We start from the raw sequence: 57,671 nt of genomic DNA, 5'->3' as shown, positions 1-57,671 counted from the left end.
CCCCGCCAGGCCTTTGCCGAACACCACCGCATTCTCGATGCGATCGCCGACCGTGACGGCGAGCTCGCGGAATTGTTGATGCGCCGTCACATCGGCGCCTCGAAACGCAATATCGCCCGTCATTACCAGGACGGCGCCAACGATAAGACAGCCACTGAACGAGGTGAGTCATGAGTTCCAACCTGAACACTCCAGGCCAGCGTTTCCGCGACGCGGTCGCCAGCGAGCATCCATTGCAGGTGGTGGGCGCGATCAACGCCAACCACGCGCTGTTGGCCAAACGCGCCGGCTTCAAAGCGATCTACCTGTCCGGTGGCGGTGTGGCGGCGGGCTCGCTCGGCGTGCCGGACCTGGGCATCACCGGCCTGGACGACGTGCTGACCGACGTGCGCCGCATCACCGACGTTTGCGATCTGCCGCTGCTGGTGGACGTGGATACCGGTTTCGGTTCTTCAGCCTTCAACGTGGCGCGCACCGTCAAGTCGATGATCAAGTTCGGCGCGGCGGCGATTCACATCGAGGATCAGGTCGGCGCCAAGCGCTGCGGTCATCGCCCAAACAAAGAGATCGTCAGCCAGCAGGAAATGGTCGACCGCATCAAAGCCGCCGTCGATGCCCGCACGGACGACAGCTTCGTGATCATGGCGCGTACCGATGCGCTGGCGGTCGAAGGCCTGGAGTCGGCACTGGATCGCGCTGCCGCATGCATCGAGGCCGGCGCCGACATGATCTTCCCGGAGGCCATCACCGAACTTGAGATGTACAAACTGTTCGCCAACCGCGTGAAAGCGCCGATTCTGGCCAACATCACCGAATTCGGCTCGACACCGCTGTACACCACCGAGCAACTGGCCGGCGCCGACGTGTCGCTGGTGCTGTACCCGCTGTCGGCGTTTCGCGCGATGAATAAAGCGGCGGAAAACGTCTACACCGCGATCCGCCGCGACGGCACGCAGCAGAATGTCATCGACACCATGCAGACTCGCATGGAGCTTTACGATCGCATCGATTACCACACCTTCGAGCAGAAGCTCGATGCGTTGTTTGCGGCGAAGAAGTAAGCCGCCGTACTCCCTAACAAATTCAAGATTGGAGAAAACAATGGCTGAAGCAAAAGTACTCAGTGGCGCCGGGCTCCGGGGCCAGGTGGCCGGGCAAACGGCACTGTCCACCGTGGGCCAGGCCGGCGCCGGGCTGACCTATCGCGGCTACGACGTGCGTGAACTGGCGGCAGAGGCGCAATTTGAAGAAGTCGCTTACCTGCTGCTTTACGGCGAGCTGCCGACCCAAGCGCAACTTGCCGCCTACCAGGGCAAACTGAGCAAACTGCGTGACCTGCCGCAAGCGCTGAAAGAAGTGCTGGAACGCATCCCCGCCGCCGCTCATCCGATGGACGTGATGCGCACCGGTTGCTCGTTCCTGGGCAACATCGAACCGGAGAAAGACTTCAGCGAACAGTGCGACAAGACTGACCGTCTGCTGGCCGCGTTCCCGGCGATCATGTGCTACTGGTATCGCTTCAGCCACGACGGTAAACGCATCAACTGCGTTAGCGACGAGCCCACCATTGGCGGCCACTTCCTTCACCTGTTGCACGACAAGAAACCGAGCGAACTGCACGTCAAAGTGATGAACGTGTCGCTGATTCTGTACGCCGAGCACGAATTCAACGCCTCGACGTTCACCGCTCGCGTTTGTGCATCGACCCTGTCGGACCTGTATTCCTGCGTCACCGCCGCTATCGGTTCGTTGCGCGGCCCGCTGCACGGCGGTGCCAACGAAGCGGCGATGGAAATGATCGAGCGCTTCTCATCGCCCGAAGAGGCGATCAAAGGCACCCTCGGCATGCTTGAGCGCAAAGACAAGATCATGGGCTTCGGTCACGCGATCTATAAGGACAGCGACCCGCGCAACGAGGTGATCAAGGGCTGGTCGAAAAAACTGGCTGACGAAGTGGGTGACAAGGTGTTGTTCGCGGTTTCCGAAGCCATTGACAAGACCATGTGGGAGCAGAAAAAACTGTTCCCGAATGCCGACTTCTACCATGCCTCGGCTTACCACTTCATGGGCATCCCGACCAAACTGTTCACGCCGATTTTCGTCTGCTCGCGCCTGACCGGCTGGGCCGCGCATGTGTTCGAACAGCGTGCCAACAACCGCATCATCCGTCCAAGCGCCGAGTACATCGGCGTCGAACAGCGCAAGTTCGTGCCAATCGAACGTCGCTGAATGGTGGGCCTCCCGCACCGGTAACTGGATAAACCGAGAACCAATGTGTGACCGAGTCCACTTCAGTGCCGGTGCAATGTTCACCTCTTGAAACTACCGTGACCCGAGTCCTGACCCGATGAACACAGAATTTCGCAAGAACCTGCCCGGCAGTCCTCTGGATTACTTCGACGTCCGTGCGGCGGTCGAGGCGATTCAGCCCGGCAGTTACGACACCCTGCCGTACACCTCCCGCGTGCTGGCGGAAAACCTGGTGCGTCGCTGCGATCCGGCCACGCTCACCGATTCCCTCAAGCAACTGATCGAACGCAAACGCGACCTCGACTTCCCGTGGTTTCCGGCCCGTGTGGTGTGCCACGACATTCTGGGCCAGACCGCGCTGGTCGACCTCGCTGGTCTGCGCGACGCGATTGCCTTGCAAGGCGGCGACCCGGCGCAGGTCAACCCGGTGGTGCCGACGCAACTGATCGTCGACCACTCGCTGGCCGTCGAAGCGGGCGGTTTTGATGCCCAGGCGTTCGAGAAAAACCGCGCCATCGAAGACCGTCGCAACGAAGACCGGTTCCACTTCATCAACTGGACCAAAAAGGCCTTCAAGAACGTCGACGTGATCCCGCCGGGTAACGGCATCATGCACCAGATCAACCTGGAGAAAATGTCGCCGGTGATCCAGGTGCGCGACGGTGTGGCGTTCCCGGACACCTGCGTCGGCACCGACAGCCATACCCCGCACGTTGATGCACTGGGCGTGATCGCCATCGGCGTTGGCGGTCTCGAAGCCGAGAGTGTGATGCTCGGCCGCGCCTCGTGGATGCGCCTGCCGGAAAGCGTCGGCGTCGAATTGACCGGCAAGCTGCAACCGGGCATCACCGCCACCGACATGGTGCTGGCACTCACCGAATACCTGCGCAAACAGAAAGTCGTCGGGGCGTGGCTGGAGTTCTTCGGCGAAGGCGCTGCCGCGCTGACCCTCGGCGACCGCGCCACCATCTCCAACATGGCCCCGGAATACGGCGCCACGGCGGCGATGTTCTACATCGATCAGCAGACCATCGATTACCTGAAACTCACGGGTCGCGAAGACCAGCAAGTGCAGTTGGTCGAGCAATACGCCAAGACCACCGGCCTGTGGGCCGACAGCCTCAAAGGTGCGCAATACGAGCGTGGTTTGACCTTTGATCTGTCCTCGGTCGTGCGCAACATGGCCGGCCCGAGCAACCCGCACGCCCGCGTCGCCACCCGCGATCTGGCGGCCAAAGGCATCAGCGGCCAGTGGGAAGAGGTGCCGGGGCAGATGCCCGACGGCGCGGTGATCATCGCCGCCATCACCAGTTGCACCAACACCAGCAACCCGCGCAACGTCATCGCCGCCGGCCTGCTGGCGCGCAATGCCAACAAGCTTGGATTGACCCGCAAGCCGTGGGTCAAATCCTCGTTGGCCCCGGGCTCGAAAACCGTGGCGCTGTACCTCGATGAAGCGGGGCTTACAACGGAGCTGGAGCAACTCGGTTTCGGTGTCGTCGCATTTGCCTGCACGACTTGCAACGGCATGTCGGGTGCGCTGGACCCGGTGATCCAGCAAGAGATCATCGATCGTGATCTGTACGCCACGGCCGTGCTTTCGGGCAACCGCAACTTCGACGGCCGGATTCACCCCTACGCCAAGCAAGCGTTCCTGGCCTCGCCGCCATTGGTTGTGGCGTACGCCATCGCTGGCACCATCCGCTTCGACATTGAGAAGGATGTGTTGGGCGTGGTCGACGGCAAGGAAATCCGCCTCAAAGACATCTGGCCGAGCGACGAAGAAATCGACGCCGTGGTCAAATCCTCGGTCAAACCGGAGCAGTTCCGTCAGGTCTACATCCCGATGTTCGCCATCCACGAAGACACCGGCCCGAAAGTCACGCCGCTGTACGAGTGGCGTGAGATGAGCACCTACATTCGTCGTCCGCCGTATTGGGAAGGCGCACTGGCGGGTGCGCGTCCGCTCAAGGGCATGCGCCCGCTGGCGGTGCTGCCGGACAACATCACCACCGATCACCTGTCGCCGTCGAACGCGATCATGCTCAACAGCGCCGCCGGCGAATACCTGGCGAAAATGGGCTTGCCGGAAGAGGACTTCAACTCCTACGCCACCCACCGGGGTGACCACTTGACTGCGCAACGCGCAACGTTTGCCAACCCGAAACTGTTCAACGAAATGGTGGTGGAAAACGGCAAGGTCAAACAGGGTTCGCTGGCCCGCGTCGAGCCGGAAGGCCAAGTGATGCGCATGTGGGAAGCCATCGAAACCTACATGGAGCGCAAGCAGCCACTGATCATCATTGCCGGCGCCGATTACGGTCAGGGTTCGTCCCGCGACTGGGCGGCCAAGGGCGTGCGTCTGGCTGGGGTCGAGGCGATTGCTGCCGAAGGTTTCGAACGTATCCATCGCACCAATCTGGTGGGTATGGGCGTGTTGCCGCTGGAGTTCAAACCGGGCACCGACCGTCACACCCTGGCCATCGACGGCAGCGAAACCTACGACGTGATCGGCGCCCGCACACCGCGCGCTGAATTGACGCTGGTGATCCATCGCAAGAACGGCGAGCGCGTCGACGTGCCGGTGACATGCCGCCTCGACACCGCTGAAGAAGTGTCGATCTACGAGGCCGGCGGCGTGTTGCAGCGCTTCGCTCAGGACTTCCTCGAAGAGTCGTCGGTTGCCGTTTAAATCATCGTATGTGGGCGTGGGCTTTTGAGTCCCGCGCCTTTGTTAAGGAGCACCATGGCTCACGCACCTCAAATAAAGATCCCCGCTACCTACATGCGTGGCGGTACCAGCAAAGGCGTGTTTTTCAGTCTCAAGGACCTGCCCGAGGCGGCGCAGATTCCCGGCCCGGCCCGCGATGCGTTGTTGTTGCGGGTGATCGGCAGCCCCGACCCGTACGACAAGCAGATCGACGGCATGGGCGGCGCCACGTCGAGCACCAGCAAAACCGTGATCCTGTCGAAAAGCATCAAAGCCGATCACGACGTCGACTACCTGTTCGGTCAGGTCTCCATCGACAAGCCGTTCGTGGACTGGAGCGGCAACTGCGGCAACCTGTCGGCGGCGGTCGGTTCGTTCGCGATCAGCAATGGTTTGGTCGACGCCAGCCGTATCCCGCAAAACGGCGTAGCGGTGGTGCGCGTATGGCAGGCCAACATCGGCAAGACCATCATTGCTCATGTGCCAATCACCCATGGCGAGGTGCAGGAAACCGGCGACTTCGAACTCGACGGGGTGACCTTTCCGGCCGCCGAAGTGCAAGTGGAGTTCATGGACCCGGCAGCAGACGAAGAGGGCGGCGGAGGCTCAATGTTCCCCACCGGCAACCTGGTCGATGAACTGCAAGTGCCCGGTGTGGGCACGTTCCAGGCGACCATGATCAATGCCGGCATTCCGACGATCTTTGTCAACGCCGCCGACCTCGGTTACACCGGCACCGAGTTGCAGAGCGCGATCAACAGCGATCCGAAAGCGCTGCAAATGTTTGAAACCATTCGTGCCTACGGTGCGTTGCGCATGGGGTTGATTGCCAATCTGGATGAAGCCGCCAAGCGCCAACACACACCGAAAGTCGCGTTCGTGGCCAAGCCTGCGGATTACGTGGCCTCCAGTGGCAAGGCGGTTGCGGCAGGTGACGTTGATCTGCTGGTGCGCGCCTTGTCGATGGGCAAATTGCACCACGCGATGATGGGCACCGCAGCCGTTGCGATCGGTACCGCTGCTGCCATTTCCGGCACGTTGGTAAACCTCGCGGCGGGTGGCATCGAGCGCAATGCCGTGCGTTTTGGCCATCCGTCCGGGACCTTGCGGGTCGGTGCTGAGGCCAGTCTGGAAAACGGTGAGTGGGTGGTGAAGAAGGCCATCATGAGTCGCAGTGCGCGGGTATTGATGGAAGGCTACGTGCGCATTCCCGGCGACGCTTTTTAAGTAACACTTCATTCCCTGTGGGAGCGGGCTTGCTCGCGAAGGCGGCGCACCAGGCAACAATGATGTCGACTGACACTGCGCCTTCGTGAGCAAACCCGCTCCTTGGGGATAGTATTTCAACCCAAAAAATCAGCCCTGAACCGAGGTCCCGTCAACGAACCACTTCAAGAGTGAATCGAACATGAGCGCCAACGTAGACCTGAACAATCGCCCCGACTACGACCGTGTCCTGCAGGACATCGCCGACTACGTCCTCTCTTTCAAAGTTGACTCCAGCGAAGCCCTCGACACCGCCCGCAACTGCCTGATGGACACGCTCGGCTGTGGCCTGCTGGCGTTGCGTTTCCCCGAATGCATCAAACACCTTGGCCCCATCGTCGAAGGCACTGTCGTGCCGTTCGGGGCACGAGTTCCGGGCACGAGCTATCGCCTCGACCCGGTGAAAGCCGCGTGGGACATCGGCTGCATCGTGCGTTGGCTTGATTACAACGACACCTGGCTCGCTGCCGAGTGGGGGCATCCGTCGGACAACCTCGGCGCGATTCTCGCGGTGGCCGATCACCTTTCGCAAAAACGTCAGGCCAACGGTGAAGCGCCGCTGACGATTCGCGATGTGCTGGAGGCCATGATCATGGCCCATGAGATTCAGGGCGTGATCGCACTGGAGAATGCCTTCAACCGCGTAGGACTCGACCACGTCATCTTGGTCAAAGTCGCTTCAACCGCCGTCACCGCCAAACTCATGGGGGCCAATCGCGAGCAGTTGTTGTCGGCGTTGTCCCATGCGTTCGCTGACGGACAGGCGCTGCGCACATATCGGCATGCGCCGAACGCCGGCTCGCGCAAATCCTGGGCGGCGGGGGATGCATCGAGTCGTGGCGTGCGCCTGGCGGACATCGCCATGCGCGGTGAGATGGGCATTCCCGGTGTTTTGAGCGCGAAACAGTGGGGCTTTTACGACGTGCTGTTCAGCCACACCAACAGCGATCTGACCTTAAAACCGGAGGATAAACGCAGCTTCAGTTTCTCGCGGCCGTTTGGCAGTTACGTGATGGAAAACGTGCTGTTCAAGATCAGCTTCCCGGCCGAATTTCATGCGCAAACAGCTTGCGAAGCGGCGGTCACGCTGCACCCTCAGGTGCGCAATCGCCTGCATGAAATCGACCGCATCGTCATCACCACACATGAGTCGGCGATTCGCATCATTTCCAAGGTCGGGCCGCTGGCCAATGCGGCCGACCGTGACCATTGCATTCAGTACATGACCGCTGTGCCGTTGGCGTTCGGCAATCTGGTGGCCGAGCAATACGAAGACGATTTTCACAAGGCCCACCCGATCATTGATGTGCTGCGCGAAAAAATGGTCATTGTCGAAGACCCGCGCTTCACTCGCGAGTATCTGGAGGCCGACAAACGCTCGATTGCCAACGCGGTGCAGGTGTTTTTCAAGGACGGTTCGAGCACCGAGAACGTGGTGGTGGAATACCCGATTGGTCACCGTCGCCGTCGCGCCGAAGGCATTCCGTTGCTCGAAGACAAGTTCAAGACGAACCTGGCAACCCGTTTCACCGACCAACGCAGCGGCAAGATCTTCGCGCTGTGCACAGATCAGGCGCAGCTTGAGGCGACTGCGGTGAACCGCTTCGTCGACCTGTTCGTGATCTAGGGCTCATTCAAACCGCAGGATCACCCGGCGGTTGGTCCTGCTCTTCTTCTCGATTTTTTCGCAAAACACTCGACCGATTTCCAGGGTGTTTTGTACGTGGGTGCCGCCACAGGGCTGGAGGTCGATGCCGATCACTTCGACCATTCGCAATTCACCCTGAATCGCCGGCGGGTTAATCGTTTTGCTGCCGGTTTTTTCCAGCAGTGCGGGAAACTCCGAGGCGGGCATCGACAGGGTGGTGACGGCAATGGCCTGCTCGATCAGCGCGTTGAGGTCGTGGGTGAGGCTGTCCTTGTCGAGGGTCATTTGGGGCAGGTCGAAATCCAGCCGGCCCTTGTCGGCACTGATGCTGCACCCGGTGACCGGCGCATTGATGATCGAGCCCAGCAGGTGCAGGCAGGTGTGCATCTTCATGTGTTGATAGCGCCGCGCCCAGTCCAGGCTGGCGTTGAGCAGGGCGCCGACGCATAGCTGAGGCGGGCATTGCGCAACGTTGTGCCAGATGATCGACGGCAGCAACGGGTCGCGCAGCGTTCCCGTCACCTCGATCCGGGTGCCATCCGGCAAGCTGAAGTGCCCGGTGTCGCCCGGCTGCCCGCCACCGGTGGGATAGAACAGCGTGTGTTCGAGGACGACGGCCTGATCAACCACCGCGATCACCCGGGCACTGAAATCGCGCTGATAAGGGGCATTGTTAAAAAGACTGAGGGTTTCCATGGTGTGTACCGACATTTGAACCTCCGATGTTCAATGCATGATTGTTAGCGCTTGGCTGGCAGCTTGGTGATCGCAAATCCGCCCAGCAGGACGGCTGAATACAGCATCAGCTCGCGAGAAATTTCCGTGCCTTCGTACCAGGCGCCGATGATCACGGCGAACACCGGAAAGATGATGAACACGAATGACAGAAGCACCGGGCTCAGGCGTTTGAGCAGGACGAAATAGACGATAAAGCCGCCGACCGACGCTATCAGCCCCAAGTACAGCAGCGCCCCCCAGGAGCGTGGCGTGATGGTGGCGAACGTCGGGTCTTCCAGCGAAAGGCCGGTGACCAGCAGCATCAAACCGGCAATGCCGATGGGCAGAGTGTTGTAGGTGATCACACTGATTGCGCTGCCGTGCTTTTTGGTGATCACGTAGCACAGCGCGTGCATGATCGCCGCGCTGAGAATCGCCAGTACACCAAGCCATTGCGCCTGATCCAGATGCAAACCCTGGCTGCGGATGATCATGAACAGGCTGCCGAAACCGATGGCGATCCCGAGTATTTGCGTCGCCTGGATGTTCTCGCGCAGAAACAGCGCAGAAAAAATCAGGATGAACACCGGCATGCAACTGAACAACAGCGCGGTCAGGCCGGACGACACATGCATCTCGCCATAGTTGAGCAAGTAGTAGGGCAGGCTGAAATACGACAGCGTGACGAACACAAAGAACCAGCGACTCCGCCGGGGGAACAGCAGCGGTTCTTTGCGCAATACGGCGAAGCCGAGGAACAGCGGAAAGGCAATCAGAAAGCGCAGCCCGGCGGCAGTCAGTGGCGGCACACTTTCCACGGCAATCTTGATCCCCAGCCATGTCGTGCCCCAACTCAGGCAGACGATCAGAAACAACACGCTGGTGACCAACCCGGCGAGCCAGGGTTTGCTGGTGTTCAACGGTGTGCTGAGGGCGATCGACATGCGGTGTGCTCCGAACGACGGAATTGACCTGATTACTGAAAAGGTCTATCCCTGATTGAACCTGTTTTCAGTACGCTATTCGGGGCAAGAATGACTGTCAAAGTAAGTATTGCCATGGTGTCAATCCTGCGTGACGGCCTGGCCAATGGCGTCGGCGTGAAGTATCAGCGCCTCGCGGACGCGGTCGAGAAGGCCATCGTTGCCGGTGTTATCGAGGCCGGTTGCAAGTTGCCACCTCACAGGTTGTTGGCCGATAGCCTCGGCGTCACCATCGGCACCGTCAGCCGTGCCTACGGCGAACTGGAGCGTGTGGGATGGGTCGTGGCCCGTGTAGGAGACGGCACTTATGTGCGTCAGCGCGGGATGGAGCGGCCGCAAGACAAGGGCTTTCGCAATGTCAGCGATGAGCCCCCGGCCTGCTTCGACATGAGTCGCAATCAGCCGATTCCCGGGCAGGAAACGGCTTTGATGAGCCAAGCCCTACAGACACTGGCCGGTGATCCGCACCGCTTGCAGCAGTTGACGGGATACACCGCTGAAGGTGGACTGCCACGGCATCGAGCGGCGGGTGCCCAATGGCTGCGTCATGGGGATTTTGTCCCGCACGCCGATCAGGTGCTGTGCGTCAACGGTGGTCAGCATGGCCTGTTGTGCGCGTTGATGGGTTTGCTCAAGGCGGGTGACACGGTGGTCACCGAGCATTTGTCCTACCCCGGATTGATCAGCGTCGCACGCCAACTCGGGATAAAGCTGATCGGTGCCGCGATGGATGACGAAGGACTGTTGCCCTCGGCGCTGGAGGACATTTGCCGTCAGCACCGGGTATCCGCGCTGTATTGCACGCCGACGATCCAGAATCCTACGGCGGCGGTCATGTCGATCTCACGACGCCAGGCGATTGCCGAGGTCTGTCGCCAACACAACCTTCTGATCCTCGAAGACGAAGCACACGCGGTGCTGGATCGCCAGCGTCCGCTGCCTCTGAGTTATTTCGCCCCTGAGCGTTCAGTGTTGATCGGCAGTCTGAGCAAGGCGGTTTCGGCGGGGGTGCGGGTTGGCTATCTGCATGTGCCGCAAGCGTTGCTTGGGCGCATCAGCTCCGCCATTCGTGGTACCTGCTGGATGGCTAATCCATTGACCCAGGAGGTGGCGACTCTGTGGATCGAAAACGGCATGGCCGAGCGCTTGCTGGATGAGCAGATCGGCGAGATCGGCCGGCGCAAGGCCTGGGTGGCGGGGGCGCTGGAGGGATTGAGCTACAAGACGCATATCCACAGCCCGCATTTCTGGTTGCAAGTGCCTGAGCTGTGGCGGGCGTCGCAGATTGCCGCGGAATTGAAGGAAAACAACTATCTGGTGGCGACCGCCGAGGCGTTCGCCGTCGGGCACGCGGCGGTGCCGCAGTTTATTCGGGCGAGTGTGTGCAATTCGGTGGGGGATGACAGGTTGTTGCTGGGTGGGTTTGAAGCGCTGGCGCGGTCACTCACCGAAACCGCGTAATCGTTCTTCGCGAGCAAGCTCGCGAAGGTTTCAGATCAGGCACCGCGAATCTACTTGAACCGCCGCTCCACGCCTTTCTCGACCAGAATCTTCGCCGAAATTTCCTCCACCGAGAAATGCGTGGAGTTGATGTTCGGGATGTTTTCGCGGCGGAACAGGTTTTCCACTTCGCGCACTTCGAATTCGCACTGGGCATAGCTCGAATAGCGGCTGTTGGGCTTGCGCTCGTTACGGATCGCGGTGAGGCGATCCGGGTCGATGGTCAGGCCGAACAGCTTGTGCTGGTGCGCGCGCAGGGCGGCTGGCAAGGTCAGGCGCTCCATGTCGTCCTCGGTCAGTGGGTAGTTGGCGGCGCGGATGCCGAACTGCATCGCCATATACAGGCACGTCGGCGTCTTACCACAACGCGACACGCCCACTAGTATCAGATCGGCCTTGTCGTAATAGTGCGTGCGGGCGCCGTCATCGTTGTCGAGGGCGAAGTTCACCGCTTCGATGCGCTCCATGTAATTGGAGTTGTGCCCGATCGAATGCGACTTGCCGACGGTGTAGGAAGAATGCTCGGTCAATTCCTGCTCGAGAGGCGCCAGGAAGGTCGAGAAAATGTCGATCATGAAACCATTGGAGGTGGCGAGAATCTCACGAATGTCCTGATTGACGATGGTGTCGAAGATAATCGGGCGAAAGCCGTCGGTTTCAGCGGCTTTGTTGATTTGTTGTACCATGGCCCGCGCTTTTTCCACGCTGTCGATGTACGGGCGCGTGAATTTGCTGAAGCCTATGTTTTCGAACTGCGCCAAGAGGCTTTGACCCAGGGTTTCGGCGGTAATGCCGGTGCCATCGGAGATAAAGAAAGCAGATCGTTTCATTTGCACCTTGGGCCTTAAGTGAGTGTCCTGTGTTGCCTATGCATGCCGTCGTGGCGGCGCCTGTTGTCGCCATACTACGTTGCCGCTCCTCGCCATAGCCAGCTATGACTTGCCGCGGCGCCTTGTCTGGCAACAACAGTCACTCGCCACATCGGCATGCATAGGCAGTACAGGACACTTATGAGCATTTCTGGATATGATAGGCGCGATTTGCCGGCCGCCATTGGCCCGCATTCTCACTTATTTTCCAGGTCCAGGCCATACAGCCGGCCAACGCTCCCCCGAGCCGCCGGCTTCTGAGCTTTTCCAACACAGTTAGTGGAGAGATCACCTTGGTAGAGTACGTAGTTTCCCTCGATAAGCTCGGCAAACACGATGTTGAGCATGTGGGGGGCAAGAACGCATCCCTGGGCGAGATGATCAGCAACCTGGCAGGCGCCGGTGTGTCGGTCCCTGGCGGCTTTGCCACCACCGCTCAGGCCTATCGCGACTTCCTCGAACTGAGCGGCCTCAACGACCAGATCCACAAGGCCCTCGACGCACTCGACGTTGATGACGTCAATGCGCTGGCCAAGACCGGCGCCCAGATCCGTCAATGGATCATGGAAGCCGAGTTTCCTGAAAAACTGAATGCCGAGATCCGCACCGCGTTCGCCGCGCTGTCGGCCGGTAACCCTGACGTGGCCGTGGCCGTGCGTTCTTCGGCCACCGCCGAAGACTTGCCGGACGCCTCTTTTGCCGGTCAGCAGGAAACCTTTCTGAACATCCGTGGCGTGGAAAACGTCATCCGCGCTGCCAAAGAGGTGTTCGCTTCGCTGTTCAACGACCGTGCGATCTCCTACCGCGTGCACCAGGGCTTCGACCACAAGCTGGTTGCCCTGTCGGCCGGCGTGCAGCGCATGGTGCGTTCGGAAACCGGCACCGCCGGCGTGATGTTCACCCTCGATACCGAATCGGGCTTTCGTGACGTGGTGTTCATCACCGGCGCCTACGGCCTGGGTGAAACCGTCGTACAAGGCGCGGTGAACCCGGATGAGTTTTATGTCCACAAGGGCACGCTGGAAGCCGGTCGTCCGGCGATCCTGCGTCGCAACCTGGGCAGCAAAGCCATCAAGATGATTTACGGCGACGAGGCCAAGGCCGGTCGGTCGGTCAAAACCGTCGATGTCGACAAGGCTGACCGCGCGCGTTTCTGTCTGAGCGACGCCGAAGTCAGCGAACTGGCCAAGCAGGCGATGATCATCGAGAAGCACTACCAGTGCCCGATGGACATCGAATGGGCCAAGGACGGTGACGACGGCAAGCTGTACATCGTGCAGGCCCGTCCGGAAACCGTGAAAAGCCGCACTCAGGCCAACGTCATGGAACGTTACCTGCTCAAAGAAACCGGCACCGTGCTGGTCGAAGGTCGCGCCATCGGCCAGCGCATCGGCGCCGGCAAGGTTCGCATCATCAAGGACGTGTCCGAGATGGACAAAGTCCAGCCGGGCGACGTGCTGGTGTCCGACATGACCGACCCGGACTGGGAACCGGTGATGAAGCGCGCCAGCGCCATCGTCACCAACCGGGGCGGCCGTACCTGCCACGCGGCGATCATTGCCCGTGAACTGGGGATTCCGGCCGTCGTGGGCTGTGGTAACGCCACCCACCTGCTGAAGGACGGTCAGGGCGTGACCGTGTCCTGCGCCGAAGGCGACACCGGTTACATCTTCGAAGGCGAACTGGGCTTCGACATCAAGAAGAACTCCGTGGATGCCATGCCTGATCTGCCGTTCAAGATCATGATGAACGTCGGCAACCCGGACCGCGCCTTCGACTTCGCGCAACTGCCGAATGCCGGTGTGGGCCTGGCCCGCCTGGAATTCATCATCAACCGCATGATCGGCGTCCACCCCAAAGCACTGCTGAACTACGACGGCCTGCCGCCGGAAATCAAGGAAAGCGTCGACAAGCGCATCGCCGGTTACGACGATCCGGTCGGTTTCTACGTCGAAAAACTGGTTGAAGGCATCAGCACCCTCGCGGCTGCCTTCGCGCCGAAGAAAGTCATCGTGCGTCTGTCGGACTTCAAGTCCAACGAATACGCCAACCTGATCGGCGGCAAACTCTACGAGCCGGAAGAAGAAAACCCGATGCTGGGCTTCCGTGGCGCTTCGCGTTACATCAGCGAATCGTTCCGTGACTGCTTCGAACTCGAATGCCGGGCCCTCAAGCGGGTGCGCAACGAGATGGGCCTGACCAACGTCGAAATCATGGTGCCGTTCGTGCGCACCCTTGGCGAAGCCAGCCAGGTTGTGGATCTGCTCGCAGAGAACGGATTGAAGCGCGGCGAGAACGGTTTGCGCGTCATCATGATGTGCGAACTGCCGTCGAACGCGATTCTCGCGGAAGAATTCCTCGAATTCTTCGACGGTTTCTCGATCGGTTCCAACGACCTGACTCAACTGACCTTGGGTCTGGATCGCGACTCGGGCATCATCGCGCACCTGTTCGACGAACGTAATCCGGCGGTCAAGAAGCTGTTGGCCAACGCGATTGCCGCGTGCAACAAGGCCGGCAAGTACATCGGTATCTGCGGTCAGGGGCCTTCGGATCACCCGGATCTGGCCAAATGGCTGATGGAACAGGGCATCGAAAGCGTGTCGCTGAACCCGGACACCGTGCTGGAAACCTGGTTCTTCCTGGCGGAAGGCCAAGCGGCCCAATAAGTCGTTAATGAAGCCTCGACCTGCCTTTGCGGGTCGAGGCTTTGAGATTGAAGTAGGGCGGGCTCCTGTGGATGCCGCCCTTTTTTGTGCAAGAGCATTATGCAAAGCAGCAGCAACCTATTTCCTGTCGCCCTGATCAGCGCCGAGCGGCGCGGCGATCTGAGCGAAGATGTTTACCGATTGAAACCCGGCAACAGCCCGGACTGGTCTGTGGAAATCGCCGTCACCCGTTTGGGTATGGCCGATGAACCGGCCGTGCGCGGCGTGCCAGTGATTCTGTTGCATGGCAGTTTTTCCAATCGGCGCTTCTGGTTTTCCCCGAAAGGTCTGGGGCTGGGTGCGTACCTGGCACGGCTGGGTTTCGACGTGTGGATCCCGGAGATGCGCGGTCACGGTCTGTCGCAGCGCAACGAGGATTACCGGCGCAATCGCGTCGCTGACTACGCGCGATACGATCTGCCGGCAATTGCCGCGTTCGTGCGCGAGCAGAGCGGTCAGGTTCCGCATTGGCTCGGGCACTCGCTGGGCGGCATCACCCTGGCGGCGGCGCTGGGCGGCGAATACCTGGGTGAGCCGGCCGTGGCGTCCGCGGCATTTTTTGGCACGCAAGTCAGCCGAACCTACTGGCCCCTGAAAATCCCACCGGTGGAGTGGAGCAGTCGCTTCATTCTCAAGCGATTTGCCCAGCTATCGGGCTCGCGTCTTAAACGTGGGCCAGAAGACGAGCCGATCGGTCTGGCCATCGAAAGCATGCGCTGGTATGGCTTGTTCGGTCGTTTTGGTGACAAGGACAAGGATTGGTGGGCCGGTTTGGCAGATGTTCAAGTGCCCGTGCTGGCGGTCAGCGCAGCGGGGGACCATCAGGACCCGGCCTGGGCCTGTCGCAAACTGTTCGAGCAGATAGGCAGCGAGCAAAAACAGTTCGTCAATCTGGGGCGCGAGCAGGGCTTCAGCGAAAATTTCGGTCATGTCGAGATGTTGGTGAGCAAATCTGCGCAGACGCAAGTGTGGCCACTGGTTGCACGCTGGTTGAGCGATCAGCAAGCGCCCCTGCTGGGTGGGAAGCCGGATATGGCGGCTGCAGGCTGAGTCGCAGGCTCTGAAAAGGGCATTTCGTTCGGCATGGCTTGCGGCTAAGATATGACGCGTTGTGCGGTTCTGGTCATATTGGGTGGCTGTTTAGCTATTACGTTTCAGCGTTTGTTCAGGTTCGTTCAGCGACCATGGGATGAACTAAGGTAAACAGCGACCGCCGGAACTCGTTTCAAAAGAGTGCGTCATCCCTGATCGTCTTCCTTTTCACAGGAGTTTTTCGATGAACCATTACCTTACGCCTGACCTTTGCGACGCTTATCCGGAGCTGGTTCAGGTGCTGGAACCGATGTTCAGCAATTTCGGCGGCCGTGATTCGTTCGGCGGCGAAATCGTGACCATCAAATGCTTCGAAGACAACTCGCTGGTCAAGGAACAAGCCGAGCTCAACGGCCACGGCAAGGTGCTGGTGGTCGATGGCGGCGGTTCCCTGCGCCGTGCGCTGCTGGGCGACATGATCGCCGAGAAGGCCGCAAAGAATGGCTGGGAAGGGCTGGTGATCTACGGTTGCATCCGTGATGTCGACGTTATTGCCCAGACCGATCTCGGGGTTCAGGCCTTGGCCAGTCATCCGATGAAGACCGAAAAACGCGGCGTTGGCGACCTCAACGTTGCGGTGACTTTTGCCGGTGTGACGTTCCACCCGGGGCACTACATTTATGCGGACAACAACGGCGTGATCATCTCGCCGAGCCCGCTGAAGATGCCTGAATAAGCCTTCGACAAAGGGATGAGGATGTTCGAGGAAGAAAACGCGCAATGGGGGCTGGTGCATGCCCTGGTGCTGGACGGTAAAGGCGGTGCGCGTTCGATAGCCCGGACTGAACTCGACGATTTGCAACTGCAGGCCCATGAAAGCCTGTGGCTGCATTGGGATCGCAGTCATCCGCAAACCCAGACCTGGCTGCGCAAATCCAGTGGTCTCAATGAATTCACCTGCGACCTGCTGCTGGAAGAGAACACCCGACCTCGTTTGTTGCCGTTGCCGGATGCCGAGTTGTTGCTGTTTTTGCGCGGGGTCAATCTCAATCCGGGCGCGGAGCCGGAAGACATGGTGTCGGTGCGCATTTTTGCCAGCGCTCAGCGTGTGATCTCCCTGCGTTTGCGACCGTTGCGGGCTACCGATGAATTGCTCGCGCAACTGGCAGACGGCAAAGGCCCGAAAACCGCTTCTGAACTGATCCTTTATCTGGCGCAGTTCCTTACCAACAAGGTGCAGGATCTGGTCACTTGCCTCTCGGAAATCGCCGATGAGGAAGAAGAAAAAATGGATGCCGACGAACGGTATACACCCGATCATGGCGCCATTTTGCACATCCGTCGCAGGGCGGCTGGACTGAAGCGTTTTCTCGCGCCACAGCGGGATATCTTCGGCCAGATGACGCGGATAAAACTGCCCTGGTTCGTCGATGACGATGCCGACTACTGGAACGAATTGAACAACAGCCTGACGCGTTATCTCGAAGAGCTCGAATTGACCCGAGAGCGCGTGGGGCTTGTGCTGGAGGCTGAGGACCGGCGCCTGAGCGAGCGCATGAATCGCACGATGTACCGCTTCGGGATCATTACCGGGATCTTTTTACCGATGAGTTTTATTACCGGTCTGCTGGGTATAAACGTCGGTGGAATTCCGCTTTCCGGGAGTCCTTACGGCTTCCTGGTGGCTTGCCTGCTGATGGTCGCTGTGGCCCTTGGGCAGTGGTGGTTGTTCCGACGTTTGCGTTGGGTTTAGAGATGCCGCATGTGACCCGACCAAATTTGCCCGCGTCTTTCACAGACATCACGAGAGGTGCGTATGCACGATCCGTTTGAACAGTCTTTGCGTGACATGCTCAACGCTTCGCCGTCCAGCCGCGACGACGATGCGTGCCTGGGTCGCGTACTCAAAACCGCCAACCGCCAGGTCGGCGCCGGCGATCTGTTCAGCCTGCTGGGCCGCTGGCTGCCCGCGCTGATGATCGCCTTGAACAACGGATCGGCCCATGTTTCGCCGGTTTCCCGTCTTCGTAAACCTACCGCTCGCACTGCTGATAAGGCTGATTGAATATGGAACTTGATCTCTGGACTCAGAGCCTCGTCACTGCAATGACTGCGTTGTGGACCAAAGTCGCCAACTTCATCCCGAACCTGTTTGGCGCACTGGTCGTGCTGCTGCTGGGTTTCGTCGTGGCGAAGCTGCTCGATACCTTGCTGTCCAAGCTGCTTGCCAAACTGGGTCTCGACCGCCTGATGGGCGGCACCGGTTTGACCAAGTTGATGTCGCGTGCCGGGTTGCAGGTACCGATTTCGACCCTGATTGGCAAAATCGTCTACTGGTTCGTTCTGCTCATTTTCCTGGTTTCTGCAGCAGAATCCCTCGGGCTTGAGCGAGTTTCGGCTACGCTCGACATCCTGGCGCTGTATTTGCCGAAAGTATTCGGCGCCGCGCTGGTGTTGCTGGTAGGTGTTCTGCTCGCACAACTGGCCAACGGGCTGGTGCGTGGTGCAGCAGAAGGCGTAGGTCTGGACTACGCTTCGGGATTGGGTCGAATTGCACAGGGACTGGTGATCATCATCAGCATCTCGGTTGCGATCAGTCAGCTTGAGGTCAAGACCGACCTTCTGAACCATGTGATCGTCATTGTTCTGATTACCGTTGGTCTGGCCGTTGCGCTGGCCATGGGCTTGGGAAGCCGGGAAATCGCCGGTCAGATTCTTGCGGGAATCTATGTGCGTGAGTTGTATCAGGTTGGGCAACAAGTGCGTGTTGGCGAGGTCGAAGGCCAGATCGAAGAGATCGGCACGGTTAAAACCACACTGCTGACCGATGAGGGTGAGCTAGTCTCTCTTTCCAATCGGATCCTGCTGGAACAGCATGTGAGTAGCCGCTAATCCGGCAAACCCTGCTAATGTATGCCGCCGCAAAATGCCAGCTGATGCTGGTTGCGGCGGACATTGACCTGACTGTCGGCACGACTTGTTTTGAATAAAGCCCATACGCTATCCACGCGCTACGACCCCCGCGAACTCTCTGATGAGGAGTTGGTCGCGCGCTCGCATACCGAGCTTTTTCACGTAACGCGCGCTTATGAAGAACTGATGCGGCGTTACCAGCGAACATTATTTAACGTCTGCGCGAGATATCTCGGGAACGATCGCGACGCGGACGATGTCTGTCAGGAAGTGATGCTGAAGGTTTTGTATGGTTTGAAGAACTTTGAGGGGAAATCGAAGTTCAAAACCTGGCTGTACAGCATCACTTACAACGAATGTATTACGCAGTATCGAAAGGAACGGCGAAAGCGTCGCTTGATGGACGCATTGAGTCTTGACCCGCTGGAAGAAGCGTCTGAGGAAAAGGCGCCGAAACCGGAAGAGAAGGGTGGACTCGATCGCTGGTTGGTGTATGTGAACCCGATTGACCGTGAAATTCTGGTGCTACGTTTTGTCGCAGAGCTGGAGTTTCAGGAGATCGCAGACATCATGCACATGGGTTTGAGTGCTACAAAAATGCGGTACAAGCGTGCTCTAGATAAATTACGTGAGAAATTTGCAGGCATTGCTGAAACTTAGTTCAGCGCAAATATCTCTTACGTGTAGGCAAGTTCTGATAGAATTGCCGCCGAGTTGTCCCCCGGTTTGCGGGACTGCTTCACAATCACCAGATGGGGATTTAACGGATGAAACTGAAAAACACCTTGGGCTTGGCCATTGGTTCTTTGATTGCCGCCACTTCGTTCGGCGCTCTGGCACAAGGCCAAGGCGCAGTTGAAATCGAAGGCTTCGCAAAGAAAGAACAATTCGACAGCGCTCGTAACTTCAAGAACAACGGCAACCTGTTCGGCGGTTCGATCGGTTACTTCCTGACCGACGACGTTGAACTGCGTCTGGGCTACGACGAAGTGCACAACGTGCGTTCCGACGATGGCCGTAACATCAAGGGCGCCAACACCGCTCTGGATGCTCTGTACCACTTCAACAACCCAGGCGACATGCTGCGTCCATACGTATCGGCTGGTTTCTCCGATCAGAGCATCGGTCAGAACGGTTCCGGCGGTCGTAACCGCTCCACCTTCGCCAACGTTGGCGGCGGTGCCAAGCTGTACTTCACCGACAACTTCTACGCTCGTGCTGGCGTTGAAGCTCAGTACAACATCGACCAGGGCGACACCGAGTGGGCTCCTAGCGTCGGTATCGGTGTGAACTTCGGTGGCGGCTCCAAGCCTGCTGCTGCTCCAGTTCCAGCACCGGCTGAAGTCTGCTCCGACAGCGACAACGACGGCGTTTGCGACAACGTTGACAAGTGCCCGGACACCCCAGCCAACGTAACTGTTGACGCTGACGGCTGCCCAGCAGTTGCAGAAGTTGTTCGTGTTGAGCTGGACGTCAAGTTCGACTTCGACAAGTCGGTTGTGAAGCCAAACAGCTACGGCGACATCAAAAACCTGGCTGACTTCATGAAGCAGTACCCATCCACCACCACTACTGTTGAAGGTCACACTGACTCCGTCGGTCCTGACGCTTACAACCAGAAACTGTCCGAGCGTCGTGCAAACGCCGTTAAGCAAGTTCTGACCAACCAGTACGGTGTTGAATCGTCCCGCGTTCAGTCTGTTGGCTACGGCGAATCCCGCCCAGTTGCTGACAACAAAACTGAAGCTGGCCGCGCTGTAAACCGTCGCGTAGAAGCGCAGGTTGAAGCTCAAGCTAAGTAATTAGCTGCCGCTCTGAGAAAAGCCCGGCTTATGCCGGGCTTTTCTTTGCCTGTGATTTGGCCTTACGAGACGCACGCGGCCCCTAGGCAGAGCTGCCACAGGCTGCGATCTTTTGATCTTCAACAACAGCCGCCACTGCACCGATCACCAGAATGGCAGGGCTCTTGAGTTCAAACCTGCAAGCATCGTCACTCATTGACGTCAGATTGCTCCGGCATTCGCGCTGCTCCGGCAACGACGCATTTTCGATCATTGCCACCGGCGTATCCGCCGCCATCCCGCCTGCCAACAGTTGATCGCGGATCTCGACTAGCTTGGCCACCCCCATGTAGATCACCAGGGTTGTGCCGCCCTGCGCCAGCGCCTGCCAGTTCAATTGGCTGTCGTCCTGAGTGTGTGCGGTCACCAGCGTCACACCGCGAGCGACACCCCGCAATGTGAGAGGAATATCACACTGCGTCGCTCCGGCCAGCCCGGCAGTGATGCCGTTGACCCACTCGACTTCGACGCCACGCTCGCGCAACCACAGCGCTTCTTCGCCCCCACGCCCGAAAATGCACGGATCACCGCCCTTGAGCCGCACGACGCATTTACCGTGGCGGGCATAGCGCAGCATCAACCGATGGATGAACGCCTGCGGTGTCGAGCGGCACCCACCGCGTTTTCCCACCGCAATAATCCGCGCGGTGGGGCAGTGTTCCAGCACTGCGTCGTTGACCAGATCATCGATCAGCACCACATCGGCTTCGCGCAAGGCGCGTACCGCTTTGAGGGTCAGCAGTTCCGGGTCGCCGGGGCCCGCGCCCACCAGCCAGACTTTTGCATTCATGGTGTTTTCCTCATCCGATGGTCGCGACTGGCTGCACATCGGCGGCCAGCAAGCGTTTTATTTCCGCAACGCAGGAGCCGCATTGCGTGCCGCAGCCCAGTTGGTTTTTCAGCCCTTGCAGATCCAGACCCTGACGAATGCCGGCGCAGACTGCGTTGAGGCTGACGTTTTCGCAGTTGCACAAGGTTTTATCCGGGGCGATTTGCGCTTCGGCGCTACCGGGTGGTGCGCTCATTGGCGCCAGTAGCCAGCGACGCAGTTGTTCGTCCGCGCGGCCTTCCAGCCATAGGCCCTGCAGCCAATGCTGCGCGAGGGTCTCACCGGCCAGCCGAATCGCAGTGATTCGGCCGTTTTCGATTCGCACGCGTTTGCCGATGGCGCGACGTGGGTCGTCGTAGGCCAGTACGGGCCCGTCGATAAGCGACAGGCATTGGTCAATCTCACGCAGTAATTGCGGATCTGGCGCCTCGCTGCTGGCGGCGCGTATCAGCAATGCCGATCGTTCACGTCCGACAAGGCTGAGACTTACGTAGGAAAATGCCTCGCAGAGTGGTCTTAGGGTCTCGAAATGCCGTTGTACATCGCCCTCAATGAGGGCGAATAGCCGCCATGGCAAGTTCACCGATTCCACGCGCACTCCGCTGTGTTTGAGTTCCGGCTGCCTGGACAGGGGGTCGAAGGCGCTCAGTGTCAGCGTGTTCACGCCACCCTTGAGAAAGCGATCGCCCCAATGCATCGGCAAAAATGCCTGACCTGGACGCACACTGTCATCGCTGCTTAGCGCGACGATCACAGCCCCTCGACGACTCTTCAGGTTGATCAGATCCCCGGGCTGCAAGCGATGCCGGCGCAACTCGTCGGGATGCAGACTCAATACCGCTTCGCTGACATGGCCGAACAATTGCGCCGCGGTGCCGGTGCGGCTCATGCCGTGCCATTGATCGCGCAGGCGACCGGTGATCAGCGTCAGTGGAAAACGTGCATCGCGCGGTTCCTTGGCGGCGCGATAGGGGTCGGCAATGAACTGCGCACGCCCGTTTGCCGTAGGAAAAATACCGTCGCCGTACAAGCGTGGGGTGCCTTGCCTGGCTCCGGAGGGGAAGGGCCACTGCTGGGGGCCTATCTCGTCGATCAAGGCATGGCTGATCCCCGACAAATCCAGGTCACGCCCGCGCGTCAGCAGTTTGTATTCATCGAACAACTGCGCGGGTTGATCGAAGGCAAACAGACTTGGCTGATCAAGACGCAGACGTTTCTCCAGACGCTGTGCGAAGTCCACCGTGATCGCCCAGTCTGGACGCGCTTCGCCCGGTGCGACTACCGCTTGGCGAACGTGGGAAATTCGCCGCTCGGAATTGGTGACCGACCCTTCCTTTTCGCCCCAACTGGCGGCGGGCAACAGCAAGTCAGCAAACGCAGCGGTTTCGGTGGTGCGAAAGGCTTCCTGCAACACCACGAACGGACAGGCTTGCAGTGCTGCACGCACGGCACTTTGATCCGGCATCGATTGCGCAGGGTTGGTGCAGGCAATCCACAACGCCTTGATCTTGCCGCTGCGTACTTGCTCGAACAGTTCGATGGCGCTCAGTCCAGCGGTTTCGGGCAACCGTTCCACCCCCCAATAAGCCGCTACCTCGGCGCGATGCTCCGGATTGCCCGCGTCACGATGGCCGGGCAATAGGTTGGACAGACTGCCGGTTTCCCGCCCACCCATGGCATTCGGCTGACCGGTAAGGGAGAAAGGTCCTGCGCCGGGACGGCCGATTTGTCCGGTAGCCAGATGCAGATTAATCAGTGCACTGTTCTTGGCGCTGCCGGCGGTGGACTGGTTCAAACCCATGCACCACAACGACAGGAAGCTCGGCGAAGTGCCCACCCATTCAGCACATTGCTGCAACTGCTCGACACTGATCCCGCACAACTGCGACACCATCGGCGGGGTGTAATCGCGCACCAGGCTTTTCAGCGCCGTCAGGCCCTCGGTGTGGGCGTTGATGAAGTCACGGTCGATCCAGTCTTCCCACAACAACAGATGCAAAATCCCATGGAACAAAGCGACATCGGTGCCGGGCAAAATTGCCAGATGCAGATCTGCCAGATCGCAGGTATCGGTGCGGCGAGGATCAATCACGATGACTTTCATCGATGGGCGGCGGGATTTGGCTTCTTCCAGTCGCCGGAAAAGTACCGGATGGGCGTAGGCCATGTTACTGCCGACGATCATCACGCAATCGCTGAGTTCCAGATCCTCGTAGCTGCACGGCGGTGCATCGGCACCGAGACTGCGTTTGTAGCCGACCACTGCTGACGACATGCACAGCCGAGAATTGCTGTCGATGTTGTTGGTGCCGACCAGCGCCCGCGCCAGTTTGTTGAAGGCGTAATAATCCTCGGTCAGCAGTTGCCCGGAAATATAGAACGCCACGCTGTCCGGGCCATGCTCGGTGATGGTATCGGCGAACACGTTGGCGGCGTGTTCCAGCGCCGTATCCCAATCAGTGCGGCTGCGGGCCAAACCTTTGGCCAGGCGCAGTTCCGGGTACAGCGCTCGGGCTGCGAGGTCGCCGGTCAGGTGCAAGGTCGAGCCTTTGCTGCACAGTTTGCCGAAGTTGGCTGGGTGCGCCGGATCGCCGCTGACGCCGAGAATGCGCTTGCCGTCATGCTCGATCAGCACGCCGCAGCCGACTCCGCAATAACAGCAGGTCGAGGCGCTCGTCTGGCGATTCATCAGACGGCGTCCCGCAGGGCCAGTTGCACGCGACCATTTTCGATCCGCGCCGGGTGATGGTGGGCGCAGCCGACGTCCGGGGCTTGTGCCTCGCCCGTTTGCAAGTCGATTTGCCAGTTGTGCAGCGGGCAGGCCACGCGTTTGCCGTAGATCAAACCCTGGGACAACGGCCCGCCCTTGTGCGGGCAGCGGTCGTCGAGGGCGAAAACCTCATCGTCACTTGTACGAAAAATCGCAATGTCGCCTTTAGGCCCGGTAATGATCCGTGAACCGAGGGCGTTGATCTCATCGAGGGCGCAGATATCGAGCCAGTTCATGCCGGCACCTCCAGGTTTTTCACGGGGATCACATCGAATTCTTTTTTCAGTTGCGGCTGCGCCAGGCGCTCTTTCCACGGGTCCTGTTCGAATGACAGGGAGAATTGCAGGCGTTCGTTCAGCGCTTTGCGACGCTCGGGATCTTCCAGCACGGCTTTCTTGATGTGCTCCATGCCGACCCGTTGCAGGTAGTGCACGGTGCGTTCCAGATAGAACGCTTCTTCGCGATAGAGCTGCAGGAATGCGCCGTTGTATTCGCGGACTTCTTCAGCGGTTTTGAGCTTGACGAAGAACTCGGCGACTTCGGTTTTGATCCCGCCGTTGCCACCGATGTACATCTCCCAGCCGGAATCGACGCCGATGATTCCTACGTCCTTGATCCCCGCTTCCGAGCAGTTGCGTGGGCATCCGGAGACGGCCAGTTTCACTTTGTGCGGTGACCACATGTTGAACAGGTCGTGTTCCAGCTCGATGCCCAGTTGTGTCGAATTTTGCGTGCCGAACCGACAGAACTCGCTACCGACGCAAGTTTTTACCGTGCGGATGGATTTGCCGTAGGCGTGGCCGGACGGCATGTCGAGGTCTTTCCAGACGCCCGGCAGATCCTGCTTTTTGATGCCCAGCAAGTCGATGCGCTGGCCGCCGGTCACTTTGACCATCGGCACGTTGTACTTGTCGGCGACATCGGCAATTCGTCGCAACTCCGACGGGTTGGTCACGCCGCCCCACATCCGTGGCACCACCGAATAGGTGCCGTCCTTCTGAATGTTGGCGTGGGCGCGTTCGTTGATCAGGCGCGATTGCGGGTCGTCCTTGGCTTCGCCGGGCCAGGTGGAAATCAGGTAATAGTTCAGCGCCGGACGGCAGGTGGCGCAGCCATTCGGGGTGCGCCAGTTGAGGTAGCTCATGGTGCCGGCGATGGTCAGCAGATGTTGTTCGCGGATCGCCTGACGAATCTGCCCGTGGTTGAGGTCGCTGCAACCGCAGATGGCTTTTTCGCTTTTCGGTTTGACGTCGGCCGCGCCGCCGACGGTGTTGATCAGGATCTGCTCGACCAGCCCGGCGCAGGAGCCGCAGGAACTCGCGGCTTTGGTGTGTTTCTTGACTTCATCGACGCTGAACAGGCCGTGTTCCTGAATCGCCTTGACGATGGTGCCCTTGCATACGCCGTTGCAGCCGCAGACTTCGGCGGTGTCGGCCATGGACATGGCTTTGTCCTGGCCCTGATGTCCTACATCGCCCAAGGCGTTTTCACCGAACATCAGGTGATCGCGGATCTCGCCGATGGCGTGATTCTCACGAATCTGCCGGAAATACCAACCGCCATCTGCCGTATCGCCGTACAGACAGGCGCCGACCAGCACGTCATCCTTGATCACCAGTTTCTTGTACACCCCGCCGATCGGGTCGGAGAGGGTGATGGTTTCGGTGCCTTCGCCGCCCATGAAGTCGCCGGCGGAAAACAGGTCGATGCCGGTGACTTTGAGTTTGGTCGACGTCACTGACCCTTGATAGCGCGCGAAGCCCAGTTGCGCGAGGTGGTTGGCGCAAACCTTGGCTTGCTCGAAAAGCGGCGCGACCAGGCCATAAGCAATGCCGCGATGGCTGGCGCACTCGCCGATGGCGTAGATGCGCGGGTCATAGGTTTGCAGGGTGTCGTTGACCAGGATTCCGCGGTTGCATGGGATGCCGGCCTTTTCCGCCAGTTCTGTATTGGGGCGGATGCCGGCGGCCATGACCACCAGATCGGCGGGGATGATGTCGCCGTTCTTGAACTGCACCGAGCCGACGCGGCCATTGCCGGCGTCGTGCAGGGCCTGGGTCTGTTCGCACAGGCGGAAATGCAGGCCACGGGATTCGAGGGCGGTTTGCAGCAGTTGGCCGCTGGTTTTGTCCAGTTGCCGCTCCAGCAGCCATTCGCCGATGTGCACCACGGTGACGTGCATGCCACGCAGCATCAGGCCGTTGGCGGCTTCGAGGCCCAGCAGGCCACCGCCGATGACGACAGCGTGTTTGTGGGTTTTCGCGGTGTCGATCATCGCCTGGGTGTCGGCGATGTCACGGTAACCGATCACACCCTGCAAGTTGTTGCCGGGAATCGGCAGGATGAACGGCGTCGAGCCGGTGGCAATCAGCAGGCGATCGTATTCGGCTTCGGTGCCGTCCTCGGCGATCACCCGGCGTTTGACCCGGTCGATCTCCACCACTTTGCGGTTGAGCAATAACTTGATGTTGTTTTCCAGGTACCAGTCGAGGTCGTTGAGCACGATCTCTTCGAACGTTTGCTCGCCGGCCAGCACCGGGGACAGCAGGATGCGGTTGTAGTTGGTGTGCGGCTCGGCGCCGAAGACCGTGATGTCGTACAGCTCGTTGCTCAGTTTGAGCAGTTCTTCCAGGGTGCGGACGCCGGCCATGCCATTGCCGATCATCACCAGTTTGAGTTTTTTCATCAGGTTCTCCGGGGAGCTTCGGCTGGCCTCTTGTGGGCAGTCAGGCGTTGCTCGACAAATTTTGCGCAAACAAAAAAAGGCGTCCCGCTAGTTGCCTAGCGAGGACGCCTTTGTCCTGGTCCCGTTCTCTCGGGAAGCCGGGCCTTCGTCGTTGAAGGTTGGGCTTTATGTGTGGTGAACGGAGCAATGCAGTGGTTGTGCCAAGTGATGCATTGCCGGGTTTATTGGGGGAAACCGTATGTTACTGCCGGTTTTTTGCACCGAATCGAGGCGGGTTGCTCGTTCGTGGAGCGTTTGGCTGATGAATTTGCGCTGGCCTGGCCGACGCTTTCGCGGTCTCAACTGTGAAACAACAAAACCAGCAGCACCAGATTCCCCAACAAGGCCAGCAACGCCATCGTCCGCCAGACCTTCAAAGGCTCACGCTCCAATAAAGGCCTGGGCCGCACGCTGAGGCTGCGTCGTTCCCCTTGTTCCAACACCAATAACCATTCTTGCGCTGTTTCAAATCGTTGTTGCGGGTCGCCAGCCACACCGCGCTCCAGGCTTTGTGCGACCCATTCCGGTACGTCCGGGCGGTAGCGACCGGCACTCACCGGCACGCCGAATCGTGGCCGCTGGAAGGCTTCGACCTCGCCATAGGGAAAGTGCCCCGTCAGCAGAAAATAGAGCGTCACGCCTACCGCGTACAGATCCTGTTGCGCACTCGGTGGGTCGCCGCGAAAGGCTTCCGGGGCGAGGTAGCTCGGTGTGCCGGGCAATGTGGCAGGCGTGTCCTGCGAAAGCCCCGGACAATATGCCAGACCGAAATCCAGCAGCCGCAACTCCCCGTCGTCGCCCAGATGCAGATTCTCCGGCTTGATGTCGCGGTGCAGGATCTGCCGCCGATGCAGCAGCCCCACCGTCCGCAACAAGCGCTCGGCAATGTCTTGCCATTGCGCCAGGGGCAGTGGAGCGTTTTGTTGAAACAACTGCGCCAGCGTCGTCCCGGCATATTCCCGCATCACGTAGTACAAATGCTGACGCTGATGGCCAGCATGGATTTCGGGAAAATGTCTGCCGGCGACACGTTTGAGGAACCATTCTTCCGAGAGCAAGGCCTGCCCGGCCTGGGGATCATCGGCCAGACGCGTCGGCAGGGTTTTCAGCAACCAGCGCCGACCTTGCCCATCAATGACTCGATAGAGCAGCGATTGCTGGCTCTTGCCGACAACGCCTTGCACCTGCCAGCCTTCGAACATCTGCCCGTTTTTCAACGGCGGCGGCAGTGGCCATTGCTGCAAATGAATCAATGCGTCACCGATGCTCGCTTCACCGACGGCATCGACCCGCACCAGCAAAGCACTGGCGTTGTCCTGACTGCCCGCCAGGTGCGCGGCGTTGACCAGCGTCTGTACGGCGCTGTCGAGATCCGGCTGGTCGCGCAGAATGGCCGCAATCGCGGTATCGCTCAGGGTCGACCACACGCCATCGCTGAGCAGCACGAAACACTCGCCCGCGCGCAGCTCACCATCAAGGAAATCCAGCACCAGATGCTGATCCAGCCCCAGCGCACGCTTGAGTACGTGTTGCATGCCCGGCTGCTCCCAGACGTGATCCTGGGAGATGCGCTGCAAGCGGTCGGCCTGCCAGCGATAGACCCGGCAATCGCCGACATGGGCGAGGGTAAAGCGCTGGCCACGCATGACCAAAGCGCTGACTGTGGTGAGCAGCGGTTGCCCACCGCCGTTGGCTTGCAACCAACGATTCTGCGCAATCAGCAAGCGCTCAAGTGCCTGCGCCACGCCCCAGGTTTGCGGTGTGGCGTAATAGTCGAGCGCCAGGGCCTGCAAGGTCGAGCGTGCAGCGAGTCCGCCATCGGCGCATTGGCTGACACCGTCGGCGATGGCGAACAGATAACCTTTGCTCGCTGCCAGCGCCGGAGCGGGCGTGACCAGACGCAAGGCGTCCTGATTCTCCGCGCGCGGGCCGGTGGCACTGGCCTGGGCAAAACTCAGTTGCAGGGCCATGGACTCTTCAGACCCGCGCCGCCGTCACCGCCGCCGACCCCCAGGTGGTTCTCCAGCGACGCTTGACCCCGTGCAGACCAAACCACGCCAGCACGCCAAGACTGGCGAACAACCACAGCGCCAATTGATAGCTGCCGGTGCTCTGTTTGATCGCACCCATGCCCGCCGCCAACGCAAAACCGCCGATACCGCCGGCCATGCCGATCAGCCCGGTCATGACGCCGATTTCCAGACGAAAACGCTGGGGGACCAGTTGGAAAACCGCACCATTGCCTGCCCCTAAACCGAGCATGGTGCAGACGAAAAGCGCCAGCGCCGCGTAGGAACTTGGCAGGTTGAAACCAACAACCGCGATGCAAATAGCCGCGACGGTGTACATCGCCAGCAAGGTGCGGATGCCGCCGAAACGATCAGCCAGGGCGCCGCCCAGTGGCCGCATCAAACTGCCACCGAACACACAGGCCGCGGTGTAGTAACCGGCGGTCACCGGGCTCAAACCGTACTGATCGTTGAAGTAGCCGGGCAGGGCGCTCGCCAGGCCGATGAAACCACCGAAGGTGACGCTGTAGAAAAACATGAACCACCAACTGTCACGGTCGCCAAGGGCTTTGAAGTAGTCAGCCATGGCTTTGGGTTTTGGCCGCTGGGGGGCGTTTTTCGCCAGCAAGGTGAACAGCACCAGTGTCAGGATCAACGGAATAAGGGCGAAACCGAAGACGTTGCTCCAGCCGAAGGATGCAGCCAGTACCGGGGCGATCAGTGCCGCGAACACGGTGCCGGAGTTACCCGCACCGGCAATGCCCATGGCTTTGCCCTGATGCTGCGGCGGATACCACTGCGACGCCAATGGCAGGGCCACGGCAAACGACGCGCCGGCCATACCGAGGAACAGGCCCAGTATCAACGCCTGTTCGTAGCTATGAATGCCAAGTTTCCAGGCGCCGAACAGTGCACAGATCACGATGACCTGGCCGATCATTCCGGCAGTTTTTGGTGACAGGCGATCGGCGAGCATGCCCATCACAAAGCGCAGTACGGCGCCAGCGAGGATCGGTGTGGCGACGACGAGGCCGCGTTGTTGAGTGGTCAGGTGCAGGTCGCCGGCGATCTGCACCGCCAACGGGCCGAGCAGGTACCAGACCATGAAGCTCAGGTCGAAATAGAGGAAGGCTGCGAACAGGGTCGGGGTATGGCCGGATTTCCAGAAGCTTGAATTCATCGCGCACCTCAGCTGAAAAGAGTCTCGAAAGGAGTCATGCACAGCAGGTGGGGCGCCGCCACGGCCGCACCACCGACCCCGGTCTGTGGGGCCAAAACGAAAAAACGCCGCTACCTGACTCGCCGGGAGGGGCGAACGGGTGAGCGACGTCTTTGTCGAGGGTGGGGCAACCGCCGTTGGTTACCTGTGTTGAATGCCTAGCCAGATTTGTGCCAACAGGTTGAGATCAAGGTACGCACGCTCGCGATATCGGTTTCAGCCCAGCAACTCACTCATGGCAATGATCTGCTCCGCCACCTGAATCAGCTTCTGCTGGCGGCTCATGGCCTGGCGGCGCATCAGGGTGTAGGCCTCTTCCTCGTTGCAGTCCTTCATCTTCATCAACAAACCCTTGGCCAGTTCGATGCGCTTGCGTTCTGCCAGTTGCTGGTCGCGGGCCTGAAGTTGCGCGCGCAAGGCCTGATCGCTCTCGAAGCGGGCCATGGCCACATCAAGAATCGGCTGCAACCGTTGTGCGTGAATACCTTCGACGATGTAGGCACTGACCCCGGACTTGATCGCCTGACGCATCACGCTGGGGTCATGTTCGTCGGTGAACATCACAATCGGCCTTGGCTGGTCGCGGCTGACCAGTACCACTTGCTCCATGACATCGCGACTGGGTGACTCGGTATCGATCAGAATCACGTCCGGGCGCACTGTTTCGACGCGCGCGGGCAGATCGATGGTCAGGCCGGACTCGTCGATTACCTCGAAACCCGCCTCGGTCAGCGCGGTCTTCAGACGTCCGACTTTTTTCGCCGTGTCGTTGATCAGCAGAATACGCAACATGTTCACGGTCTCCTGTCAGCGTCGGGCGAGAAGGGGAGCGTCGTCGCCCAGGGCGTGCAGCTTGAAACTGCGGGCGTAACCGGCCGGGTCGCTGCCGTCCCAGACTTTGCCGTCGAGCAACTCGCTGCTGCGCATGTCCGTAGCCCACGCGGCAACGCCCACGGCGGTCGCGGCTTCACGGTAGATGTCGAGTTGTTGAACCTGGCGGGCGACGGCGAGGTAATCCGGATCTTCGCGCAGCAACCCCCAGCGGCGGAACTGAGTCATGAACCACATGCCGTCGGACAGGTACGGCAAATTGACTTCGCCCTTGCCGTGAAAGCGCAAGCCGTGAGGATCTTGCCAGCGATTGCCCAAGCCGTCGGCATAGTCACCGAGAAAGCGCGGTTCGATACACGACGTCGGCGCGTCCAGGTATTGCGGCGCGCTGAGCAACTGCGCAGTGCTGCGGCGATTCTGCGGGCTTTGTTCGATAAAACGACTGGCTTCAAGGATCGCCATCACCAACGCCCGCGCGGTGTTGGGGTATTGCTCGACAAAGGCACGGGTGCAGCCGAGAACCTTCTCCGGGTGATCGGGCCAGATGGTCTGGCTGGTGGCCAATGTAAAACCAAGATCCTGCTGTACCGCGCTGGCTGCCCACGGCTCCCCGACGCAAAAACCATCGATGCGCCCGGCTTGCAGGTGCGCGACCATTTGCGGTGGCGGCACCACCACGCTCTCAACATCCTGCAACGGATGAATGCCCTGGCTCGCCAGCCAGTAATAAAGCCACATCGCGTGAGTGCCGGTGGGGAACGTCTGGGCGAAGGTCAGTTTTGCGCGGCTTTGGTGCGCATGACGATCCAGTGCTTCAGGACTGGTCACGCCGAGGTTTTGCAGACCGTGGGACAGGTTGAGACTTTGGCCGTTCTGATTCAGGCCCATCAGCACTGCCATGTCGGTCGAAGCAACACCGCCGATGCCCAGGTGCACCGCGTAAATCAGCCCGTAGAGGCTGTGGGCGGCGTCGAGTTCGCCGCTGACCAGTTTGTCGCGCAAATTGGCCCACGACGTCTGGCGTTTCAGGTTCAGGGTCAGCCCATAAGGTTGGGCAAAGCCCTGAGTGGCGGCGACGACCACGGAGGCGCAATCGCTCAGGGCCATGAAACCCAGGTTGATTGCGCTTTTTTCCGGGGCATCACTGCCGTTGACCCAGGCCAGCGGCCCGACGGAGGGTTCATTCATCGAGTGCACCTGCAAAAGCCGCCTTCAAAAAAAACGCCGTCCCAGGCTTTGCGCAGGCAAAACCCGAGGACGACGCCATTGTCATTGCCCGCACGCCGCCGTTGGCCTGTGAGCTGATGACGATGAAAGTGCAAGGCATATGCCAGTCGCCACGATTTGCGTGTGCGCCTCGCACGGCAGGTCGATGCACGGCTATAATCGCCGCCTCTTTTCGCCGCCCGAGTCATCGCCGCCCATGTATTCCCTGGCCCGTCAGCTGTTGTTCAAACTTTCCCCGGAAACCTCCCACGATCTGTCGCTGGATCTGATCGGCGCGGGTGGGCGTTTGGGCCTCAATGGCTTGCTGTGCAAGGCACCGGCGAAGATGCCGGTGACGGTCATGGGGCTGGAGTTCCCGAACCCGGTGGGTCTGGCGGCCGGTCTGGACAAGAACGGCGCGGCCATCGACGGCTTCGCGCAACTGGGTTTCGGTTTTGTCGAAATCGGCACCGTGACTCCACGCCCACAGCCAGGCAACCCGAAACCACGGATTTTCCGCCTGCCGGAAGCCGAGGCGATCATCAATCGCATGGGTTTCAACAACCTCGGTGTCGATAACCTGCTGGCGCGCGTCGCAGCGGCCAAATACAAAGGCGTGCTGGGCATCAACATTGGCAAGAACTTCGACACCCCGGTCGAGCGTGCCGTGGACGATTATCTGATCTGCCTGGACAAAGTCTACGCCCACGCCAGTTACATCACGGTCAACGTCAGCTCGCCGAACACCCCGGGTCTGCGCAGTTTGCAGTTCGGTGATTCGCTCAAACAGTTGCTGGCTGACCTGGCCACGCGCCGCGCCGAACTGGCGTTGCGTCATGGCAAACATGTGCCGCTGGCGATCAAGATCGCTCCGGACATGACTGACGAAGAAACTGCGCAGGTCGCGCAAGCGTTGATCGAAACCGGGATGGACGCGGTGATTGCGACCAATACCACCCTGAGCCGTGTGGGTGTTGAAGGCATGGAGCATGGTGATGAGGCGGGTGGTCTGTCGGGCGCGCCGGTGCGAGACAAGAGCACGCACACGGTGAAGGTGCTGGCGGGTGAGTTGGGTGGTCGTTTGCCGATCATTGCCGCTGGCGGTATCACGCAAGGCAAACATGCGGCTGAGAAGATCACGGCCGGTGCGAGCCTGGTGCAGATTTATTCTGGCTTCATCTATAAAGGCCCGGCGTTGATTCGTGAGTCGGTCGACGCCATCGCTGCCCTGCGCTGATTTCGCAGGTTATGTGATCCAGCACAAAAAATGATCATTCAGGCATAAAAAAGGGCTCCTCGAAGGAGCCCCTGGGCCGCAGCCCGCCGTCCGGGAAGGACGTGCGTGGTTAATGCGTTAAACATTCAGATTGTCGTGTCGGAGTAAATGCCCTGTGTCAGCCGACGGCGTGAAGTTCGTTGAGTCTGTGGATTCCCGCAGTGCCGGTCATACCGTCCCAGTTGTCGCCGCGTCCTTCTCGCCAGCCGTTGATCCAGGCTTGGCGTACCGACGGTAGAGTAAATGGGCAAAGCTCACGGGATTTTCCACCAACGCCATATTGATATCCGCGCAAAAATGCTCTTTCCAACGGATCACGCTTAAGTCTTCTCATAGGGTGTTTCCCTCACTTGTTGACTGTTCTTGACGCGTTGACCTCAATCGAGGTCTGGCAGAAATCTCCTGCCGTTGGCGGCTCGCTGCCGGCGTGGCGAGCCAAGGTGTTGACGCCGTTTCAACGTCAACCTGTGCTCAGTTCTAACCAATGAGTCACACCGATGGAATGATCGTTTTGTCATAAGCACGTAACAAAAATAGTGCTATTGCCATAAGTACCGACGGGTTTCATGGGTGTTCTTTAGGCAAACCCCGGTATGATCGGCTCCGCGCTGGATGATGGGGTTAATTCTTTAGTGAGAATGACCCACGTTTAGCGTCAGGTACTATTCGACGAAGGGTCGTTTTACGGCAATTTGTTTCACCACGTTTTTATCTGTCCTTGCATCTAAGCTCTTTTAACCCGAGCAGCGGGGATGGAATGGCACACCTTCGTGCCACGCGGGCGTTCTTTTAGAAAAGCGCCTGATTGAAAACCGGATCGGCAATGCGTTGCCGATTCACTAGCCAAAGGCTCTGGAAAAACCATGTCCGATCGTTTCGAACTCTTCCTCACTTGCCCCAAAGGCCTTGAAGGCCTGCTCATCGAGGAAGCCGTCGGGCTTGGCCTTGAAGACGCCCGCGAGCACACGTCCGCCGTGCGTGGCATGGCGACCATGGAAACCGCTTATCGCCTGTGCCTCTGGTCGCGTCTGGCTAACCGTGTGCTGCTGGTGCTCAAGCGTTTTCCGATGAAAGACGCTGAAGACCTGTACCACGGCGTGCTCGACGTCGAGTGGCAGGACCACATGCTCAGCGACGGCACCCTGGCCGTTGAATTCAGTGGACACGGCTCGGGTATCGACAACACCCACTTCGGCGCCTTGAAAGTCAAAGACGCCATTGTCGACAAACTGCGTACCCCGCAGGGCGATCGCCCGAGCATCGACAAGCTGAACCCGGATCTGCGCATTCACCTGCGTCTGGATCGCGGCGAAGCCATTCTGTCCCTCGACCTTTCCGGCCACAGCCTGCACCAGCGCGGCTATCGCTTGCAGCAGGGCGCGGCACCGTTGAAGGAAAACCTCGCGGCGGCGATTCTGATCCGTTCCGGTTGGCCGCGCATTGCGGCTGAAGGCGGCGCGCTGGCTGACCCGATGTGCGGTGTCGGTACGTTCCTCGTCGAAGCCGGCATGATCGCCGCCGATATGGCGCCGAACCTGCGTCGTGAACAGTGGGGCTTCACCGCTTGGCTCGGTCACGTCCCGGCGCTGTGGAAGAAACTCCACGAAGAAGCTTCCCAGCGTGCCGCTGCCGGTCTGGCCAAGACGCCGCTGTGGATTCGCGGTTACGAAGCGGACCCGCGCCTGATTCAACCGGGCCGCAACAACGTTGAACGTGCGGGTTTAAGCGAGTGGATCAAGATCTACCAGGGCGAAGTCGCGACGTTCGAGCCGCGTCCGGATCAGAACCAGAAAGGTCTGGTGATCTGCAACCCGCCGTACGGCGAGCGTCTGGGTGACGAAGCCAGCCTGCTTTACCTCTACCAGAACCTCGGCGAGCGCCTGCGTCAGGCCTGCCTGAACTGGGAAGCGGCGGTGTTCACCGGCGCGCCGGATCTGGGCAAGCGCATGGGCATTCGCAGCCACAAGCAGTATTCGTTCTGGAACGGTGCGCTGCCGTGCAAGCTGCTGTTGATCAAAGTGCTGCCGGATCAGTTTGTCACCGGTGAGCGTCGCACACCGGAACAGCGTCAGGCCGAGCGTGAGCAAGCCGCTTACGATCAAACCCCGGACGAGCCACAAGAGCGCAAATTCAACAAGAACGGCAATCCGATCAAACCGACGCCAGCCCCTGCGCCAGTGATCGAGCAGCCGCGCTTGAGCGAAGGCGGGCAGATGTTTGCCAACCGTCTGCAAAAAAACCTCAAGGCCATGAGCAAGTGGGTCAAGCGCGAAGGCATTGATTGCTACCGCGTCTACGATGCCGACATGCCTGAGTATTCGATGGCCATCGACCTGTACCACGATTGGGTGCATGTCCAGGAATACGCGGCGCCGAAGTCCATCGACCCGGAAAAGGCCTCGGCCCGCATGTTCGATGCCCTGGCGGCGATTCCGCAGGCGCTGAACGTCGACAAGAACCGCGTGGTGGTCAAGCGCCGCGAACGCCAGAGCGGCACCAAGCAGTACGAGCGCCAGAGCGCACAGGGCAAGTTCAACGAAGTCAGCGAGGGCGGCGTGAAGTTGCTGGTCAACCTCACCGACTACCTCGACACCGGCCTGTTCCTCGACCACCGGCCGATCCGCATGCGCATTCAGAAAGAGGCTGCCGGCAAGCGCTTCCTCAATCTGTTCTGCTACACCGCGACGGCCAGCGTCCACGCGGCCAAGGGCGGTGCACGCAGCACCACCAGCGTTGACCTGTCGAAGACTTACCTCGATTGGGCGCGCCGTAACCTGTCGCTGAACGGCTACTCGGACAAGAACCGTCTGGAGCAGGGCGATGTGATGGCGTGGCTGGAGAACTGCCGGGACGAGTACGACCTGATCTTCATCGATCCACCGACTTTCTCCAACTCCAAGCGCATGGAAGGGATTTTCGACGTGCAGCGTGATCAGGTGCAGTTGATCGACCTGGCCATGGCTCGCCTGGCGCCGGGGGGCGTGCTGTACTTCTCCAACAACTTCCGCAAGTTCGAGTTGGAGGAGAATTTGACCGAGCGTTATGCGGTCGAGGAAATCAGCGCGCAGACCCTTGATCCGGATTTCGCCCGTAACACCAAGATTCACCGCGCCTGGAAAATCACGGCTCGTTGACGCTTGGAAAGATTGGATCCACAGAGCCTTGATTTTTAAAGGCTCTTGGATTCTCTCAGTGCTAGCCAAATTAGTGGCTAATAGCTATAACTCACTCATGGCCAATGGCGTTTTCCGCAATAGTGGCGTAGTGAGTGGCCCTTATGTCGTTGCACCCCGTGCGCCCGAAGATTCTGGGTTTTATCAGCGAAGACGTCTCGGCCTGGCTGGTCGCGATGCTGGTATTGCTCGCCGGCGGGATTCTCACGGGGCTGCTCGCCTGGGCGACCCTCAATCAGTTGCAGCAACAATTGCATCAGCGTTTTCAACTGCTGGCCAATGAACGCTACAGCCGCATCGAAGAGCGCTTTCAGGATCAGGAACAGCGCCTGGACGGCTTGCGCCGCTTCTTCGTCAACTCCCAATCGGTGTCCCGCGCCGAGTTCGATGGTTATGCCAAACCCCTGCTGTTGCGTACTCAAGCCTATTCCTACGCCCCTCGCGTGCCGCGTGCACAGCGACTTGCGCTGGAGCAGGCGGTCCGTGACGAGGGCTTGAGCACCTTTACCTTTCGCGAACTGAGCGCCGACGGCCAGTTGCAAGTGGCGGGGGATCGCGCCGAGTACGTGCCGGTGCTCTACACCCAGACCCAGAGTCGCTTGCCGGCCCCGTTGGGTTATGACCTGCTGGCGCAGCCGCTGCGCCGTGCAACGCTGGAGCGCGCCGATCACACCGGCCGTATGGCCGTCTCGCAACCGTTGCATCTGGTCAGCATCGAGCCGGCCTATGCGCGGGGAGTATTGCTGCTGGCGCCGGTCAACCGCGCAGGCGCGCCGGGCGCAATGCCGCAAGGCTACGTCATGGCGGTGATCAGCATGCGTCAGTTGCTCGCGGACGGGTTGCCTGAAGAAAACCATGATTTCCTGACGGTGCGCATTCTCGACCTCTCCACCGCCGAGCAACACGAGGTGCTGTACGAATCGGCGAACAAACCCGGGGCGAGCGATCTGGAATCGACCCGGCTGTTGCGCCTGGCTGACCACGACTATCAGGTTGAAATGCAGCCCAGCGAAGCGTTCCTGCAGGCCAATCTCTCCTCCATCAGCAGCCTGGTGGTACTGGGGGCGATGCTCAGTCTTTTGCTCAGTGCCTTGCTCTACGTACTGGTCAGTCAGCGTCAACGAGCCCTGCGCCTGGTCGAGCAACGCACCCGGGAACTGCATGCCCGCGAGCAGGAGCTGCGCGGCGCCCACGGCCAGTTGCGTGGCGTGCTGAATGCCGCCACGCAAGTAGCGATTATCGCCACTGATTTGCGCGGCGTGATCAACACTTTCAACCCGGGTGCGGAACAGATGCTGGGCTACAGCAGCGCCGATGTCGTCGGCCACATGACCCTGGAAAACCTGCACCTTACGCGTGAGTTGACGGCGCGCTCTGCCGAGTTGAGCGCGCGCTATGGCAAGACCATTCCGACCTGTCAGGCGATGTTGGTCGAGGGGGGAGAAGTGGGCGGTCACGAAGCGCGTGAATGGACGCTGGTACGCCACGACGGCAGTCATTTGCCGGTGAACATGCTCGCAACACCGGTTCTCGATGAGCAAGGCCTTTGGGTCGGGCATCTGGCGATCTGCATCGACATCACCGAACGCAAGCGGGTGCACGAGGCACTGGCGGCGCGGGACGTGTTGTTAAAGAAGCTCAGTGCCCATGTCCCGGGCGGCATCTATCAATTCAAAATGGAGTTCGGTGGGCGTTTCAGCGTGATCTACGCCAGCGACGGCATCCGGGAAATCTACGAACTTGAGCCGGACGTGCTGTTGCTCGACGCCGAGGCGGTCTTTTCTCGCATTCACCCGCAGGACATCACCCGCGTGCGCAAATCGATTCGTGCGTCGGCTGAAAACCTCAGCCCATGGCGCGAGGAGTACCGCGTGCAGTTACCCGAGCGCGGCGTGCGCTGGGTTCGCGGTGAAGCGACGCCCGAAGAGCTGCCGGGCGGGGGCGTGCTGTGGCACGGCTACATTTCAGACATTTCCGACCTCAAGCGAGTGCAGGAGGAACTGCGAGCACTGTCGGTGACAGATTCGTTGACCGGCATTCACAACCGTCGCTACTTCCAGGAACGACTGACCAGCGAAATGGCTCGGGTTGAGCGGGGTGGGGGTGAGCTGTCGGTGATCATGCTCGACATCGATCATTTCAAGCGCATCAACGACCAGTATGGTCACGCGGTGGGTGATCGGGTGCTGCAAGCCGTGTGCGAGCGTATTGGCCACCGGTTGCGGCGTACGGATGTGTTTTGCCGCTTGGGTGGTGAGGAGTTCATGGTGCTGTGTCCGGACATTGACGGTGAACATGCGTACAGGTTGGCCGTGAAGTTGTGGCAGGGCCTTCGCAGCGCGCCGGTGGATGTGGTTGGCGTGGTCACCGCGAGTTTCGGTATCGCCAGTTGGCGACCGGGAGAGGGGGCTGATTCGCTATTGCTGCGCGCGGATTCAGGGGTTTACGCGGCGAAGCAGGGCGGACGGGATCGTGTCGAGCGGCAGATGAATTAAACCTGTGGGCGCTAATCCCCAGCGGGAGCGAGCTTGCTCGTGAAGGCGCAATGTCAGCCAATGGCGTTCTGACTGAACTGACGTCTTCGCGGGCAAGCCTGCGCCCACAGGTTCGGCAGTGTGCTTACAGCACGGAAGCGGTCTGCGCCGTTTTCGGCTGGCGATACAGATCCAGCAGCACCTGATCCAGCACCGACGACGCACCAAACGGCGCTTTGTCGTTGAGGATCGCCACCACCGCCCAGGTGTTGCCGTTGACGTCGCGGCTGAAGCCGGCAATCGCCCGCACAGTGTTCAGAGTGCCGGTCTTGATGTGGGCTTCGCCGCGCATGGCGGTGGTCTTCAGACGTTTACGCATGGTGCCGTCGGTACCGGCGATCGGCAGCGAGCTGATGTACTCGGCGGCGTACGGGCTATGCCAGGCCGCTTGTAGCATGTTCGCCATTTCACGGGCGCTGACCCGTTCTGCACGGGACAGACCAGAGCCGTTCTCCATCACCAGGTGCGGCGCGGTAATGCCTTTCTTTGCCAGCCACTGACGCACCACGCGCTGAGCGGCTTTGGCATCGTCACCGTCGGCGTCGTTGCGGTACTTCTGGCCCAGGCTCAGGAACAGTTGCTGGGCCATGGTGTTGTTACTGTATTTATTGATGTCGCGGATGATTTCCGCCAGGTCCGGCGAATAAGCGCGAGCCAGCAGTTTGGCGTTGCTTGGGGTGGACGCCAGGCGATTCTTGCCCTGAATGCTGCCACCCAGTTCTTTCCAGATCGCCCGAACGGCGCCGGCGGTGTAAGTCGCATGGTCGAGCAGCGACAGGTAAGTCTGCGAGCTGCAACCGTCACCCAATTGGCCGGCGACGGTCACGGTCACGCTGCCATCAGCCTGCGGCACCGGGTTGTAACGCACACCGCCGGTGCATTGCTTGGAATTGAGGGCTTTGACGGTGTTTTCGATGTGGATGCTGGCAATCGGCGGTTCCACCGAGATCAGCACCCGGCCACCGTCATTGCGCGCCACGAAGCGCAAGGCCTTGAGGTTGACCAGCAGCGAATCGGGCTTGACCAGAAACGGCTTGTTCTGATCGTTGCCGTCATCGTTGAATTCCGGCAGTTGCGGCTGCACGAAGAAGTTGCGGTCCAGCACCAGATCACCAGTGATCTGGGTCACGCCGTTGGCGCGCAAGTCGCGCATCAGCAGCCAGAGTTTTTCCATGTTCAGCTTGGGATCGCCGCCGCCCTTGAGGTACAGGTTGCCATTGAGGATGCCGCCGCTCAGGTCGCCGTCGGTGTAGAACTCGGTTTTCCATTGATGGTTGGGGCCGAGCATTTCCAGCGCCGCGTAAGTCGTGACCAGCTTCATGGTCGAGGCCGGGTTGACCGATACGTCAGCGTTGAACACGGTCGGGGTACCCGGGCCGTCGAGCGGCACCATCACCAGCGACAAAGCGCTGGGCTGCAACTTGCTGGCCTTGAGCGCTTTTTCGACGTTGGGGGTGAGGGCGGTATTGATCGTGGCAGCAGAAACAGGCAGGGCCAATGGCAGAAGAAGGCCGGCGAGAAATAGAGGACGCAACGATTTGATCATATGAAATAAAACCCTGCAGAAGAGGGGAAAAAAGGCGAGGACATGGATGAAAAAGCCCTCAGTGGTCATGAAAGTGTCGGCATTATGCCCCAAGGTGTTACCGCTTGTGCCGTGCTGGAGGCGGCCAACGGCTTATTTTTTTACAGGCGGTCGGGCGCTGTGTCCACAGAGGCGGGCAATTGACGTTTTAAACTGGTAAAGTGCCGGCCGTTATTACTTAAGAGGATTGTTCCAATGGCGACTAACCGTTCCCAGCGTCTGCGCAAAAAACTGTGCGTTGATGAATTTCAAGAGCTGGGTTTCGAACTGAACCTGGACTTCAAAGAAGACTTGTCCGAAGAAGCCATTGACGCGTTCCTAGAAGCCTTCATCAAAGAAGCCATGGAAGCCAACGGTCTGGGTTATGTTGGCGGCGACGACTTCGGTCTGGTATGCCTGCAGAAGCGTGGCTCGGTCAACGAAGAGCAGCGCGCTGCTGTTGAAGCCTGGCTGAAAAACCGTAGCGAACTGACCGGTATGACCGTCAGCCCGCTGCTGGACGTTTGGTATCCGGAAAAGCCGATCAACGCGGCTAAGTGATACTGAAAAAAACGGCGACCTTCGGGTCGCCGTTTTTTTATGCCTGGGTTTTGCGCCCGTTGAGGATCAGCAAGGTCACCACCCCCGCCACAATCCCCCAAAACGCCGAACCGATGGAAAACAGCGTCAGCCCCGACGCCGTGACCATAAAGGTGATCAGCGCCGCTTCACGTTCCTTCACTTCGCTCATGGCGATGCTCAGCCCGTTGATGATCGAGCCAAACAGTGCCAGCGCAGCAATCGACAGCACCAATTCTTTGGGTAGTGCCGCAAACAACGCCGCCAATGTGGCGCCGAATACGCCGGCAATCCCGTAGAAAATTCCGCACCAGACTGCGGCGGTATAACGCTTGTTGCGATCCTCATGGGCGTGCGGCCCGGTGCAGATCGCCGCGCTGATGGCCGCGAGGTTGATGCCGTGGGAACCGAACGGCGCCAGCAGCAGCGAGGCGATGCCGGTGGTGGTGATCAGTGGCGAGGCCGGGACGGTGTAGCCGTCGGCGCGTAGCACGGCGATGCCGGGCATGTTCTGCGAGGTCATCGCCACCACGAACAGCGGGATGCCGATGCTGATGGTCGCCGCGAGCGAGAAGTGCGGCGTGGTCCACACCGGCGTCGCCACTTCCAGATGGAAACCGCTGAAATCCAGCAGGCCCATGAAGCCCGACAGCGCGGTGCCGATCAGCAGCGCGGCGAGCACCGCGTAACGTGGCGACAGGCGCTTGACCACTAGATAGGTGAAGAACATCCCCAGCACCAGCCCGGTGCGGTGTTGCGCGGCGACGAAGATTTCGCTGCCGATCTTGAACAGAATCCCCGCCAGCAACGCCGCCGCCAGTGATGCCGGGATCTTTTTCACCAGGCGTTCGAAGCTGCCGGTCAGGCCGCAAATCGTCACCAGCACCGCGCAGGTGATGTAGGCGCCAATGGCCTCGCCATAGGTGACACCGCCAAGGCTGGTGATCAGCAGCGCCGCACCGGGCGTCGACCAGGCGATGGTGATGGGCGTGCGATAGCGCAGCGACAGACCGATCGAGCACACCGCCATGCCGATCGAAATCGCCCAGATCCACGAGGAAATCTGCCCGCTGCTCAAACCCGCCGCTTGCCCGGCCTGGAACATCAGCACCAGTGAACTGGTGTAGCCGGTCATCATCGCGATAAAACCGGCGACGATAGCCGATGGCGAAGTATCGGCGAGAGGGCGCAGCCGGGTGTAGGTGGCGTCGTTCATGACGGCGGTGTTCCTTATACAGATGAAGATGTGCGCAATTACCCTGAACCCCTGTGGGAGTTGTGTTCTGGCTGCGGATTCTGCGAACAAGCCTAAACTCAAACGTAACGGATCGTTGCAATACAGCCGAGGTCACAAACAGCCATACAGTCGTGTTGCCACCATCCATTGTGTACAATCGCGCTGTTTTTTACGCGATACTTGCCAGCGACCTACTGTGCCGTATTACAGTCACGGTCTATTCGCCGCAGTTCTCCCGACTCGAGTGCCCATGAACGAACAGTTGCAACCCCTCAAGAAACAACCGCGAGCAGGCAAAGCCGGCCGCAGCGGCACCCAGGACGATATTGTCTACGCGCATATCTTCGAGGCCATCCTCGAACAGCGTCTGGCGCCCGGCACCAAGTTGAGCGAAGAAGCGCTGGGGGAGATCTTCGGGGTCAGCCGCACCATCATTCGCCGCGCGCTGTCGCGTCTGGCCCATGAAGGTGTGGTGCTGTTGCGACCCAACCGTGGCGCCGTGGTTGCCAGCCCGAGCGTTGAAGAAGCCCGCCAGGTGTTCATGGCACGGCGTCTGGTCGAGCGTGCGATCACTGAACTGGCGGTGCAACACGCCACCGCCGAGCAGATCGCAGAACTTCGTCAGATGGTCAATGACGAGCGCGACAGCTTCTCCCGTGGTGATCGCGGCGCCGGTATTCGTCTTTCGGGTGAATTCCACCTGAAACTCGCCGAAGCGGCAAAGAATGCTCCGCTGATCAGTTTTCAGCGCAGCCTGGTTTCGCAGACTTCGCTGATCATTGCCCAGTACGAAAGCGGCAACCGCTCGCATTGCTCCTACGACGAGCACACCCAGTTGATCGACGCCATCGAAGCGCGCAACGCTGAGCTGGCGGTGGACTTGATGATGCACCACATGGACCACATCGACAGCAAGCTCAACCTCGATGAGGAGAGTGCGTCGGATGACCTGCATGCGGTGTTCTCGCATTTGTTGCAGACCAAGAAGCCGGGGCGTCCTGCGGCCAAGCTCTAAAGTAGACCGAGTCACTCCCTTCGCGAGCAGGCTCCCACAGGGGAATGCATTTCAAATGTGGGAGCGGGCTTGCTCGCGAAGGTGTACTGACAGGCAATAAAAATCCCCCGGGGTGAGCACCTCCGGGGGATTTTTTATGCCTGAAAGACTTAGCGCTGATGCACCAAAGCACCCGCCGCATACGTCTGCTGCACCGTCCGGTCGTCGCCCAGCGTCATCAACACAAACAACGTCTCGGCAATGTTGTTGGCCTGCTTCAAGCGATAGCTGAGCAACGGCGTGGCGTTGTAGTCCAGTACCAGGAAGTCGGCATCACTGCCCGGTTTCAGATTGCCGATCTTGTCTTCCAGGCGCAGTGCCCGCGCGCCGCCCAGGGTCGCCAGGTACAGCGACTTGAACGGACTCAAGCGCGCACCTTGCAGTTGCATCACTTTGTAGGCTTCGTTCAGGGTTTGCAGCAGCGAGAAACTGGTGCCGCCGCCGACGTCAGTACCGAGGCCGACGTTCAGCTTGTGCTTCTCGGCCATCGGCAGGTTGAACAAGCCGCTGCCGAGGAAGAAGTTCGAGGTCGGGCAGAACGAGATCGCCGAGCCGGTTTGCGCCAGCCGTGCGCATTCGTCGTCACACAGGTGCACGCCATGAGCGAATACCGAGCGCTCGCCGAGCAAGTTGTAGTGATCGTAAACGTCCAGGTAGCCCTTGCGCTCCGGGAACAGTTCCTTGACCCACTCGATTTCCTTGAGGTTCTCGCTGATGTGGGTCTGCATGTACAGCTCGGGGTATTCGGTCAGCAGTTGCCCCGCCAGCCCAAGCTGTTCCGGGGTACTGGTCGGGGCGAAACGCGGCGTGACCGCATAGTGCAGACGACCCTTGCCGTGCCAGCGCTCGATCAGTGCCTTGCTTTCGACGTAGCTCGATTCGGCGGTGTCGGTCAGGTAGTCCGGCGCATTGCGATCCATCATCACTTTGCCGGCGATCATGCGCAGGTCAAGCTTCTCGGCCGCCTCGAAGAAAGAGTTCACTGACTGCGGGTGCACGCTGCCGAACACCAGCGCGGTGGTGGTGCCGTTGCGCAGCAGTTCCTTGATGAAGATATCGGCCACATCATCGGCGTGAGCTTTGTCACCGAACTGGCTTTCGCACGGGAAGGTGTAAGTGTTGAGCCAGTCCAGCAGTTGCTCGCCGTAGGCACCGACCATGCCGGTCTGCGGCAGGTGGATGTGAGTGTCGATGAAGCCCGAAGTGATCAGCGCGTCCTGATACTGGGTGATCTCGATGTCTGCCGGCAGGGTCGGCAGCAGTTCGCTGGCGTGGCCGAGGGCGCTGATCTTGCCGCCATCGACCACCAGCAGGCCGTCCTCGAAATATTCGTAGGAGGCTTCGATCCCGACTTCGGCGGGGTCGGCGATGCTGTGCAGGATGGCGGCGCGGTAGGCTTTGCGAGTCAGAGGCATGAGGGTTCTCTAATCAGTTTGAGGCTTTGAGTTTGGTGGCCTGACTGCGGCGCGATACGGGCAGCAGTTTGGCAATCGGCTCGGCGCTGGCGCTGTGCTGGCCGAAATTGGCGTTATAGGTGGCGATGATTTCGCCGGCGATGGAGATGGCGATTTCCACAGGCAGTTTGCCTTTGACTTCGCCGATGCCCATCGGGCAGCGCATGCGTTGCACGACGCTGGGGTCGAAACCGCGATCACGCAGGCGATGTTCGAACTTGACCCGTTTGGTCTTCGAACCGATCAGGCCGAACCAGGTGAAGTCGTTGCGCTTGAGGATTGCGGCGGTCAGCTCCAGATCAAGCTGATGGTTGTGGGTCATGACGATGCAGTAGCTGCCGGCGGGCAGGTCATCGATTTCATCCACGGGCTCTTCGGCGACGATTTTACGCACGCCGTGGGGAATCTGTTCGGGGAACTCCGCCTCCCGCGAGTCGATCCAGCGCACCCGGCACGGCAGGCTGGCGAGCAACGGCACCAAAGCACGGCCAACGTGGCCGGCGCCGAACACCGCGATCTGCGCCTGTACCTGGCCCATCGGTTCGAACAGCAACACGGTGGCGCCGCCGCAGCACTGGCCGAGGCTGGCGCCGAGGCTGAAGCGCTCCAGATGAGTGTCTTGCTTGCCGCTGGCGAGCATGTCGCGGGCGATCTGCATGGCTTTGTATTCCAGATGCCCGCCACCGATGGTGTCGAAGCTCTGGTTCGCGCTGATCACCATCTTCGAGCCGGCATTGCGTGGCGTCGAGCCGAGTTCTTCGATGATCGTCACCAGAACGCAGGGTTCGCCCTGGTTCTGCAGGTCGGCGAGGGCGTCGATCCAGTTGTACATAGTCACCTCGACATCTGTGTTGTCTGTTCAGTCGTCTTCGCGAGCAAGCCCGCTCTCACATTTGGAATGCATTTTCCTGTGGGAGCGGGCTTGCTCGCGAATGGCGCGCCTCGGTCTAGAGCGAAGCCAGCTCGGTCTCTGTTTCTACCGCTTTCACAGTCTTGAGCTGGCGCATCTGCTCGCACCCCCACAGCACCCGCTCAGGGGTCGCCGGTGCATCGACTTTCGGTTGATGCTTGTAGTCACCGAGGCTCGCCACGGCGTCCTTGATCGCGCACCACGCGGCAATCCCGAGCATGAACGGCGGCTCGCCCACAGCCTTGGAGTGGAACACGGTGTCTTCCGGGTTCTTGCGGTTTTCCACCAGTTTCACCCGCAGGTCCAGCGGCATGTCCGCCACGGCCGGGATCTTGTAGCTGGCGGGGCCGTTGGTCATCAGCTTGCCTTTGTTGTTCCAGACCAGTTCTTCCATGGTCAGCCAGCCCATGCCCTGGACGAAACCGCCTTCCACCTGACCTATGTCGATGGACGGGTTCAGCGAGGCGCCGACGTCGTGGAGGATGTCGGTGCGCAGCATCTTGTACTCGCCGGTCAGGGTGTCAACGATCACTTCGCAGCACGCCGCGCCGAAGGCGAAGTAGTAGAACGGGCGGCCACGGGCCTGGCTGCGGTCATAGTAGATTTTCGGGGTCTTGTAGAACCCGGTGCTCGACAGCGAGACCTGATTGAAATACGCCTGCTGGATCAGCGCTTCGAAGGTCAGGATGTGGTCGCGCACACGCACATGGCCATTGTGGAATTCGACGTCTTCTTCGCTGACCTTGTATTGGCGTGCGGCGAATTCGATCAGGCGTCGCTTGATGATCTCGGCGGCGTTCTGCGCGGCCTTGCCGTTGAGGTCGGCACCGCTGGAGGCAGCGGTCGGCGAGGTGTTCGGCACCTTGTCGGTGTTGGTTGCGGTGATCTGCACGCGATCGATTTCGACCTGGAATACTTCGGCCACGACCTGCGCGACTTTGGTGTTCAAACCCTGACCCATTTCCGTGCCGCCGTGGTTCAGGTGGATGCTGCCGTCGGTGTAGATGTGGATCAGCGCACCGGCCTGGTTCAGGAAGCTGGCGGTGAAGGAAATACCGAATTTCACCGGGGTCAGCGCCAGGCCTTTTTTCAGGATCGGGCTGTTGGCGTTGTAGCGACGGATCGCTTCGCGGCGCTCGTGATACTGGCTGCTTTCTTCCAGTTCAGCGGTCATTTCTTCGAGCATGTTGTGCTCGACGGTCTGGTAGTAGTGCGTGACGTTGCGTTCGGTCTTGCCGTAGTAGTTGGCCTTGCGCACGGCCAGCGGATCGAGGTTCAAGTGACGGGCAATCGCATCCATCACTTCTTCGATGGCAACCATGCCTTGCGGGCCACCGAAACCCCGGTACGCGGTGTTCGACGCGGTGTTGGTCTTGCAGCGATGACCGTTGATGGTCGCGTCGCCCAGGTAGTAGGAGTTGTCCGAGTGGAACATCGCCCGGTCAACAATCGAGGCAGACAAGTCCGGTGAGCAGCCGCAGTTGCCGGCCAGGTCCATGTTGATCCCGTGCAGGCGCCCGGTGCTGTCGAAGCCGACGTCGTACTCGACGTAGAACGGGTGACGCTTGCCGGTCATCAGCATGTCTTCGACGCGCGGCAGACGCATCTTGGTCGGCTGGCCGGTGAGGTGCGCGACCACCGCGCACAGGCATGCCGGGCTCGCGGCTTGCGTTTCCTTGCCACCGAAACCTCCGCCCATGCGACGCATGTCGACGACGATTTTGTTCATCGACACGTCGAGCACTTCGGCGACCAGTTTCTGCACTTCGGTGGGGTTCTGCGTCGAGCAGTAGACGATCATGCCGCCGTCTTCGGTCGGCATTACCGAGGAGATCTGCGTCTCCAGGTAAAAGTGTTCCTGGCCGCCGATGTGCAGCGTGCCTTGAATGCGGTGTTCGGCAGTGGCCAAAGCACCGGCCGAATCGCCGCGCTGGTGGGTGTGGCTGTCGAGCACGAAGTGGCGTTTGCGCAGGGCTTCGACCACATCCAGCACCGGCTCCAGGTCTTCGTATTCGATGATCGCGGCCATTGCCGCTTTGCGCGCGGTTTCCAGATCTTTCGCGGCGACGGCCAGCACCGGTTGACCGACGAACTGCACATCATCGATGGCCAACAACGGATCGCCCGGCATCAGCGGGCCGATGTCTTTCAGGCCCGGCACGTCCTGGTGGGTGATGGCGATGCGTACGCCTTCGAATTCATAGCAAGGCTTGGTGTCGATGCTGATGATTTTCGCGTGGGCGCGGTCCGACAGGCGTGCGTACAGGTGCAACTGGTTGGGGAATTCCAGGCGATCATCGATGTACTGCGCTTCACCGGACACATGCTTGGCGGCGCTGTCGTGTTTCACGCTACGGCCGACACCGGTGGTCAGGTCTTTGGCGAACAGTTCAGCCAGTTCAGCTTGGGTCTTCTCTACGGCGTGATGGTTAGACATAAGCGGTCACCCGAGTCTCGATGTGCGGTGTTTGCAGTTCGATGAAGTATTTGCGCAGCAGGTTCTGCGCGCTGAGCAGGCGATATTCCTTGCTGGCGCGGAAATCCGAGAGCGGTGTGAAGTCCTCGGCCAGCGCGGCGCAGGCGCGTTCGACCACGGCGTTGTTGAACGGCTGGCCGAGCAACACGGCTTCGCAATGGGCGGCGCGTTTCGGGATCGCCGCCATGCCGCCGAAGGCGACGCGGGCGTCAGTGATCACGCCGTTTTCGACGCGCAGGTTGAACGCGGCGCAGACGGCAGAGATGTCGTCGTCCAGACGTTTCGACACTTTGTAGGCGCGGAACAGCTGCTCGGCGCTGGCACGCGGGACGATGATCTTCTCGATGAACTCGCTTTCCTGACGCGCCGTGACACGGTAGTCGATGAAGTAGTCCTCAAGATTCAACGTGCGCCGGGTGTCACCTTTGCACAGCACGATCTGCGCACCGAGGGCGATCAGCAGGGGCGGTGAGTCACCGATGGGCGAGGCGTTGCCGATGTTGCCGCCGAGAGTGCCCTGATTGCGGATTTGCAGAGAGGCGAAGCGGTGCAGCAGTTCGCCGAAGTCCGGGTACTCGGCGTTCAGTGCTTCATAGCAGTCGGAGAGGGCGGTGGCGGCGCCGATTTCGATGCGGTCGTCGAAGGTTTCGATGCGCTTCATTTCTGCGACATTGCCGACATAAATCATCACCGGCAGGGTGCGGTGGAACTGCGTGACTTCCAGCGCCAGATCGGTGCCGCCGGCCAGCAGTCGGGCTTGCGGGTAGGCGTCGTAGAGGTCGGCCAGATCGGACACGGTCAGCGGCACCAGGCAGCGCTTGTCGCCGCTGTTGAGTTCGCCGATATCGGTGGGGGCAATGGCTTTGAGGCGGGCGATGGTTTCGGCTTCGCGGGCGTCGAACTGGTCCGGTTGCTTGCCACAGCACGATTGTTCGGCAGCGGCGAGGATCGGCCGGTAGCCGGTGCAACGGCAGAGGTTGCCGGCCAGTGCTTCGTGGGCTTTGGCATGATCCGGTGCATTGCTGTTCTTTTGCAGGGCGAACAACGACATGACGAAACCGGGGGTGCAGAAACCGCACTGCGAGCCGTGGCACTCGACCATGGCTTTCTGCACGCTGTGCAGTTCGCCTTGGTGCTTGAGGTCTTCGACGCTGATCAGTTGCTTGCCGTGCAGCGACGACACGAACGTCAGGCACGAGTTGAGGCTGCGATAACGAATGTGTTCGCGGCCAGCGTCATCCGTTTGCAACTCGCCGACCACCACGGTGCAAGCGCCGCAATCACCGCTGGCGCATCCTTCTTTGGTGCCGGATTTGCCGACGTGCTCACGCAGGTAATTGAGCACGGTCAGATTCGGGTCCAGGGCGTGCTCGCTACGGAGTTCCTGGTTAAGTAAAAACTGGATCACGGAAGGCCTCGCAGACTCATTATTGTTGTTAACCGACGTGAACCGAATTTAGCAGGTCTGACTTTTCGGTCAATGGTTTTCTGACTTAAAGGTCAGGAAAATGCGTTTCGTCGATCAGCAACGTGTCTATTCAGTATTGACCCTCATTGGATCCCCTGCTTTTTTGCGGGATTCGTGCCAAAAACCGCTGAGTGGGCACTCCGCCATGACCGTGCATTTGCGCTACACTGCGCCGCTTGTGCAGATCGATAGAGTTTGAAGGACAACCATGACGTTCAAGGCGCCGGACAGCCTCGCCGAGCAAATTGCTCACCACCTCGCCGAACGCATCATTCGTGGCGAAATGAAGCCGGGAGAGCGCATCCAGGAACAGAAGGTCACGCTGGCACTCAATGTCAGCCGCGGATCCGTTCGCGAAGCCTTGTTGATCCTCGAACGCCGCCACCTGATCGCGATCCTGCCGCGCCGTGGCGCGCACGTCACCGAGTTGACGGCGCACAAGGTGCAGAGCCTGTGCACGCTGATGAGCGAACTGTACATCCTGCTCGGCAACTCGGTGGCCAACGGCTGGCAAGACCAGGCCGACATGGCGCCGTTCGTGCAGATCCAGCAGCGCCTGACCGCCAGCTACGAGCGTCAGGACATCCGAACCTTCGTCGATGACAGTTTCGCCGTGATGCGCGCGGCCTATCCGTTTGCCAACAACCCGTACCTGCAAGAGACCGTCGAGAACCTGCAACCGGCGATGAGCCGCGCGTACTTCCTCGCCCTCGAGCAGCGCAAGGCTGAGATGAGCGAGTTCCTCGAACTGTTCGAGCGCTTGCTGGCCGCCGTGCTTGCCCGTGATCTGCCGCAGATCCGCATCGTGCTGACGGCTTACGCCCAGCGCAGTTGCGATCTGGTGGTGTCCGCCCTGACGGTCGCCTAAGCGTGCGGCTCAAGTGCATCAAACTGGCGGGATTCAAATCCTTCGTCGACCCGACCACGGTGAACTTCCCCAGTAACATGGCGGCGGTCGTCGGGCCGAACGGTTGCGGCAAGTCGAACATCATCGACGCCGTACGCTGGGTGATGGGCGAAAGTTCGGCGAAGAACCTGCGTGGCGAGTCGATGACCGACGTCATCTTCAACGGCTCGACCAGCCGTAAACCGGTGAGTCAGGCGAGCATCGAGTTGGTGTTCGACAACTCCGACGGCACGCTGCTGGGCGAATACGCCGCTTACGCGGAGATTTCCATTCGTCGCAAAGTGACCCGCGACAGCCAGACGACTTATTACCTCAACGGCACCAAATGCCGTCGTCGCGACATCACCGACATCTTCCTCGGCACCGGCCTCGGCCCGCGCAGCTACTCGATCATCGAGCAGGGGATGATCTCCAAGCTGATCGAGTCCAAGCCTGAAGATCTGCGCAACTTCATCGAAGAAGCGGCCGGCATTTCCAAGTACAAGGAGCGTCGGCGCGAGACCGAAAACCGCATCCGCCGCACCCACGAAAACCTTGCCCGCCTGACCGACCTGCGCGAAGAACTCGAGCGTCAGCTCGAGCGCTTGCACCGCCAGGCCGAGGCCGCCAAGAAGTATCAGGAATTCAAAGCCGAGGAGCGTCAGCTCAAGGCGCAACTGTCGGCCCTGCGCTGGCAGGATCTGAACGATCAGGTTGGCCAGCGCGAGTCGATCATCGGCACCCAGGAAATCAGTTTCGAAGCGCTGGTCGCCGAGCAACGTAACGCCGACGCCGCTATCGAGCGCCTGCGCGACGGGCATCATGACCTGTCCGAACGCTTCAATCTGGTGCAGGGACGCTTCTATTCGGTCGGCGGCGACATCGCCCGGGTCGAGCAGAGCATCCAGCACGGCCAGCAACGTTTGCGTCAATTGCAGGACGACTTGAAAGAAGCCGAGCGCGCGCGTCTGGAAACCGAATCGCACCTGGGCCACGACCGCACGTTGCTGCTGACCCTCGGTGAAGAGCTGGACATGCTCACCCCCGAGCAGGAAGTCACCAGCGCCGCCGCCGAAGAGGCTGCCGCCGCGCTGGAAGATTCCGAAACCGTCATGCACGGCTGGCAGGAGCAGTGGGACACCTTCAACCTGACCGCCGCCGAACCGCGCCGTCAGGCTGAAGTCCAGCAGTCGCGCATCCAGCAGCTGGAAACCAGCATGGAGCGTCTGGCCGATCGGCAAAAGCGCCTCGGCGAAGAGCGTGCATTGCTGTCGGCCGATCCGGAAGACGCGGCGATCATTGCGCTCAACGAACAACTCGCCGAGTCCGAAGCGACGCTTGAAGATTTGCAGACCAGCGAAGAGGCTCAGGTCGAAAAGCTTGAGCAACTGCGCCAGGAGTTGCAGCAAGCGTTGACCGCGCAGCAACAGGCGCAGGGCGATTTGCAGCGTTTGAATGGCCGGTTGGCCTCGCTGGAAGCCTTGCAGCAAGCCGCGCTCGATCCGGGCACCGGCACGGCTGAATGGCTGAAGGAGCACAACCTGGCCGAACGACCGCGTCTGGCCGAAGGCCTGAAGGTCGAGGCCGGTTGGGAGTTGGCGGTGGAAACCGTGCTCGGCGCCGACCTGCAAGCGGTGCTGGTGGATGATTTCAACGGTTTTGATTTGTCCGGCTTCACTCAGGGCGATTTGCGCCTGCTCAGCCCCGGCACCGATGGCGTGCGAGTGGCGGGCAGCTTGCTGGACAAGGTCGAGGCGCAGATTGACCTGTCGCCATGGCTCAGTCAGGTCAAACCGGTCGATAGTCTGGAGCAGGCCTTGGCCTTGCGCGGTCAGCTGAGCGCCGGGCAGAGCCTGATCAGTCGTGATGGATACTGGGTCGGTCGGCATTTCCTGCGCGTGCGCCGTGCCAGCGAAGCCGAAAGCGGCATGCTTGCCCGTGGCCAGGAAATCGAGACGCTGCATCTCGAACGTGAAGAGCGTGAAGCCACGGTCGAGGCGATGGAAACCCGTTTGCAAACCCTGCGCGCGCAACAGCGTCAGCAGGAAAACGGTCGCGAACATTTACGTCGCTTGCTGCAAGACGAAGCCCGTCAGCAAGGTGAATTGAAAGCCCAGTTGTCCGCCGGCAAAGCCAAGGCCGAACAACTCACGCTGCGCCGTACCCGTCTCGATGAAGAGCTGATCGAGCTCGGCGAACAGCGTGAGCTCGAGCATGAGCAAATAGGCGAAGCGCGCATGCAATTGCAGGACGCCCTCGACGCCATGGCGCTGGACACCGAGCAACGCGAGTTGCTGCTGGCCCAGCGCGACAGCTTGCGCGAGCGCCTCGACCGCGTGCGTCAGGAAGCGCGGCAGCACAAGGACCATGCGCATCAATTGGCCGTGCGGCTCGGCTCGTTGCGCGCGCAGCATGACTCCACGCGCCAGGCGCTGGAGCGTCTGGAAATGCAGGCCGAGCGTCTGACCGAAAAGCGCGAACAGTTGAGTCTGAATCTGGAGGAGGGCGAGGCCCCTCTGGAAGAACTGCGCCTGAAGCTTGAAGAGTTGCTCGACAAGCGCATGTCCGTCGACGAAGAACTCAAGACTGCGCAAATCGCCCTGGAAGATGCCGACCGCGAATTGCGCGAAGCGGAAAAACGCCGGACGCAAGCCGAGCAGCAATCGCAGTTGATCCGTGGCCAGCTCGAACAGCAGCGCATGGAATGGCAAGCCCTGACCGTGCGCCGCAAGGCTCTGCAGGATCAACTGCTCGAAGATGGCTACGATCTCAATGGCGTGCTCGCGACATTAACGGCACAAGCCAGTGAACGCGAAGCCGAAGAGGAACTCGAACGGATCAATGCCCGGATTCAGCGTCTGGGTGCCATCAACCTCGCGGCCATCGACGAATACACGCAACAATCCGAGCGTAAACGTTATCTGGATGCTCAGGATGCCGATCTGGTCGAGGCACTGGAGACGCTGGAAAACGTTATTCGCAAGATCGACAAGGAAACCCGCAACCGTTTCAAAGATACCTTTGATCAGATCAATGGCGGTTTACAGGCGCTTTTTCCAAAAGTTTTCGGTGGCGGGCGCGCGTATTTGGAACTGACGGGCGAAGATCTACTCGATACAGGGGTAACGATCATGGCGCAGCCGCCTGGAAAGAAGAACAGCACCATCCATTTGCTCTCCGGCGGGGAAAAAGCCCTGACCGCGCTGGCACTGGTTTTTGCGATCTTCAAGTTGAACCCGGCGCCGTTCTGCATGCTCGATGAAGTTGACGCGCCACTGGATGACGCTAACGTTGGACGCTACGCACGATTGGTTAAGGAGATGTCTCAGACGGTGCAGTTCATCTATATCACTCACAACAAGATCGCCATGGAAATGGCCGAGCAGTTGATGGGTGTGACGATGCATGAACCGGGTTGTTCGCGACTGGTAGCTGTAGATGTCGAGGAGGCGATGGCGATGGTGGACGCCTAGCGGCGCAGCGGCGAGTTGCAAGCTTCAAGCGGCAAGTGAAGCGGCTTGCTGCCTGGAGCTTAAAGCTTGTAGCTGCGAAGCCTTTGATCGTGCTAGTTTAATGTCAATTTTTCGTATACGTGGGCAAAACACCTGTCAGAACATAGAGTTGGCGCCACGTTTTAAAGCGGTTTGCACAGTGTAAACCCCTTATTTTTCAGCATTTTTTATAGAGGCACGGGATTACATGGAAATCGGTCTGCGCGAGTGGCTGATCGTCATCGGCATCATTGTGATAGCCGGTATTCTTTTCGATGGCTGGCGCCGGATGCGCGGCGGCAAGGGAAAACTGAAATTCCGTCTTGATCGAAGTCTGTCGAATCTGCCGGACGAGGACACCAGCGCCGAGCTGTTGGGCCCGGCCCGCGTTCTGGACACCCATAAAGAGCCACAACTGGACGAGCACGATCTGCCGTCGGTGAGCATGCCGGCCCGCGAAGCACGCGAGCCTCGCGAATCCGGCTCCAAGCGTGGCAAGCGTGGCAGCAACGGTCCGGCCCAGGGCGACCTGAACCTTGACCTGGATCTGGACGGCGGCCCGAGCTTCAGCAGTCGTGAAGACTTCGCCAATGATGCCAAGGCTGCACCGGTGGTCAGTGACAAGGATCAACCGCAAGCCGAAGAGGTTCTGGTGATCAGCGTGATCTGCCGCGATGCTGCCGGTTTCAGAGGCCCAGCGCTGTTGCAGAATATTCTGGAAAGCGGTCTGCGTTTTGGTGAGATGGATATTTTCCACCGTCACGAAAGCATGGCTGGCAACGGTGAGGTGCTGTTCTCCATGGCCAATGCGGTCAAGCCGGGCATCTTTGATCTGGACGACATCGATCATTTCAGCACCCCGGCGGTGAGCTTTTTCCTCGGTCTGCCTGGCCCGCGTCATCCGAAGCAGGCCTTCGACGTGATGGTGGCCGCTGCCCGCAAGCTGTCCCAGGAACTGAACGGTGAACTCAAGGATGACCAACGCAGCGTCCTGACCGCGCAGACCATCGAGCATTACCGTCAGCGCATCGTCGAGTTCGAGCGCCGCGCCCTGACCCATAAGCGTTGATTGAAAAGATTGCCTCGTTATAAAGAGGCAATCGGCAAAATAGATTGAGCAGCCTCGGCTGCTCTTTTGCTTTATGAGAGAACACCCATGACCGCCGCCCAAAACCGCATTCTAGCGCTGCGCGCTGAGCTGGATCAGCACAACTACCGTTACCACGTCCTCGACGAGCCGAGCATTCCGGATGCCGAGTACGACCGGTTGTTCCACGAGCTCAAGGCTCTGGAAGCAGCCAACCCGCAGTTGATCACCCGTGACTCGCCGACCCAGCGTGTCGGCAGTGTGGCGCTGACGGCGTTCACTCAGGTGCGCCACGAAGTACCGATGCTCAGCCTCGGCAACGCCTTCGAAGAAACCGATATGCGCGAGTTTGATCGCCGCGTCACTGAAGGTCTGGATCTGCCGGCTGGCTATCTGTTCGGCGGTGGCTCGGCGGTGGAGTACAGCTGCGAGCCGAAGCTCGATGGCCTGGCGGTCAGTCTGCTGTATCAGGACGGCCTGCTGGTTCGTGGCGCCACACGCGGTGACGGCACCACCGGCGAAGACATCAGCGTCAACGTGCGCACCGTGCGCAACATTCCCCTGAAGCTGCACGGCGAAGGCTGGCCGGCGACCCTGGAAGTGCGCGGTGAGGTGTTCATGTCCAAGGCCGGTTTCGAGCGCCTCAACGCCTCGCAACTGGACATCGGTGGCAAGACCTTCGCCAACCCGCGCAACGCCGCTGCCGGCAGCCTGCGTCAGCTGGATTCGAAGATCACCGCCAACCGTCCGTTGGAGTTCTGCTGCTACGGCATCGGTCAGGTCTCCCACGATATTTCCGACACCCACATCGGCAACCTCAAGCAATTGCAAAAGTGGGGCATGCCGATCAGCCACGAGCTGAAACTGGCCAAAGGCATCGGTGAGTGCCTGGATTACTACCGCGACATCGGTGAGCGACGCAGCTCGCTGACTTACGAAATCGACGGTGTGGTGTTCAAGGTCAACAGCATTGCCGATCAGCGTGAACTGGGCTTCCGCGCCCGCGAACCGCGTTGGGCGATCGCGCATAAATTCCCGGCGATGGAAGAGCTCACCGAGTTGCTCGATGTGGAATTCCAGGTTGGCCGTACCGGCGCCGTCACTCCGGTGGCGCGCCTGAAACCGGTCAAGGTCGCGGGCGTCACCGTGGCCAATGCCACGCTGCACAACATGGACGAAGTCGCGCGGCTGGGCCTGATGATTGGCGACACCGTGATCATCCGTCGTGCCGGTGATGTGATTCCACAAGTGGTGCAAGTGGTCACCGAACGCCGTCCGGACAATGCACGACCTGTGGCGATTCCGGAGAGCTGTCCGATGTGCGGCTCCCACGTTGAGCGCACGCAACTGATCAAGCGCAGCAAGGGCAAGGAAACCGTCAGCGAAGGCGCGGTGTATCGCTGCGTGGGGCGCCTGGCCTGTGGCGCGCAATTGAAGCAGGCGATCATTCACTTCGTCTCGCGTCGTGCGATGGACATTGAAGGCCTCGGCGACAAGAGCGTCGAGCAATTGGTCGATGAAGGCCTGGTCAGTTCGCCGGCCGATTTATACGCGCTGAAGTTTGATGACATCGTCGATCTGGAAGGCTTTGCCGAGGTGTCCGGCAACAAACTGCTCGCGGCCATTGAAGACAGCAAGAAGCCGGGGCTGGCGCGTTTCATCTATGCCCTGGGCATTCCCGATGTTGGTGAAGAAACGGCCAAGGTACTGGCGCGTTCGCTGGGTTCGCTGGAGCGCGTACAACAGGCGTTGCCGCAGGTGCTGACCTATCTGCCGGATGTCGGCCTGGAAGTGGCACACGAGATTCACAGCTTCTTTGAAGATGCGCACAACCAGCAGGTGATCGGCGAATTGCTCGGGCATGGTTTGCAGATTCAGGATCAGGGCGAACTGGGGGCCGAGTTTGCCGCCAGCACTACGCTGGGCGGCTTCCTCGACAAGCTGCACATTCCTTCGGTCGGCCCAGGCGGGGCGCAGAAGCTGGCAGACAGGTTTGGCTCGCTCGACGCGGTAATGAGCGCCGACTGGCTGGACATGCGTCAGGCATTGCCGGAGAAACAGGCCAATTCGGTACGTGAGTTTTTTGCGCTGCCGCAGCATCGCCAACTGGCCGAAGAGGCCGAGAAGCAACTGCGTGATTTCGGCATGCACTGGCACAGCGAGAAGAAGGTCGTCGAAGGTTTGCCGCTGTCCGGGCAGACTTGGGTGCTGACGGGCAAGGTCGAGTTGATGAGCCGCGATGTCGCCAAGGAACATCTGGAAAGCCTTGGGGCGAAGGTGGCCGGTTCGGTGTCGGCGAAGACGCATTGCGTGGTGGCCGGCCCAGGCGCTGGCTCCAAGCTGACCAAGGCCAATGAGCTTGGGGTGAAGGTGATGGATGAGGAGGCATTTATCGCGTTCCTGAAGGGCTGTGGCCTCTCCGTCTGACCTCTCGTTCCCACGCATTGCGTCACTAG

General features: G+C 60.1%; 43 protein-coding genes (1 of these 43 only partly in view). 25 read left to right on the top strand and 18 right to left on the bottom strand.

The window, feature by feature from the left end; genetic code table 11:
* From AACY18_RS12310 to prpD, 6 genes are all read left to right on the top strand, one after another.
* A protein-coding gene (locus AACY18_RS12310; RefSeq protein ID WP_221733954.1) for a GntR family transcriptional regulator crosses the window boundary here: on the top strand, positions 1-174 show its 3' end. It extends 549 nt beyond the left edge of the window; the window shows 174 of its 723 coding nt (coding positions 550-723); the start codon falls outside the window, past its left edge; it ends in the stop codon at positions 172-174.
* Positions 171-1,061, top strand: a complete 891-nt coding sequence (gene prpB, locus AACY18_RS12305) for a methylisocitrate lyase (RefSeq protein WP_250603955.1) — start codon at positions 171-173, stop codon at positions 1,059-1,061. The genes AACY18_RS12310 and prpB overlap by 4 nt, the downstream gene beginning before the upstream one ends.
* A gap of 40 nt (positions 1,062-1,101) precedes the next feature.
* Positions 1,102-2,229 carry a bifunctional 2-methylcitrate synthase/citrate synthase gene (prpC, locus tag AACY18_RS12300; RefSeq protein ID WP_339464977.1) on the top strand — a complete coding sequence of 376 codons (1,128 nt, stop codon included), beginning with the start codon at positions 1,102-1,104 and terminating at the stop codon, positions 2,227-2,229.
* A 118-nt stretch (positions 2,230-2,347) separates the two neighbouring features.
* Positions 2,348-4,942, top strand: a complete 2,595-nt coding sequence (gene acnD, locus AACY18_RS12295; RefSeq protein ID WP_339464975.1) for a Fe/S-dependent 2-methylisocitrate dehydratase AcnD — start codon at positions 2,348-2,350, stop codon at positions 4,940-4,942.
* A 54-nt stretch (positions 4,943-4,996) separates the two neighbouring features.
* Positions 4,997-6,187: a 2-methylaconitate cis-trans isomerase PrpF gene (prpF, locus tag AACY18_RS12290; protein WP_339432485.1), complete on the top strand. Its 1,191-nt coding sequence runs from the start codon at positions 4,997-4,999 to the stop codon at positions 6,185-6,187.
* 181 nt (positions 6,188-6,368) lie between these two features.
* Positions 6,369-7,853, top strand: coding sequence for a 2-methylcitrate dehydratase (gene prpD, locus AACY18_RS12285; protein WP_339432484.1), 1,485 nt, complete (start codon positions 6,369-6,371; stop codon positions 7,851-7,853).
* A 3-nt stretch (positions 7,854-7,856) separates the two neighbouring features.
* Here prpD and AACY18_RS12280 read toward each other — a convergent pair whose 3' ends face one another.
* Complete coding sequence (locus AACY18_RS12280; RefSeq protein WP_339432483.1) at positions 7,857-8,585, bottom strand: alanyl-tRNA editing protein; 729 nt, start codon at positions 8,583-8,585, stop codon at positions 7,857-7,859.
* A gap of 29 nt (positions 8,586-8,614) precedes the next feature.
* Positions 8,615-9,535, bottom strand: a complete 921-nt coding sequence (locus AACY18_RS12275; protein WP_339432482.1) for a DMT family transporter — start codon at positions 9,533-9,535, stop codon at positions 8,615-8,617.
* Positions 9,536-9,625: 90 nt separating this feature from the next.
* On the opposite strand from AACY18_RS12275, the gene AACY18_RS12270 reads away from it, so the two are divergent.
* Positions 9,626-11,035, top strand: a complete 1,410-nt coding sequence (locus AACY18_RS12270) for an aminotransferase-like domain-containing protein (RefSeq protein ID WP_339464973.1) — start codon at positions 9,626-9,628, stop codon at positions 11,033-11,035.
* A gap of 50 nt (positions 11,036-11,085) precedes the next feature.
* On the opposite strand, the gene ppsR is transcribed toward AACY18_RS12270, so the two are convergent.
* Complete coding sequence (gene ppsR, locus AACY18_RS12265) at positions 11,086-11,904, bottom strand: posphoenolpyruvate synthetase regulatory kinase/phosphorylase PpsR (protein WP_339432480.1); 819 nt, start codon at positions 11,902-11,904, stop codon at positions 11,086-11,088.
* Positions 11,905-12,236: 332 nt separating this feature from the next.
* Here ppsR and ppsA point away from each other — a divergent pair, with 332 nt between their 5' ends.
* The 8 genes from ppsA (at position 12,237) to AACY18_RS12225 (ending at position 20,398) form a co-directional block, all read left to right on the top strand.
* On the top strand, positions 12,237-14,612 hold the full coding sequence (gene ppsA / locus AACY18_RS12260; protein WP_339432479.1) for a phosphoenolpyruvate synthase: 2,376 nt from the start codon (positions 12,237-12,239) through the stop codon (positions 14,610-14,612).
* A 99-nt stretch (positions 14,613-14,711) separates the two neighbouring features.
* A complete protein-coding gene (locus AACY18_RS12255; protein WP_339432478.1) occupies positions 14,712-15,701 on the top strand; it encodes an alpha/beta fold hydrolase in 990 nt (329 codons plus the stop codon).
* 226 nt (positions 15,702-15,927) lie between these two features.
* Positions 15,928-16,419, top strand: coding sequence for a ribonuclease E activity regulator RraA (gene rraA, locus AACY18_RS12250; RefSeq protein WP_339432477.1), 492 nt, complete (start codon positions 15,928-15,930; stop codon positions 16,417-16,419).
* A 21-nt stretch (positions 16,420-16,440) separates the two neighbouring features.
* Positions 16,441-17,436: a zinc transporter ZntB gene (locus tag AACY18_RS12245; RefSeq protein ID WP_339432476.1), complete on the top strand. Its 996-nt coding sequence runs from the start codon at positions 16,441-16,443 to the stop codon at positions 17,434-17,436.
* A 63-nt stretch (positions 17,437-17,499) separates the two neighbouring features.
* The gene (locus tag AACY18_RS12240; RefSeq protein ID WP_008076827.1) at positions 17,500-17,748 is read left to right on the top strand and encodes a hypothetical protein; all 249 of its coding nucleotides are present in this window, start codon (positions 17,500-17,502) and stop codon (positions 17,746-17,748) included.
* A gap of 2 nt (positions 17,749-17,750) precedes the next feature.
* Positions 17,751-18,575, top strand: a complete 825-nt coding sequence (locus tag AACY18_RS12235; RefSeq protein WP_221733929.1) for a mechanosensitive ion channel family protein — start codon at positions 17,751-17,753, stop codon at positions 18,573-18,575.
* Between the two features lie 90 nt (positions 18,576-18,665).
* Positions 18,666-19,256, top strand: a complete 591-nt coding sequence (gene sigX, locus AACY18_RS12230; RefSeq protein ID WP_166222309.1) for an RNA polymerase sigma factor SigX — start codon at positions 18,666-18,668, stop codon at positions 19,254-19,256.
* Positions 19,257-19,363: 107 nt separating this feature from the next.
* Positions 19,364-20,398: an OmpA family protein gene (locus tag AACY18_RS12225; RefSeq protein WP_221733928.1), complete on the top strand. Its 1,035-nt coding sequence runs from the start codon at positions 19,364-19,366 to the stop codon at positions 20,396-20,398.
* Positions 20,399-20,480: 82 nt separating this feature from the next.
* Here the strand turns inward: AACY18_RS12225 and cobA are convergent, their stop codons facing one another.
* The 8 genes from cobA to AACY18_RS12185 form a co-directional block, all read right to left on the bottom strand.
* The gene (gene cobA, locus AACY18_RS12220) at positions 20,481-21,227 is read right to left on the bottom strand and encodes a uroporphyrinogen-III C-methyltransferase (protein ID WP_339464971.1); all 747 of its coding nucleotides are present in this window, start codon (positions 21,225-21,227) and stop codon (positions 20,481-20,483) included.
* A gap of 10 nt (positions 21,228-21,237) precedes the next feature.
* Positions 21,238-23,955, bottom strand: a complete 2,718-nt coding sequence (locus AACY18_RS12215) for a nitrate reductase (RefSeq protein WP_339464970.1) — start codon at positions 23,953-23,955, stop codon at positions 21,238-21,240.
* Complete coding sequence (gene nirD / locus AACY18_RS12210) at positions 23,955-24,272, bottom strand: nitrite reductase small subunit NirD (protein WP_339432472.1); 318 nt, start codon at positions 24,270-24,272, stop codon at positions 23,955-23,957. Before nirD ends, AACY18_RS12215 begins: the two co-directional genes overlap by 1 nt.
* Positions 24,269-26,722, bottom strand: coding sequence for a nitrite reductase large subunit NirB (gene nirB, locus AACY18_RS12205; RefSeq protein WP_339464969.1), 2,454 nt, complete (start codon positions 26,720-26,722; stop codon positions 24,269-24,271). Before nirB ends, nirD begins: the two co-directional genes overlap by 4 nt.
* Before the next feature lie 338 nt (positions 26,723-27,060).
* Positions 27,061-28,731, bottom strand: coding sequence for a bifunctional protein-serine/threonine kinase/phosphatase (locus AACY18_RS12200; protein WP_339432470.1), 1,671 nt, complete (start codon positions 28,729-28,731; stop codon positions 27,061-27,063).
* A 7-nt stretch (positions 28,732-28,738) separates the two neighbouring features.
* Complete coding sequence (locus AACY18_RS12195; RefSeq protein ID WP_339432469.1) at positions 28,739-29,950, bottom strand: nitrate/nitrite transporter; 1,212 nt, start codon at positions 29,948-29,950, stop codon at positions 28,739-28,741.
* A gap of 255 nt (positions 29,951-30,205) precedes the next feature.
* A complete protein-coding gene (locus AACY18_RS12190; protein ID WP_339432468.1) occupies positions 30,206-30,781 on the bottom strand; it encodes an ANTAR domain-containing response regulator in 576 nt (191 codons plus the stop codon).
* Positions 30,782-30,796: 15 nt separating this feature from the next.
* Positions 30,797-32,008, bottom strand: a complete 1,212-nt coding sequence (locus AACY18_RS12185; protein ID WP_339464968.1) for a CmpA/NrtA family ABC transporter substrate-binding protein — start codon at positions 32,006-32,008, stop codon at positions 30,797-30,799.
* Positions 32,009-32,243: 235 nt separating this feature from the next.
* Here AACY18_RS12185 and AACY18_RS12180 point away from each other — a divergent pair, with 235 nt between their 5' ends.
* On the top strand, positions 32,244-33,263 hold the full coding sequence (locus AACY18_RS12180) for a quinone-dependent dihydroorotate dehydrogenase (RefSeq protein WP_339432466.1): 1,020 nt from the start codon (positions 32,244-32,246) through the stop codon (positions 33,261-33,263).
* A gap of 157 nt (positions 33,264-33,420) precedes the next feature.
* On the opposite strand, the gene rmf is transcribed toward AACY18_RS12180, so the two are convergent.
* The gene (gene rmf / locus AACY18_RS12175; RefSeq protein WP_003223300.1) at positions 33,421-33,636 is read right to left on the bottom strand and encodes a ribosome modulation factor; all 216 of its coding nucleotides are present in this window, start codon (positions 33,634-33,636) and stop codon (positions 33,421-33,423) included.
* A gap of 529 nt (positions 33,637-34,165) precedes the next feature.
* Here rmf and rlmKL point away from each other — a divergent pair.
* Together rlmKL and AACY18_RS12165 are read left to right on the top strand one after the other, a co-directional pair.
* Entirely contained in the window at positions 34,166-36,436 is a 2,271-nt protein-coding gene (gene rlmKL, locus AACY18_RS12170; RefSeq protein ID WP_339432465.1) for a bifunctional 23S rRNA (guanine(2069)-N(7))-methyltransferase RlmK/23S rRNA (guanine(2445)-N(2))-methyltransferase RlmL, read from the top strand.
* A 143-nt stretch (positions 36,437-36,579) separates the two neighbouring features.
* Positions 36,580-38,970, top strand: a complete 2,391-nt coding sequence (locus AACY18_RS12165; protein ID WP_339464966.1) for a sensor domain-containing diguanylate cyclase — start codon at positions 36,580-36,582, stop codon at positions 38,968-38,970.
* Between the two features lie 124 nt (positions 38,971-39,094).
* Here AACY18_RS12165 and dacB read toward each other — a convergent pair whose 3' ends face one another.
* Positions 39,095-40,555 carry a D-alanyl-D-alanine carboxypeptidase/D-alanyl-D-alanine endopeptidase gene (gene dacB, locus AACY18_RS12160; RefSeq protein WP_339432463.1) on the bottom strand — a complete coding sequence of 487 codons (1,461 nt, stop codon included), beginning with the start codon at positions 40,553-40,555 and terminating at the stop codon, positions 39,095-39,097.
* 42 nt (positions 40,556-40,597) lie between these two features.
* Here dacB and AACY18_RS12155 point away from each other — a divergent pair, with 42 nt between their 5' ends.
* Positions 40,598-40,738, top strand: a complete 141-nt coding sequence (locus tag AACY18_RS12155) for a hypothetical protein (RefSeq protein ID WP_339432462.1) — start codon at positions 40,598-40,600, stop codon at positions 40,736-40,738.
* Between the two features lie 51 nt (positions 40,739-40,789).
* Entirely contained in the window at positions 40,790-41,134 is a 345-nt protein-coding gene (locus tag AACY18_RS12150) for a YggL family protein (protein ID WP_003223308.1), read from the top strand.
* A 37-nt stretch (positions 41,135-41,171) separates the two neighbouring features.
* On the opposite strand, the gene AACY18_RS12145 is transcribed toward AACY18_RS12150, so the two are convergent.
* Positions 41,172-42,368 carry a benzoate/H(+) symporter BenE family transporter gene (locus AACY18_RS12145; RefSeq protein WP_339432461.1) on the bottom strand — a complete coding sequence of 399 codons (1,197 nt, stop codon included), beginning with the start codon at positions 42,366-42,368 and terminating at the stop codon, positions 41,172-41,174.
* A gap of 271 nt (positions 42,369-42,639) precedes the next feature.
* On the opposite strand from AACY18_RS12145, the gene AACY18_RS12140 reads away from it, so the two are divergent.
* A complete protein-coding gene (locus tag AACY18_RS12140; RefSeq protein ID WP_008146364.1) occupies positions 42,640-43,404 on the top strand; it encodes a GntR family transcriptional regulator in 765 nt (254 codons plus the stop codon).
* 149 nt (positions 43,405-43,553) lie between these two features.
* On the opposite strand, the gene guaD is transcribed toward AACY18_RS12140, so the two are convergent.
* From guaD to xdhA, 4 genes are all read right to left on the bottom strand, one after another.
* Positions 43,554-44,858 carry a guanine deaminase gene (guaD, locus tag AACY18_RS12135; protein ID WP_339432460.1) on the bottom strand — a complete coding sequence of 435 codons (1,305 nt, stop codon included), beginning with the start codon at positions 44,856-44,858 and terminating at the stop codon, positions 43,554-43,556.
* A gap of 13 nt (positions 44,859-44,871) precedes the next feature.
* Positions 44,872-45,729, bottom strand: a complete 858-nt coding sequence (gene xdhC / locus AACY18_RS12130) for a xanthine dehydrogenase accessory protein XdhC (RefSeq protein WP_339432459.1) — start codon at positions 45,727-45,729, stop codon at positions 44,872-44,874.
* Positions 45,730-45,844: 115 nt separating this feature from the next.
* Positions 45,845-48,244, bottom strand: coding sequence for a xanthine dehydrogenase molybdopterin binding subunit (gene xdhB, locus AACY18_RS12125; RefSeq protein ID WP_339432458.1), 2,400 nt, complete (start codon positions 48,242-48,244; stop codon positions 45,845-45,847).
* Positions 48,237-49,691, bottom strand: a complete 1,455-nt coding sequence (gene xdhA, locus AACY18_RS12120; protein ID WP_339432457.1) for a xanthine dehydrogenase small subunit — start codon at positions 49,689-49,691, stop codon at positions 48,237-48,239. Before xdhA ends, xdhB begins: the two co-directional genes overlap by 8 nt.
* 268 nt (positions 49,692-49,959) lie before the next feature.
* Here xdhA and AACY18_RS12115 point away from each other — a divergent pair, with 268 nt between their 5' ends.
* The 4 genes from AACY18_RS12115 to ligA all read left to right on the top strand — a co-directional run bounded on the left by AACY18_RS12115 (position 49,960) and on the right by ligA (position 57,642).
* The gene (locus tag AACY18_RS12115) at positions 49,960-50,619 is read left to right on the top strand and encodes a GntR family transcriptional regulator (protein ID WP_339432456.1); all 660 of its coding nucleotides are present in this window, start codon (positions 49,960-49,962) and stop codon (positions 50,617-50,619) included.
* A 2-nt stretch (positions 50,620-50,621) separates the two neighbouring features.
* Positions 50,622-54,110, top strand: a complete 3,489-nt coding sequence (gene smc / locus AACY18_RS12110; protein WP_339432455.1) for a chromosome segregation protein SMC — start codon at positions 50,622-50,624, stop codon at positions 54,108-54,110.
* A gap of 226 nt (positions 54,111-54,336) precedes the next feature.
* Complete coding sequence (zipA, locus tag AACY18_RS12105) at positions 54,337-55,197, top strand: cell division protein ZipA (protein WP_339464965.1); 861 nt, start codon at positions 54,337-54,339, stop codon at positions 55,195-55,197.
* An 87-nt stretch (positions 55,198-55,284) separates the two neighbouring features.
* The gene (ligA, locus tag AACY18_RS12100; protein WP_339464964.1) at positions 55,285-57,642 is read left to right on the top strand and encodes an NAD-dependent DNA ligase LigA; all 2,358 of its coding nucleotides are present in this window, start codon (positions 55,285-55,287) and stop codon (positions 57,640-57,642) included.
* The last annotated feature ends 29 nt before the right edge of the window (positions 57,643-57,671 follow it).

The sequence above is a fragment of the Pseudomonas sp. EA_65y_Pfl2_P74 genome (assembly GCF_963970575.1).
Classification (GTDB): domain Bacteria; phylum Pseudomonadota; class Gammaproteobacteria; order Pseudomonadales; family Pseudomonadaceae; genus Aquipseudomonas; species Aquipseudomonas baetica_A.
The sequence above is the reverse complement of the archived record's forward strand: the minus strand, read 5'-3'. Positions and strand labels throughout refer to the sequence as shown.

Bases quoted from the DNA above. Each gene is read 5' to 3' on its own strand.
- prpB (WP_250603955.1), top strand. From the start codon at position 171: ATGAGTTCCAACCTGAACACTCCAGGCCAGCGTTTCCGCGACGCGGTC.
- prpC (WP_339464977.1), top strand. From the start codon at position 1,102: ATGGCTGAAGCAAAAGTACTCAGTGGCGCCGGGCTCCGGGGCCAGGTG.
- acnD (WP_339464975.1), top strand. From the start codon at position 2,348: ATGAACACAGAATTTCGCAAGAACCTGCCCGGCAGTCCTCTGGATTAC.
- prpF (WP_339432485.1), top strand. From the start codon at position 4,997: ATGGCTCACGCACCTCAAATAAAGATCCCCGCTACCTACATGCGTGGC.
- prpD (WP_339432484.1), top strand. From the start codon at position 6,369: ATGAGCGCCAACGTAGACCTGAACAATCGCCCCGACTACGACCGTGTC.
- AACY18_RS12280 (WP_339432483.1), bottom strand. From the start codon at position 8,585: ATGTCGGTACACACCATGGAAACCCTCAGTCTTTTTAACAATGCCCCT.
- AACY18_RS12275 (WP_339432482.1), bottom strand. From the start codon at position 9,535: ATGTCGATCGCCCTCAGCACACCGTTGAACACCAGCAAACCCTGGCTC.
- AACY18_RS12270 (WP_339464973.1), top strand. From the start codon at position 9,626: ATGACTGTCAAAGTAAGTATTGCCATGGTGTCAATCCTGCGTGACGGC.
- ppsR (WP_339432480.1), bottom strand. From the start codon at position 11,904: ATGAAACGATCTGCTTTCTTTATCTCCGATGGCACCGGCATTACCGCC.
- AACY18_RS12255 (WP_339432478.1), top strand. From the start codon at position 14,712: ATGCAAAGCAGCAGCAACCTATTTCCTGTCGCCCTGATCAGCGCCGAG.
- rraA (WP_339432477.1), top strand. From the start codon at position 15,928: ATGAACCATTACCTTACGCCTGACCTTTGCGACGCTTATCCGGAGCTG.
- AACY18_RS12245 (WP_339432476.1), top strand. From the start codon at position 16,441: ATGTTCGAGGAAGAAAACGCGCAATGGGGGCTGGTGCATGCCCTGGTG.
- AACY18_RS12240 (WP_008076827.1), top strand. From the start codon at position 17,500: ATGCACGATCCGTTTGAACAGTCTTTGCGTGACATGCTCAACGCTTCG.
- AACY18_RS12235 (WP_221733929.1), top strand. From the start codon at position 17,751: ATGGAACTTGATCTCTGGACTCAGAGCCTCGTCACTGCAATGACTGCG.
- AACY18_RS12225 (WP_221733928.1), top strand. From the start codon at position 19,364: ATGAAACTGAAAAACACCTTGGGCTTGGCCATTGGTTCTTTGATTGCC.
- cobA (WP_339464971.1), bottom strand. From the start codon at position 21,227: ATGAATGCAAAAGTCTGGCTGGTGGGCGCGGGCCCCGGCGACCCGGAA.
- AACY18_RS12215 (WP_339464970.1), bottom strand. From the start codon at position 23,955: ATGAATCGCCAGACGAGCGCCTCGACCTGCTGTTATTGCGGAGTCGGC.
- nirD (WP_339432472.1), bottom strand. From the start codon at position 24,272: ATGAACTGGCTCGATATCTGCGCCCTCGATGAGATCAACGCCCTCGGT.
- nirB (WP_339464969.1), bottom strand. From the start codon at position 26,722: ATGAAAAAACTCAAACTGGTGATGATCGGCAATGGCATGGCCGGCGTC.
- AACY18_RS12200 (WP_339432470.1), bottom strand. From the start codon at position 28,731: ATGGCCCTGCAACTGAGTTTTGCCCAGGCCAGTGCCACCGGCCCGCGC.
- AACY18_RS12195 (WP_339432469.1), bottom strand. From the start codon at position 29,950: ATGAATTCAAGCTTCTGGAAATCCGGCCATACCCCGACCCTGTTCGCA.
- AACY18_RS12190 (WP_339432468.1), bottom strand. From the start codon at position 30,781: ATGTTGCGTATTCTGCTGATCAACGACACGGCGAAAAAAGTCGGACGT.
- AACY18_RS12185 (WP_339464968.1), bottom strand. From the start codon at position 32,008: ATGAATGAACCCTCCGTCGGGCCGCTGGCCTGGGTCAACGGCAGTGAT.
- AACY18_RS12180 (WP_339432466.1), top strand. From the start codon at position 32,244: ATGTATTCCCTGGCCCGTCAGCTGTTGTTCAAACTTTCCCCGGAAACC.
- rmf (WP_003223300.1), bottom strand. From the start codon at position 33,636: ATGAGAAGACTTAAGCGTGATCCGTTGGAAAGAGCATTTTTGCGCGGA.
- rlmKL (WP_339432465.1), top strand. From the start codon at position 34,166: ATGTCCGATCGTTTCGAACTCTTCCTCACTTGCCCCAAAGGCCTTGAA.
- AACY18_RS12165 (WP_339464966.1), top strand. From the start codon at position 36,580: ATGTCGTTGCACCCCGTGCGCCCGAAGATTCTGGGTTTTATCAGCGAA.
- dacB (WP_339432463.1), bottom strand. From the start codon at position 40,555: ATGATCAAATCGTTGCGTCCTCTATTTCTCGCCGGCCTTCTTCTGCCA.
- AACY18_RS12155 (WP_339432462.1), top strand. From the start codon at position 40,598: ATGGATGAAAAAGCCCTCAGTGGTCATGAAAGTGTCGGCATTATGCCC.
- AACY18_RS12150 (WP_003223308.1), top strand. From the start codon at position 40,790: ATGGCGACTAACCGTTCCCAGCGTCTGCGCAAAAAACTGTGCGTTGAT.
- AACY18_RS12145 (WP_339432461.1), bottom strand. From the start codon at position 42,368: ATGAACGACGCCACCTACACCCGGCTGCGCCCTCTCGCCGATACTTCG.
- AACY18_RS12140 (WP_008146364.1), top strand. From the start codon at position 42,640: ATGAACGAACAGTTGCAACCCCTCAAGAAACAACCGCGAGCAGGCAAA.
- guaD (WP_339432460.1), bottom strand. From the start codon at position 44,858: ATGCCTCTGACTCGCAAAGCCTACCGCGCCGCCATCCTGCACAGCATC.
- xdhC (WP_339432459.1), bottom strand. From the start codon at position 45,729: ATGTACAACTGGATCGACGCCCTCGCCGACCTGCAGAACCAGGGCGAA.
- xdhB (WP_339432458.1), bottom strand. From the start codon at position 48,244: ATGTCTAACCATCACGCCGTAGAGAAGACCCAAGCTGAACTGGCTGAA.
- AACY18_RS12115 (WP_339432456.1), top strand. From the start codon at position 49,960: ATGACGTTCAAGGCGCCGGACAGCCTCGCCGAGCAAATTGCTCACCAC.
- zipA (WP_339464965.1), top strand. From the start codon at position 54,337: ATGGAAATCGGTCTGCGCGAGTGGCTGATCGTCATCGGCATCATTGTG.
- ligA (WP_339464964.1), top strand. From the start codon at position 55,285: ATGACCGCCGCCCAAAACCGCATTCTAGCGCTGCGCGCTGAGCTGGAT.